The organism is Streptomyces sp. NPDC089799 (genome assembly GCF_040684755.1).
Classification (GTDB): domain Bacteria; phylum Actinomycetota; class Actinomycetes; order Streptomycetales; family Streptomycetaceae; genus Streptomyces.
In genome coordinates, this window is record NZ_JBFBGR010000015.1 from 1 (window position 1) to 57,671 (window position 57,671).

Genomic DNA, 57,671 nt, shown 5'->3' on the forward strand with positions numbered 1-57,671 from the left:
CCCGGAGGCCGGGGCCCGCCGGCGCGGCCGTTACGGCGCGCCGAAGGTGAGGATCAGCTGCGGAGTGCCCTCCGCCGCCGAGGCCTCGCGGGACCAGATCCACAGCGGGTCGGTGCCCGGTGCGGTCAGGGCCATGTCGTAGCCGGTGCCGAGCACCGCCGAGATCGCGTCCTTGTCCAGGTCCACGTTGTGGATCGCCGAGCCGTCGGCGATGCCCGAGATCGAGCCCAGCACCTGGGAGCCCAGCGCCGGCTTGGTGTTGAAGGTGGTGGTCGCACCGCTCCAGGTGCCGGTGACCGGAACCACCTTGACCGTGTCGGCCGTACCGGCACCCGCCTGGGTGCTGGTCTTGATCTGCAGCGTGGCCGACTTCAGCACCTGCCCGGCGGGGGCCGCCGGCAGGGTGAAGCGCAGGTACGACTCGTAGGCCGAGGAGCCGCGCACCGCGAGCGAGGTGGACGTGCCGTAGGCCGTGCTCGGGGCGCCCTGGTTGACGTACGTGTCCTCGGTCGCCGAGACCTCCTTGACCGTCTCGGCCGCGGCCGTCGCCAGGTCGAAGTGGTTCTTGATCTGGGTCTGGCTCAGCACCGACGGGTAGACGGCCGTCTCGTCGATCTGACCGGCGAAGAAGCTGCTGGTCGGACGGTTCGGCCAGCTGCCGAGGTTGTCGCCGCCCACGTGCCAGTAGCCCGCGTAGGCCTGGTGCGTGGAGACGTTCGAGGAGGCCTTCTTCGCACCGTCGACGTACAGCGCCATGCCGCCCGGACCCTGGGTCGCGACGACGTGGTGCCACTTGTTGTCGTTGTACGTGTCGAACAGACCGGTGGAGACGGTGTTCGCGGTTCCGTTGTAGGTACCGAAGACCAGTCGGCCGGTGTTCGTCATGTAGACGTGCTTGTCGTACGTGCCGCTGTTACGGGTGGTGTTGTTGCCGAACCCGATCAGCTTGCCGCCGCGCGTGGTGTTCGTCTTGAACCACGTCTCCAGCGAGTACGAGGCACCCACCGTCTGGCGGCGGTCGCTGTGGATCTGCTCGTCGGTGCCGTTGAGGCCCACCGCCGTGCTGGAACCGCTGATCGCGCCGGGCGACTGGCGCAGCGCCGGGGCGTTGACCTGGATGCCGCTGCGGTTGCCGGAGACCGAGGAGTCGGCCGTGTACGGGCTGACCGTGTCGTCGTAGCGCCAGTACAGCTCGGCGCCGTCGGAGCGGACCTGGTTCGGGTACGCCTGGACGGTCGACGGGACGGCCACGCTCGCGGTGGCCGACAGGGCGCTGGTGTTGCCCGCCGCGTCGGTCGCGGTCACCCGGTAGGTGTAGGACTGGCCGGCCTTGACGGTGCTGTCCGTCCAGGACGCCTGCGGGCGCTCCCACTCCAGGGAGTTGGCGGTGACCGTGGCGATCGGGGTGGCCGCACCGTTGCGGTAGATGCGGTAGGTCAGCTTGCTGTCGTCCTGGTCGTAGCTGGTGCGCCAGCGGACCTGGACCTCACCGGGCTTGACGCTGGAGGCGCTGGCCACCGGGGTGGTCGGGGCGCCGACGTCGCCGGTGGAGGCGAAGCGGGTCAGGCCCTGCTGGTCCTTGCCGTTGATGAGGGTGAACTCACCGCCGACCCACATGTACTTGACGTCGTTCTTCTCCGCCACGGCCATCACGCGCGGGCCGATGCCCTCGCCGATGCCGTCGTTGGCGGTGGGGTGCCAGCCGAGCTTGCCGGGGCTGCGCACGAAGCCGTCCACCGGCGCCGGAGCGGGGCCGGACCAGTTGGTGTTCTGGGCGAGCAGGAAGTTGCGCTTGCCGTCGGGGAACTCCTGCTCGGTGGAGCAGTCGTGCGCGTGCGAGGAGCTGTAGAGGACGCCGTCGTAGGGCAGCACCGCCTGGGTGGCGCCGAGGCAGCGGTCCCGCCACTTCTCGCTGAAGTCGCTCAGGTTGAGGCCGATGCGGCCGTCGAAGACACCGCCGCCGGAGCCCTCGTTGCCGGTGTACCAGCCGCCGTTGTCGTCGGTGGCGATGTCCTTGACGACCGAGTTGCTGGGGATGTTGCCGTACGTCTTGACCACGGCGCCGGTGGTGGCGTCCGCCACGGCGAGCGCGTGGGTGTTCTTTCCGTTGACGGTGAAGAAGTCACCGCCGAGCAGGACGTTCTTGCCGTCCGGGGTGACCTCGACGGCACGGCCCGGCTCGTCCGCGTTCGCGGTCCACGGCTTCAGCGCGCCGGTCGAGGCGTCGACGGCGGCGAACCGCTCGCGGCCCTGCCCCTCGACGGTGAAGAAGTCGCCGCCCGCGTACAGGGTGTCGTCCGTGACGGCGAGCGCGCGCACGGTGGCGGCGAAGCCCGGGTGGAAGTCGGCCTTCGGCTTGCAGCTCGCGATGTCGATCGCGGCGAGGCTGCTCACCGGAGTGCCGTTGACCGCGCCGAAGTACCCGCCCGCATAGAGGGTCTTGTTGTCCTTGGAGACCACCAGGGCCCGGACCGTGGCGCTGCCGTCCCCCACGGTGAAGGACAGCTTGCAGGGCGTGGGAGCGCCGGTCGCGGCGTCGAGGGCGACGAAGTTGACGGCCTCCTGCTCGGTGCCGGCCGCGCCCTCGGGCGGGCGTACGGCGGAGAAGGTGCCGCCGGCGAACACCGTGCCGTTGGCCTGCGCCATGGCGAACACGATGCCGTTGGGCTGCCAGGTCGGCAGGTCGTCGGCGGTGAAGGCCACCGGCTGGGTGATGGCCGACGCCTCCGGCATCAGCACCACGCCGATGCCGGCGCCGGCCCCGGCCAAGGACAGGACGAGGGCAGTCGTCAGCCCTCTCGATCTACGCATGAGCCCCCCAGGGCAACGCCCGGTTGTGTGGCTGGAAACATTCGTTCAGCCATATGTACCGGCGCAGACTAGGGCTTGGGTGAGGACCTGGTCACCTCACTTGACCCATTGCATACCAAGTTGGTGTGAGCAGGGGTCAGCACGGCGGGCGCACATCGGACATACGGCAGGTTTGCCCCGGTCACCCCCGGTGGAGGATGACCGGAACATGCAAATCCTAGGGTACTTCGAGGGTACTGCGGGTAACTCGCAGGCCCTCAGCGGTCGATCCGGACGGTGATTCCGGCAAGCTGGTCCTCGACCTGGCGGATGTCCGCGTCCACCATGATCCGGGCCAGTTCCTCGACCAGGACCGTCGGCTTCCAGCCGAGCAGCTCCCGCGCCTTGCTCGCGTCGCCGATGAGCGCGTCGACCTCGCTGGGGCGCTCGTACTTGGCGTCGTAGGCCACGTACTCCTCCCAGTCCAGGCCGGCGTGCGCGAAGGACGCCTGGACGAACTCGCGGACGGTGGCGGCCACACCGGTGGCGACCACGTAGTCGGTGGGCTCGTCCTGCTGCAGCATCCGCCACATGGCGTCCACGTACTCGGGGGCGTAGCCCCAGTCGCGGACGGCGTCGAGGTTGCCCAGGTACAGCTTGTCCTGCAGGCCGGCCTTGATCCGGGCGACCGCACGGGTGATCTTGCGGGTCACGAAGGTCTCGCCGCGGCGCGGGGACTCGTGGTTGAAGAGGATCCCGTTGACCGCGAACATGTCGTACGCCTCGCGGTAGTTCACGGTGGTCCAGTACGCGAAGACCTTCGCCGCGCCGTACGGGCTGCGCGGGTGGAACGGGGTCAGCTCGTTCTGCGGCGGCGGGGTGGCGCCGAACATCTCCGAGGACGAGGCCTGGTAGATGCGGGTGTCCACGCCCGAGGCGCGGATCGCCTCCAGCAGCCGCAGCGCGCCGAGGCCGGTGACGTCACCGGTGTACAGCGGGGCGTCGAAGGAGACGCGCACGTGGGACTGGGCGCCCAGGTTGTAGACCTCGTCGGGGCGTATGTCGCGGAGCAGGTTCACCAGGGCGACGCCGTCGGACAGGTCCGCGTGGTGGAGCACGAGGGACCGGTCGGCCGTGTGCGGGTCCTGGTAGATGTGGTCGATCCGCTCCGTGTTGAAGCTGGACGAGCGCCGGACCAGGCCGTGCACCGTGTAGCCCTTGGAGAGCAGCAGCTCGGCGAGGTAGGAGCCGTCCTGGCCGGTGACACCGGTGATCAGCGCGGTCTTGCTCATACGGGTTCCCCCCGGGGGTCGTCGTGGTTCTGGTTCAGCGGTCCCGGGGCGGTGCCCCGGCATCCGGAGCGTTGGCTTCCGCCCGCGCTGCGGCTCTTGCGGGTCCCCGCATGGTACGCGTGTGCCGACCGGCACCCGTCCCACCGGAAGGCCCTGGCATCATCGGCGGTATGACAAGCTTTCTGCCTTCGCGCGCCCGCATCTTCGTCGCCGGCCACCGCGGCCTCGTGGGATCCGCCGTCGTACGGCGGCTGACCGCCGACGGGCACGAGGTGATCACCCGAGGCCGCGAGGACCTGGACCTGCGGGACGCGGCCGCGACCGGCGCCTTCCTGCGCGACGCCCGCCCCGACGCGGTGGTGCTCGCCGCGGCCAAGGTGGGCGGGATCATGGCGAACAGCACCTATCCGGTGCAGTTCCTGGAGGAGAACCTGCAGATCCAGCTCAGCGTCATCGCCGGCGCGCACGCGGCCGGCGTGGGACGGCTGCTGTTCCTGGGCTCCTCCTGCATCTACCCCAAGCTCGCCCCGCAGCCCATCAACGAGGACGCGCTGCTGACGGGCCCGCTGGAGCCGACCAACGAGGCGTACGCGCTCGCCAAGATCGCCGGCATCGTGCAGGTGCAGTCGTACCGGAAGCAGTACGGCGCCCCGTACATCTCCGCGATGCCCACGAACCTCTACGGCCCGGGCGACAACTTCGACCTGGAGACCTCGCACGTCCTGCCGGCCCTGATCCGCCGCTTCCACGAGGCCGCGGCCGAGGGGCGCGAGGAGGTCGCGCTCTGGGGTTCGGGCACGCCCCGCCGGGAGTTCCTGCACGTGGACGACCTCGCGGCGGCCTGCGCCGTGCTGCTGGAGCGGTACGACGGGGACGAGCCGGTGAACATCGGCTGCGGCGAGGACCTCACCATCAAGGAGCTCGCCGAGACCGTCGCCGAGGTGACCGGCTTCACCGGCCGGCTCGCCTGGGACACCTCCAAGCCGGACGGGACCCCCCGCAAGCTGCTGGACGTGACCCGGCTGGGTTCGCTGGGCTGGAAGCCCCGGATCCCGCTCAGGGACGGGATCGCCGACACCTACCGGTGGTGGCTGGACGACAGCCGAACGCGCTGACCGCATGGCTCAGTACGCTCCGCGGCCGTCCACGACGGCCCGGAACGTACGGCCCATCACGTCGACATCGCTGGTGAAGGACCAGTTGTCGACGTACTGCAGGTCAAGCTGAATCGTTTCGTCCCAGGACAGGTCGGACCGTCCGCTGATCTGCCACAGCCCGGTCATCCCGGGCCGCACCACCAGCCGGCGCAGCTCGACCTCGTCGTACCGGGCCACTTCCTCGGGCAGCGGCGGCCGGGGGCCGACCAGCGACATGTGCCCGCTCAGCACGTTGAACAGCTGCGGCAGCTCGTCCAGCGAGGTGCGGCGCAGCAGCCGGCCCACCCGGGTCACCCGGGGATCGCGGCGCATCTTGAACATCAGGCCGTCGTTCTCGTTGGCCGCGGACAGCTCGGCCTTGAGCCGGTCCGCGTCCACCACCATGGTGCGGAACTTCCACATCACGAACGGCTCGCCGTCCCGGCCGATCCGGTGCTGCCGGTAGAACGCCGGGCCGCGGCTGCCCAGCCGTATCGCCGCGACGATCCCCAGGAAGACCGGGGAGAGCAGCAGCAGGCCCAGGCCCGCACCGGCCCGGTCCAGCACCGACTTCAGCAGCGGCTGCAGGCCGCGCCGCACCGGCGGCGCCACCCGCAGCACGGCGAGTCCGCCGGCCGAGAGGGTCTCCAGGCGCTTGACCGAGACCTCCACCAGGCCGGGGAAGACCGCGAGTTCCAGGCCCGCGTCGTGCAGGGCCCAGGCCACCCGGCGCAGCCGCTCGCCGGCGAACCGCACCCCGGGGGCGACGAGGACGAGGTCGGCGTGCTGGCCGCGGACCGCGCCGAGGACCGTGTCGGCGTCCCCGGAGGGGGCTTCCGGCATGTCCGCGCCCAGGCGTCCGGCGACCGGGACGCCCGCGCTCAGCCTGCCGTCGCCGACCGGGAGCACGCCCACCACCACGTAGGGGTGGTCGGTCCGGGCGGAGAGGTGGGCGATGACGCCCTCGGCCGCGGCGGGCTCGCCGACCACCAGCACGCGGCTGACGGCCTGGGCCTCGCGGCGGGCGGCGAAGAGGTGGCGGTAGGTCAGTTTGCGGCAGGCGACCGTGACGAGGAGGGCCGGCACGAGCGCGCACAGGGCGGCCAGCCGCGGGGTGCTCTCGTCGGTCGCGGCCCGGGCCACGGCCAGTACGCCGATCAGAATCAGCCAGTCGTGGACCACCGGGAGCACTCCGCGGGACTCCCCGAGCGCCCGGTTCGCGTACCGCCGGCGGAGGGCCTGGACGCTGATCCAGGCGAGGGCCGCGCCGGCCGCGCAGTACAGCGGACGGACCTGCCGGGCGGCCTCGAACACCAGGAACACCGGCACGCCGGCGCCGAGCAGATCGGCAGTCAGCGCTGCGGGCAGGTACCAGCGGGCCTTGTCACCCAGGCGTCGCACGGGCGCATGCGACTCATGCGCCGTTCCGGCCACCCTTTGCGCAGGAAATCGGACATGCCTCATGAGCCCCCCTGGCACGTGGATATGACGGAGGCGAGCGTCCGCGGCTTCCCCAAACGGCAGACAACTATCGCACCGGAGAACAGTACGACAAACGTCCGTACGGTAGATGCCGTTTGCTTCAACGCAGTCTCTTGTTGCCCGTTCGTTAGCATCCGGCGCAGCAGATTCCGCATGCTGGACGACTCTACGCGGATGCCTGCCAAATGCAGGTGAACGGTTCGGATATCGAACCCTTCACTTCGGACAACGGACCATTTCCGGCCAACCTTTTGACGCGGCCCTGACAGTTCGGCCGTGAGCTGGCACGCTTCGATCCGTTCTTCGCACAGCGTTCGCACAGCCACAGCACGGCCATTCGCTCAACCCTGCTCTGCCCGGAGGCCCCACCCAGCCATCCGGAACCCCCCTTGCAGAAGGAGTCTGCGTTGAGTCCCACCCCCCACCGGCGTGCCACCGCGGCCGGCGCCCTCGTAGCCGCGGCCGCACTGCTGGCCGTAGGCATGCAGACCACGGCCGCTTCCGCCGACGCCACCGCGTCGCAGGCCAACCGGGCCGTCCAGGCCAACCCCGGCGCCGCGCCCATGAAGCTCAGCCCCTCGGAGCGTGCGACGCTCCTGGCAGAGGTGAACTCCTCCACCGCCCAGGCGGCCAAGGCCCTCGGCCTCGGCGGGCAGGAGAAGCTGATCGTCCGTGACGTCGTCAAGGACGCGGACGGCACCACGCACACCACGTACGAGCGCACCTACGCCGGCCTCCCGGTCCACGGCGGCGACCTCACGGTCCACGCCAAGGGCGGCGTCACCAAGAGCGTGACCAAGGCGACCCAGCACGAGATCAAGGTCGCCACCACCGAGGCCGCGGTCACCCCGGCCGCCGCCGAGGGCCAGGCGCTCTCCGCTTCCAAGTCCGCGGGCGCCAAGGACACCAAGGCGTCGAAGAACGCCCGCAAGGTGATCTGGGCCGCCACCGGCACCCCGGTGCTCGCCTACGAGACCGTCGTCGGCGGCCTCCAGCACGACGGCACCCCCAACGAGCTGCACGTGATCACCGACGCCAGGACCGGCGCGAAGATCACCGAGTGGCAGGCCATCGAGACCGGCACCGGCAACACCATGTACAGCGGCCAGGTCACCCTCGGCACCGCCCAGTCCGGCAGCAACTACACGCTGACCGACACCGGACGCGGCAGCCACAAGACCTACAACCTCAACCGCGGCAGCTCCGGCACCGGCACGCTCTTCAGCGGCCCGGACGACGTCTGGGGCAACGGCACCGCCTCCAACCTGGAGACGGCCGGCGCGGACGCCCACTACGGCGCGGCGGTCACCTGGGACTACTACAAGAACGTCCACGGCCGCAACGGTCTGCGCAACGACGGCGTCGCCCCCTACAGCCGCGTCCACTACGGCAACGCCTACGTGAACGCGTTCTGGGACGACTCCTGCTTCTGCATGACGTACGGCGACGGCTCGGGCAACACCAAGCCGCTCACCTCGACCGACGTCGCCGCGCACGAGATGACCCACGGCCTGACCTCGGTCACCGGCAACATGACCTACAGCGGCGAGCCCGGCGGTCTGAACGAGGCGACCTCCGACATCATGGCCGCCGCCGTCGAGTTCTACGCCAACAACCCGACCGACGTCGGCGACTACCTGGTCGGCGAGAAGATCGACATCAACGGCGACGGCACCCCGCTGCGCTACATGGACAAGCCGAGCAAGGACGGGTCCTCCAAGGACGCCTGGTACTCCGGCCTCGGCGGCATCGACGTCCACTACTCCTCGGGCCCGGCCAACCACTGGTACTACCTGGCCTCCGAGGGCTCCGGCGCCAAGGTCATCAACGGCGTGAGCTACAACTCGCCGACCTCCGACGGCCTGCCGGTCACGGCCATCGGCCGGGACGCCGCCTCGAAGATCTGGTTCCGCGCGCTGACGGTGGGCTACTTCAAGTCCAACACCAACTACGCCGACGCCCGCGTCCAGACCCTGAAGGCCGCCGCCGACCTCTACGGCCAGGGCTCGGCGACCTACAACAACGTCGCCAACGCCTGGGCCGCCATCAACGTCGGCCCGCGCATCAACGACGGCGTGACGGTCCAGCCGATCGCCAACCAGACCACCATGATCAACACCGCGGTGAGCCTCCAGGTCCAGGCCACCAGCACCAACCCGGGCGCGCTGACCTACTCGGCGACCGGCCTGCCGGCCGGCCTGTCGATCAACTCCTCCACCGGTCTGATCTCGGGTACGGCCACCACGGCCGCCACCTCCAACGTGACCGTCACGGTGACCGACTCGGCGAACAAGAGCGGCACCGCGGCCTTCACCTGGACCGTGGGCACCGCCCAGCAGAACGTCTTCGAGAACACGAACGACTACCAGATCGCGGACAACTCCACCGTCGAGTCCCCGATCACCGTCACCCGCTCGGGCAACGCGCCGAGCGCCCTGAAGGTGGACGTCAACATCGTCCACACCTACGTCGGTGACCTCCGGGTCGACCTGGTCGCCCCCGACGGCACCGTCTACAACCTGCGCAACCGCAGCGGCGGCAGCGCGGACAACATCGTCCAGAGCTTCACCGTGAACGCCTCCTCCGAGGTCGCCGGCGGTGTCTGGAAGCTCCGGGTGGCGGACCTCGCCAGCCTGGACACCGGCTACATCAACAGCTGGAAGCTGACCTTCTGATCCACTGACCGGCTTCCGCCGGTCCCGCCGCACCACAGCGCACCACCTGACCACCTGAACCGGGGACGGCCCGGGGACCCCAGGTCCCCGGGCCGTTCCGCGTTCCGGGGGCCCGGTGCTCCGGGGCTCCCCCGGGCAAGGCCCTCGGGTGCCTCGGGCCCGGACTCACTCCTCGTCGTCAGGGATCAGCCGGACGGCGTAGGCGCGGACCTCCGAGTCGCGGCCCGGCACCACCTTGTCGAGCGGCTGGCCGCTGCACCCCCGGTCCCCGTAGAGCAGGACCGGGGCGCTGGACTCGTTGGCGGTGCGGAAGGCCGGGGTGGCGCCCAGCTCGGGGAGCGCGATGCACGCGCCGTCCTCCGGGTCGACGAGCACCGCGGTGGTCTCCCGGCCCCAGTCGTCGACGTAGGTGTATTCCACACCGCCGGACGCGGCGGTGGACGTCCCGGCGGCGGGCAGCAGCACGGTGAGGGCGGCGGCAGCGGTGGCAGCGGCGGCGACGGGCAGCGTCGCGGCGGTACGGGAAGGGATGCGCATGCGCGGCAGCGTAGGAGGGGGTCGCCCGCCGGGCGGGTGCGCTCCGGCGGTGTTCCCGCAGGTTCACCCGGAGGGGCCCGGCCGGCGGAGCGTGCGGCCGGGCCTCCCGCCTCAGCGCAGCGGCACCCCTCCCCCGCTCGCCGAACCCCCCGCGGACTCGGGCGGGGCGGCGACCAGCCCGAGTTCGGCCGGGGTCGCCAGCAGCGGGTGCGCCGGCAGGATCCGTACGGTGTAGCCGAACGGCCCGGTGCGGTCCAGGGGGAGCGGCCCCTCGTACACCCAGCGGCCCTCCAGATCGGGCCCGGCGGCCGGCTTGAGCGGGAACACCCGCGCGTCCCGGATCACGTCCTGCGCGTCCACCCGGCCCGCGACGGCCTGCACCTCCACCTCCTCGGGGCCCAGGGTCTCCAGGGCGGCCCGCACCCGGAGGGTGAGGGTGGCGCCGAGCTCGGCGGTGCCGTTGACCGGCGCGGCGGCCACGGCCTCCACATGGCCGACCGACACCCGCGGCCAGGCGTCCCGGACCCGGGTCTTCCAGGCGGCCAGGTCCCGGGCCGCTTCCGGGGTCAGGGCGCGATGGGCCAGGGCGGCGGGCCCGTAGAGCCGTTCGACGTACTCCCGCACCATCCGGCCCGCGAGCACCTTCGGCCCCAGGGAGACCAGGGTGCGGCGGACCATCTCGATCCAGCGCGCCGGCAGCCTGCCCGGGCCGGAGCGGTCGTAGAAGCGGGGGGCCACCCGCCGCTCGATCAGCTCGTAGAGGGCGGCGGCCTCCAGATCGTCCCGCCGTTCCTCGTCGGTGTCGCCGTCGGCGGTGGGAATGGCCCAGCCGAAGTCCGGCTCGAACCATTCGTCCCACCAGCCGTCCAGCACCGACAGGTTGAGGCAGCCGTTGAGCGCCGCCTTCATCCCGCTGGTGCCGCACGCCTCCAGCGGGCGGAGGGGGTTGTTCAGCCAGACGTCGCAGCCCGGGTAGAGCTTCTGCGCCATGGCCATGCCGTAGTCGGGCAGGAAGACGATCCGGTGCCGGACCCGCGGGTCGTCGGTGAACCGGACGAGCTCCTGGACGAGCCGCTTCCCGCCGTCGTCGGCGGGGTGCGCCTTGCCGGCGACCACGATCTGCACCGGCCGCTCGGGGTCGAGCAGCAGCCGGCGCAGCCGCTCCGGGTCGCGCAGCATCAGGGTGAGCCGCTTGTACGAGGGCACCCGGCGGGCGAAGCCGATGGTGAGCACGTCCGGGTCGAGCACCGAGTCCACCCAGCCGAGCTCGGCGGCCCCGGCGCCGCGCTGCCGCCAGGAGACGCGCAGCCGTTCGCGCACCTCCTGCACCAGCTGCTCGCGCAGGCCCCGCCGCAGGTCCCAGACGTCCTGGTCGGGGATGTCGGCCACCGCGTCCCAGCGCTGCGAACCGCCCACGGACAGCGCGTCCTCGGTCCGCCCGGCCCCGATCTGCCGGGCGCCCAGCCGCATCACCTCGGGTGCCACCCAGGTCGGTGCGTGCACGCCGTTGGTCACCGAGGTGATGGGCACGTCGGCGGGATCGAAGCCGGGCCACAGGCCGGCGAACATCTCCCGGGAGACGGCGCCGTGCAGGGTGGACACCCCGTTGGCCCGCTGGGCCAACCGGAGTCCCATCACCGCCATGTTGAACACCCCGGGATCACCGCCGGGGTAGCTCTCGGCGCCGAGCTGGAGGATCCGGTCGACGGGTACGCCGGCCAGTTCGCCGCCCTCGCCGAAGTGCCGGGCGAGCAGGGCCCGGTCGAACCGGTCGATGCCGGCGGGCACCGGGGTGTGGGTGGTGAACACCGTCCCGGCGCGCACCGCCTCCACGGCGGCGTCGAAGTCGAGGCCCCGGTCCCCGGCGAGTTCCCTTATGCGTTCCAGTCCGAGGAACCCGGCGTGTCCCTCGTTGGTGTGGAACACCTCGGGCTCGGGGTGACCGCTGATCCGGCAGTACGCGCGCACCGCCCGGACCCCGCCGATGCCCAGCAGCATCTCCTGGAGCAGCCGGTGGTCGCTGCCGCCGCCGTAGAGCCGGTCGGTCACCTCGCGGGCGACGGAGTCGTTGTCCTCGACGTCGGAGTCGAGCAGCAGCAGCGGCACCCGACCGACCCGGGCCTGCCAGACGTGGGCGTGCAGCGCCCGGCCGCCGGGCAGGGTCAGGGTGACCCGGGCGGGAACGCCGTCCTCGTCCCGGAGCAGGGCGACGGGCAGTTCGTCGGGGTCGAGCACCGGATAGTGCTCCTGCTGCCAGCCGTCCCGGGAGAGGGACTGGCGGAAGTACCCGTGGCGGTACAGCAGCCCCACCCCGACGAGCGGGACGCCGAGGTCGCTGGCGGCCTTGAGGTGGTCCCCGGCCAGGATGCCGAGGCCGCCGGAGTACTGCGGCAGGGCGGCGGTGATCCCGAACTCGGGTGAGAAATAGGCGACGGCGGCGGGCAGCTCCGCGCCCGACGGATGGGACTGGTACCACCTCTCCCCGGTCAGGTAGTCGTCGAGATCGGCGGCCGCCGCGGCGAGCCTCCGCAGGAACCTCCGATCGCGGGCCAGCGTTTGCAAACGGTCATCGGATACGGAACCCAGCAGCCGGACGGGGTCCCCGCCGGCGGCCTGCCAGCCCTCCGGATCGACGCTGTGGAACAGTTCTCGGGTCTCGGCATGCCACGACCAGCGCAGGTTACGAGCGAGGCCGGCGAGCGGCAGCAGCGGTTCCGGCAGGACGGGGCGCACGGTGAATCGACGGATAGCCTTCACACGTTCCACCTTCGCAGGCGTTTGCGGATCGAAGCGGAGCACCACGCTGTGCTTCCGGTCATCACCCCCTGAAGGCTAGTGCCGCGGCCCGCCCCGCGCCGCGCACTCGCGCGGATCCCCCCACTACGGCCGGATCCCTTCGAACGGCGGGGGAACAGCGCGGGAACGGCGGAGCGACGGCCGGGAGAGCAGCGAACGGGGCTCTCCGCAGGGGTGACTTGACGAAGCCGGGGTCAATGCCGGGCCGCGGGTTCCCATCCGCCGTGCGACTACGTACGAGTAGTTGACCGAGCCCGACGGTTGCCCGGGGCGGGAGTGGGAAGGGCTCTGCGCGTACGCGCACGGCACATCCGCAAGCACCCCTCTCCCCGCCACCCGAGTGAACGCGGACAGGAGCGGCCATGCCCGCAGCCCAGCCGTCGACGGAGCGGCTAGAAACAGAGCGAACAGAGCGTGCACTACCCGCTGATCCGCCGGCCGGACACCCCGGCCCGGCGGAGCTGGTGTCACCGAGCCCTGCGAACCTCCCCCAGGTGATCACATCATGATCGGTCGCATTCCCGTGCTGGACGTCCGACCCGCCGTCGATTGCGGTGCCAGAGCCGCCAAGGCGGTGGTGGACGAGGTATTCGAAGTCTCCGCCACCGTGTTCCGCGAGGGACACGACGCCGTTGCCGCCCATGTGGTGATGCGGGACCCCAAGGGGCGGCTGCGGGCGCCCGTGCCGTTGCGCGAGCTGGCCCCCGGCACCGACCGCTGGGGTGCGCGGATCTCCGCCGAGCTGGAAGGAAGGTGGACGTACACCGTCGAGGCGTGGAGCGATCCCGTCGCCACCTGGCGGTCGGCGGCCCTGATCAAGGTCCCGGCGGGCATCGACGGCGAGCTGATGCTGCTGGAGGGCGCCGAGCTGTACGAGCGGGCGGCCGCCCGGATCCCGAAGAAGGACGGGCGCGAGGCGGTGCTGCGGGCCGCCGAGCTGATGCGGGCCGAGGGCGATCCGCGGGTCCGGCTGGCGGCGGCGCTGACCGCCGAGGTGGACGAGGCGTTCGCCCGGCGGCCCTACCGGGAGCTGGTGACCTCGGCGAAGCCCGTCGCGGTGCTGGTGGAGCGCAAGCGGGCACTGTTCGGTTCCTGGTACGAGATGTTCCCGCGGTCGGAGGGCGCGGTCGTCGAGGAGGGCCTGCCGCCGGTGAGCGGCACCTTCAGGACCGCCGCCGAACGGCTGCCCGCCATCGCCGCCATGGGCTTCGACGTGGTGTACCTGCCACCGGTCCACCCCATCGGCACCACCTTCCGCAAGGGGGCCAACAACTCGCTGTCGGCCGACCGTTGGGACCCGGGCGTGCCGTGGGCCATCGGTTCCCCGGAGGGCGGCCACGACGCGCTCCACCCGGACCTGGGCACCCTGGAGGACTTCGACCACTTCGTGGAGCGGGCCCGGGAGCTGCGGATCGAGGTGGCGCTGGACTTCGCCCTGCAGTGCTCGCCCGACCACCCGTGGGTGGAGAAGCACCCCGAGTGGTTCCGGCACCGGGCCGACGGGACGATCGCGTACGCCGAGAACCCGCCGAAGAAGTACCAGGACATCTTCCCGGTGCACTTCGACACGGACATGGCCGGGATCGTGGCCGAGACCCTCCGGGTGCTGCGCCACTGGATGGCGCACGGGGTGCGGATCTTCCGGGTCGACAACCCGCACACCAAGCCGGTGGTGTTCTGGGAGAAGGTGATCGGGGAGATCGGGAAAACCGACCCCGACGTGATCTTCCTGGCCGAGGCGTTCACCCGGCCGGCGATGATGCGCGCGCTGGCGGCCGTCGGCTTCCAGCAGTCGTACACCTACTTCACCTGGCGGAACACCAAGGCCGAGCTGACCGAGTACCTCGGGGAGCTGTCGGGCGAGTCCGCCTCCGTGATGCGGCCGAACTTCTTCGTGAACACGCCCGACATCCTGCACGAGTACCTGCAGCACGGCGGGCGGTCCGCGTTCGAGGCGCGGGCGGTGCTCGCCGCGACCCTGTCCCCCACCTGGGGGATCTACGCGGGCTACGAGCTGTGCGAGAACACCCCGGTGCGGGAGGGCTCGGAGGAGTACCTCGACTCGGAGAAATACCAGTTCCGGCCACGGGACTGGGCGGCGGCCGAGCGGGAGGGGCGGACCATCGCCCCGCTGATCACCCAGCTGAACCGGCTGCGCCGGAGGCACCCGGCGCTCCAGCAGCTGCGCGACCTCCACTTCCACTCGACCGACAACGAACAGGTGATCGCCTACTCCAAGCATTCGGGCGCCAATTCCGTACTGGTGGTCGTCAACCTCGATCCGCACCACACCCAGGAGGCGACCGTCTCGTTGGACATGCCGGTACTCGGCCTCGACTGGCACGGGTCCCTCGCGGTGCGCGACGAGCTCACCGGCGAGACCTACCACTGGGGCAGGGCGAACTACGTGCGTCTGGAGCCGGGGCGAACCCCCGCGCACGTACTGGCCGTCCTGCGACCGTCCCCGCCCACCGGAGGGTCACCCACCACATGATGATCAACGATCCCGTCCACGACACCTTCGAGGACACCCCCGCCAAGGACCGCGATCCCGACTGGTTCAAGCGGGCGGTCTTCTACGAGGTGCTCGTCCGCTCCTTCCACGACAGCAACGGGGACGGGGTGGGCGACCTCAAGGGGCTGACCGCCAAACTGGACTACCTCCAGTGGCTCGGCGTCGACTGCCTCTGGCTCCCCCCGTTCTTCGCCTCACCCCTGCGGGACGGCGGCTACGACGTCTCCGACTACACCTCCGTCCTCCCCGAGTTCGGCGACCTCGCCGACTTCGTGGAGTTCGTGGACGCCGCCCACCAGCGGGGCATGCGGGTGATCATCGACTTCGTGATGAACCACACGAGCGACCAGCACGAGTGGTTCCAGCAGTCCCGCAAGGACCCGGACGGCCCGTACGGCGACTACTACATGTGGGCCGACAACGACAAGCAGTACCAGGACGCCCGGATCATCTTCATCGACACCGAGACGTCGAACTGGACCTACGACCCGGTCCGCAAGCAGTACTACTGGCACCGGTTCTTCTCGCACCAGCCGGACCTCAACTACGAGAACCCCAAGGTGCAGGACGAGATCATCTCGGCCCTGCGGTTCTGGCTGGACCTGGGCATCGACGGGTTCCGCCTCGACGCGGTCCCGTACCTGTTCGCCGAGGAGGGCACCAACTGCGAGAACCTCCCCCGCACCCACACCTTCCTCAAGCGGGTGCGGGCGGAGATCGACGCGCACTACCCGGACACCGTCCTGCTGGCCGAGGCCAACCAGTGGCCGGAGGACGTGGTCGACTACCTGGGCGACTTCCGCTCGGGCGGGGACGAGTGCCACATGGCGTTCCACTTCCCCGTGATGCCGCGCATCTTCATGGCGGTGCGCCGGGAGAGCCGGTACCCCGTCTCCGAGATCCTCGCCAAGACGCCGGCGATCCCGGCACGCTGCCAGTGGGGCATCTTCCTCCGCAACCACGACGAGCTGACCCTCGAAATGGTCACGGACGAGGAACGCGACTACATGTACGCCGAGTACGCCAAGGACCCGCGGATGCGGGCCAACGTGGGCATCCGGCGCCGGCTCGCCCCGCTGCTGGACAACGACCGGCACCAGATCGAGCTGTTCACCGCCCTGCTGCTGTCTCTGCCGGGCTCGCCGATCCTCTACTACGGGGACGAGATCGGCATGGGCGACAACATCTGGCTGGGCGACCGGGACGGGGTCCGCACCCCGATGCAGTGGACCCCCGACCGCAATGCCGGTTTCTCCTCCTGCGATCCGGGCAGGCTCAATCTGCCGGTCATCATGGACCCGGTCTACGGGTACCAGGTCACCAATGTCGAGGCGGCGATGTCCTCGCCGTCCTCGCTGCTGCACTGGACCCGCCGGCTGATCGAGGTCCGCAAGGCGAACCCCGCCTTCGGCCTCGGCTCGTACACGGAACTGCCGTCGTCCAACCCGGCGGTGCTGGCGTTCCTGCGGGAGTACGGCGACGACCTCGTGCTCTGCGTGCACAATTTCTCCCGCTTCGCGCAGCCGACCGAGCTGGACCTGCGGTCGTTCAACGGGCGGGTTCCGCTGGAGCTCACGGGCGACGTGCGCTTCCCGCCGATCGGCGAGTGGCCGTACCTGCTGACCCTGGCGGGCCACGGCTTCTACTGGTTCCGCCTGCACGGGGAGTGACGGCCGGACGGCGGCCGGCGCCACCCGCGCCGGCCCCGTCCCACCCCGCCCCACCCCGCACCACGTGCACGGCCACCGGCGGCGAACGGGTCAATCGCCGTCCCTGGACGGATCATCCTGGCCCGACACTCGCCCATCGCCGGACAGCAATCACCGCAATCCGGGACACTCTTCGCATTCCATGACGGCCCCGGGGAAAGGACGCAACGCCATGTCAGAGGCTGCATCCGCCCGGAGCCGCCCGCGCGGCGGCCACGGCCGCCTCGCCGCAGACCGGCTCGGCCCGCTGGAGCCCATGCTCCGCGCCTGGCTCCCCCACCAGCGCTGGTTCGCCGGCAAGGGACGCGAGATCGGCCGGGTCCAGCTCGTCTCGGCGGCCGACCTGCTGCCGCCCCGGGTGGTTCCCGGCCTGCTCCACCTGCTGGTGGACGTCGACGGCGACTGCTACCAGCTGCTGCTCGGCGTCCGGCCGGCCCTGCCGCCCGCCCTCGCACCCGCCCTGATCGGGCGCGCCGAGACCGGACCCTACGCCGGCCAGTTCGTCTACGAGGGGCTCGGCGACCCCCGGCTCGCCGCACTGCTGCTGGAACGGCTGCGCGCCCCCGGGGTGCTCGGCCCGCTCCGCTTCGACCGCGACCCGATGGCCCTGATCCCGGCCGCGCTGGCCCCCCGGCCGCTCTCCGGCGAACAGACCAACTCCTCGCTGATCTACGGGGATTCGTACATCCTCAAGGTGTTCCGCCGGGTCGGCCCCGGGGTCAACCCGGACCTGGAGCTGCCCCGGGCGCTGGCCGCCGCCGGCTGCGCTCGCGTACCGGCGCCGGTCGCCTGGTACGAGGCGGACCTGCCCGGCGTCACCGACGGCCGGGGCCGCCCGGAGCCGCTGACCCTGGGCGTGCTCCAGCCCTACCTGCGCGGTTCGCACGACGGCTGGCAGCTCGCCCTGCGCAAGCTGGGCGCCGGGGCCGACTTCACCACGGAGGCGCACGCCCTGGGCCGGGCCACCGCCGAGGTGCACAGCGCCCTGGCGACCGCGCTGCCGACCGTGGCCCTCGACCCGGAGCGCACCGCCCGGCTGGCCGCCGGGATGACCGCCCGGCTGGCCGCGACGGTCCGCGAGGTGCCCGCCCTGCGGCCGTACGAGGCCGGGCTGCGCGGCGCCTTCGACGCACTGGCCGCCTCCCGCGGGCTGGCCGTTCCGGCCCAGCGGATCCACGGCGACCTGCACCTGGGCCAGACCCTGCGGGCCGCCGACGGCACCTGGGCACTGATCGACTTCGAGGGCGAGCCGGCCCGGCCGCTGGCCGAGCGCCGCCGCCCCGAGCCGGCCGTCCGGGACATCGCCGGCATGCTCCGCAGCTTCGACTACGCCGCCCGCTCCCACCAGCCGTTCGCCCCGGCCTGGGCGGACGCCGCCCGCGCCGCCTTCTGCGAGGGCTACGCCCGCACCACCGGCCGCGACCCCCGCGAGGACCCGGTGCTGCTGCGCGCGTACGAGACGGACAAGGCGGTCTACGAGGCCCGTTACGAGTCCCGGCACCGCCCGGACTGGCTGCACGTCCCGATGGCGGCCATCCGCCGCCTCTCCGAGCGCGACCGCCCGCCCGCCAAACGGGCAACCGCACCTTCCCCCCACCCCCGCCCGCAGCCCCCGAGGAGGCCGCACACGTGAGCGCCGCCCGTCAGCCGTCGCCGCCGTCCCCCGTCGCCAAGGGCGACGCCCCCGCCAAGAAGCCCCGCACACCACGCGCCCGCAAGGCGGCGTCCGCCGCGCCCGCGTCCGCCGCGGCCCCCGCGCACCGGGTGCGGCCCGCTCCCCCGCTGCACGCGGACGAGCGGGCCCGGCTGCTGGAGGGCCGGCACCACGACCCGCACGCGGTCCTGGGCGCCCGGGTCCTGCGGGGCGGGGTGGCGGTCCGGACCCTGCGCCCGCACGCGACCTCGGTGACCGTGATCGCCAAGGGCCTGCGGACCGGGCTGCACCACGAAGGGGACGGGCTGTTCTCGGGGCTGCTGCCGCTCACCGAGGTGCCGGACTACCGGCTCCTGGTGGCGTACGACGGCCACGAGAGCGAGGTGCACGACCCGTACCGGTTCCTGCCCGCCCTGGGCGACCTGGACCTGCACCTGATCACCGAGGGCCGGCACGAGGAGCTGTGGACCGCGCTCGGCGCCCGGCCCATGGAGCACCAGGGGGTGGCCGGCACCCGGTTCACCGTGTGGGCGCCCAACGCGCAGGGGGTGCGCGTCACCGGCGACTTCTCGTACTGGGACCCGGCGGCGCACCCGATGCGGTCGCTGGGGTCCAGCGGGGTGTGGGAGCTGTTCCTGCCGGGCATCGGCGAGGGCGCGCTCTACAAGTTCGACATCACCCGGCCGGACGGCTCCCACACCGTGCGCGCCGACCCGATGGCGCGGCGCACCGAGGTGCCGCCGGCCACCGCCTCGGTGGTCACCTCCAGCACGTACGCCTGGCAGGACGCGGAGTGGATGGCGGGCCGGGGGAAGCTTCCGCCGCACCAGGCGCCGTTCTCCGTGTACGAGGTCCACCTGGCCTCGTGGCGGCCGGGGCTGGGCTACCGGGAGCTCGCCGAGCAGCTGCCGGCCTATGTGAAGGGGCTCGGCTTCACCCATGTGGAGCTCATGCCGGTGGCCGAGCACCCCTTCGGCGGCTCCTGGGGCTACCAGGTGACGGGGTTCTACGCGCCGACCTCCCGGATGGGCAGCCCGGACGACTTCCGCTTCCTGGTGGACTCGCTGCACCGGGCCGGCATCGGGGTGATCGTCGACTGGGTACCGGCGCACTTCCCTCGGGACGAGTGGGCGCTGGCGGAGTTCGACGGGCGCCCGCTCTACGAGCACCCGGACCCGCGGCGGTCGGCGCACCCGGACTGGGGGACGCTGGAGTTCGACTACGGGCGCACCGAGGTCCGCAACTTCCTGGTGGCCAACGCGGTGTACTGGGCACAGGAGTTCCACGTGGACGGCATCCGGGTGGACGCGGTCGCCTCGATGCTCTACCTGGACTACTCGCGGAACGAGGGCGAGTGGGCGCCCAACGAGCAGGGCGGCCGGGAGAACTGGGACGCGGTCCGCTTCCTGCAGGAGATGAACGCCACCGTGTACCGGCGCTGCCCGGGAGTGGTGACCATCGCCGAGGAGTCCACCGCCTGGGACGGGGTGACCCGGCCGACCGACAGCGGGGGCCTGGGCTTCGGCCTGAAGTGGAACATGGGCTGGATGCACGACACCCTCCGCTACGTGGGGAAGGAGCCGGTGCACCGGAAGTACCACCACCACGACATGACCTTCGGGATGGTCTACGCGTACAGCGAGAACTACGTGCTGCCCATCTCGCACGACGAGGTGGTGCACGGGAAGGGCGCGCTGGTCTCGAAGATGCCCGGGGACTGGTGGCAGCAGCGGGCCTGCCACCGGGCCTACCTGGGCTTCATGTGGGCCCACCCCGGCAAGCAACTGCTGTTCATGGGGCAGGAGTTCGCACAGGGGGCCGAGTGGTCGGAGGCGCACGGGCCGGACTGGTGGCTGGTGGACCCGGCGTACTCGGCGGCGGGCGACCACCGGGGGGTGCAGGAGCTGGTGGCCGATCTGAACCGCACCTACCTGGACGCACCCTCCCTGTGGGAGCGGGACAGCGTGCCGGACGGGTTCGCATGGGTGGCGTCGGACGCGTCCGACGACAACGTCTTCGCCTTCCTCCGGTACGCGGCGGACGGCTCGCCGCTGCTGGCGGTCAGCAACTTCTCCCCGGTGGTCCGGCACGACTACCGGATCGGCGTGCCGGACGGGCCGCGGGCGTGGCGGGAGGTGCTGAACACCGATGACGAGCGGTACGGGGGCAGCGGCATTCGCCACGCCCGGCCGCTGCCCGCGCTGCCGGAGCCGTCCCACGGCCGGGCGGCGAGCCTCCGGCTGACGCTGCCGCCGCTGGCCACGGTCTGGCTCAGGCCGTAGCGGCCGCCGGGGGTGGGGTCCGGGCCCGGCGGGCGGCTTGCGCCGGCCGCCCGGGCCCCCCTCGCCCTTCCGGGGGGTGTGGCGCGCATCACGTGATACGTATCGCGTACGCTTGGCCGAAAACGTGAGCAAACCTCGGCTACACCGAGTCACGGAAGTGGATCTTCCACTAATCGATTACCTCGCAGTCACGGGAAAAACGGACCAAAGCGCCGACCATCCTAGGACTTTCCTACGAGTTGTGACCTTGGGTGAACAGCCCGTAGTCGGCACCCCCCGGCCACTTCTACCGTGTGCCTCGTGCACCAGAGCCCACCTTTCAATGCCCCCGCCGCCCGCCGTCTGCGCGTGGCGCTGGGCATGGCGCCAGGCCACGTCGCCTACGGCCTGCGCGCCCAGTACGGAATCGCCGTGGACCCGGAGACGGTCATGTCCTGGGAACTCGGCGAGAAATCGCCCGACTCCACCGAACTCACCGCCCTCGCGGGCGTGCTGTGGTGTTCCCCCGGCGACCTGCTGGCCGAGCCGGTCACCCTGCGGGAGCACCGGATCGCCCGCGGGTACTCCGTGGACGACCTCGCCCGGCGGGTCGGACTGGACACGAACTCCTACCAGCGGATGGAGGACTCCGGCCGCTGGAAGGGCAACGAGCGGCAGTCCGCCGCCCTGGCCGCCGTACTGGCCCTCTCCCTGCCGCAGTACGTCGCCGCCACCGGAAAGCAGGAGGAACTCGCCGGACTGCTGCGCAGCGCGGCCACCACCCGCTGGCAGGGGTACACCAAGCCGCTGGCGAAGCTGCTGCCGGTGCCCAAGGAGCACCTGGAGCTCGTGCTCGAACGCCTGCACTCCGAGTACCAGTCACGCATGGTCGCCACGCTCAGCTGGGGCGGCGACCTGGGCGGCGCCGCCAGCGGGGACTCGGGCCGGGAGTACCTCGCGGACATCGTGGACCGGTTCTGGGCCCTGGCCCGGGGCGCGGAGTAGACCGGCCCCGGCGGACCGACCACCGGACCGGCCACCGGACCGGCCGCCGGTCAGAAGACCGACTCCGCTTCGTACATGCGGTACTCCGGCACCCTCTTGAGCTCGGTGACCGCGGACGCCAGCGGCGCCATCACGATGTCGGTGCCGCGCAGGGCGGTCATGTTGCCGTAGTCCCCCCGGTGGGCGGCCTCGACCGCGTGCCAGCCGAAGCGGGTCGCCAGGACCCGGTCGTAGGCGGTGGGCACTCCGCCTCGCTGGACGTGGCCGAGGATGACCGGACGGGCCTCCTTGCCGAGCCGGTGCTCCAGTTCGACGGCCAGCCGGTTGCCGATGCCGGCGAAGCGCTCGTGCCCGTACTGGTCGATCGCGCCCTTCTCGTACGGCATCGAGCCCTCGGCCGGGTGGGCCCCCTCGGCCACGCAGATGACGGCGAACTTCTTGCCCCGGGCGAACCGCTCCTCGACCATCTTGACCAGGTCGCCCACCTCGAACGGACGCTCGGGCAGGCAGATGCCGTGGGCGCCGCCCGCCATGCCGGACTCCAGGGCGATCCAGCCGGCGTGCCGGCCCATCACCTCGACGACCATCACCCGCTGGTGCGACTCGGCGGTGGTCTTGAGGCGGTCCATGGCCTCGGTGGCGACGGTGACCGCGGTGTCGAAGCCGAAGGTGCGGTCGGTGGCGGAGATGTCGTTGTCGATGGTCTTCGGTACGCCGACCACCGGCATGCCCGCGTCGGCCAGCATCCGGGCGGCGGTCAGGGTGCCCTCGCCGCCGATCGGGATCAGCACGTCCAGGCCGTACTTCCGGGACAGGGCCTCGCAGTTCTCGGCGGCTTCGCGCAGCCGGGACCGCTCCAGACGGGCCGAGCCCAGGATGGTTCCGCCGCGGGCCAGGATGCCGCTGACCGCGTTGATGTCCAGCGGACGGAGGTGGCCGTCGAGGAGTCCCTTGAAGCCGTCCTCGAAGCCGATGACTTCGTCCCCGTGCCCGACGACGGCACGGTGGACGACCGACCGGATGACGGCGTTCAGGCCCGGGCAGTCGCCGCCTGCGGTGAGAACTCCGATACGCATCGCGCTGTGTCTCCTGCTCCTGCTCGTCCATTCCTGGGTCTTTCGCGAAGCTTGTCCGATTCTTTCACGCCCCGGTGACCGGGCGCGCCCCGTACTGCTCCCGGCAAGCGCTTTAACCACTGCCGGGGGTATTGTCAAGGGGGCGAGTCCGCTCTGGCGGGGAAAATTTCACACACGGGCATGACGCGGGACAGGGCACGGGGCACGGAACCCGGCACGGGGCCCGGCACGTCCCCGGACATGGCAGTCACCGACAAGGACGGAGAGCAGGCGTGACGCGCAGCGTGTACCTGACCGGCATCGACCGGGGGGACGGCCGGCAGGTCGTCGAGCTGGGAATCATGGAGCTGCTGACCCGCCAGACGGGCCGGGTCGGTGTGTACCGGCCCCTGCTGCACGACGCCCCGGACCGCCTGTTCGACGTACTGCGGGGCCGGTACCGGCTGGAGCAGGACCCGGCGACCGCGTTCGGCATGGAGTACCACGAGGCATCCGTCGTCCTGGCCGAGAAGGGCACCGACGAGCTGGTCTCCCGGCTGGTCGACCGCTACCAGCGGGCCGCCCGCGACTTCGACGTCATGCTGGTCCTCGGCACCGACTACGCCGAGACCAACCTGCCCGACGAGCTGGCGCTCAACGCCCGGCTCGCCAACGAGCTGGGCGCCGTCGTCATCCCCGTGGTCGGCGGCACCCGGCAGCCCGCCGAATCGGTGCGCGCCGAGGCCCGCAACGCCCATCGCGCGTACGAGGGCCTGGGCTGCCAGGTGGTCGCCATGGTGGTCAACCGGGTGGCCGCCGAGGACCGCGCGGCGATAGCCGACCGGCTGGCCGCCCGCCTGCCGGTCCCCTGCTACGTCCTGCCGGACGACAAGTCCCTGGCCGCGCCGACCGTCGCCCAGATCACCCGGGCGCTCGACGGCGAGGTGCTGCTCGGCGACGACGCCGGGCTGTCCCGGGACGCCCTGGACTTCGTCTTCGGCGGCGCCCACCTGCCGAACTTCCTGAACGCCCTGACCCCCGGCTGCCTGGTGGTCACCCCCGGCGACCGCTCCGACCTGGTGGTCGGCGCGCTGGCCGCGCACACCGCCGGAACCCCGCCGATCGCCGGCGTGCTGCTGACCCTGAACGAGCGCCCCGGAGAGGACGTGCTGGCCCTGGCCTCGAAGCTGGCGCCGGGCACGCCGGTGGTGTCGGTGGCCGGCAACAGCTTCCCGACCGCCACCGAACTCTTCTCCCTGCAGAGCCGGCTGACCTCCGCGACGCCCCGCAAGCTGGAGACCGCGCTCGGTCTGTTCGAGCGGCACGTGGACACCGCGGAGCTGCGCGGGCTGCTGTCGGTGGCCCGCTCCGAGCGGGTCACCCCGATGATGTTCGAGAACGCGCTGCTGGAGCAGGCCCGTTCCGAGCGCCGTCGGGTGGTGCTGCCCGAGGGGACCGAGGAGCGGGTGCTGCGGGCCGCCGACGTGGTGCTGCGGCGCGGGGTCTGCGACCTGACCCTGCTGGGCGAGACCCAGGCGGTGCTGAAGAAGGCCGCGGACCTCGGCGTGGACATCAGCCGGGCGGACATCGTCGATCCGGCCGTCTCCCCGCTGAGGGAACGGTTCGCCGAGCACTACGCGCAGGTCCGCGCCCACAAGGGGATGACCGTCGAGCTGGCCAACGACGTGGTCACCGACGTGAATTACTTCGGCACCCTGATGGTGCAGGAGGGGCTCGCCGACGGCATGGTCTCCGGCTCGGTGCACTCCACCGCGGCGACCATCCGGCCCGCCTTCGAGATCATCAAGACCAAGGCCGACGCCTCGATCGTCTCGTCCGTGTTCTTCATGTGCCTGGCGGACAAGGTGCTCGTCTACGGCGACTGCGCGGTCAACCCGGACCCGAATGCCGAGCAGCTCGCCGACATCGCCGTCCAGTCCGCCGCCACGGCGGCCGCGTTCGGGGTCGAGCCGCGGATCGCGATGCTCTCGTACTCCACCGGGACCTCCGGTTCCGGTGCGGACGTGGACAAGGTCCGCAAGGCCACCGAGCTGGTCCGCTCGCAGCGGCCGGACCTGATGATCGAGGGCCCGATCCAGTACGACGCGGCCGTGGACGCCGACGTGGCCGCGACCAAGCTGCCGGACTCCGAGGTGGCCGGGCGGGCGACCGTACTGATCTTCCCGGACCTCAACACCGGCAACAACACCTACAAGGCCGTGCAGCGTTCGGCCGGCGCCGTCGCGGTGGGCCCGGTGCTCCAGGGTCTGCGCAAGCCGGTCAACGACCTCTCGCGCGGCGCCCTGGTCCAGGACATCGTCACCACGATCGCGATCACGGCGATCCAGTCCCAGAGCGAGTCGCAAAGCCAGTCCCGGCCCCAGTCGTCGAAGCAAGGAACACGTACCCAGTGAACGCGAACGCGTCGCGCGTCCTCGTCCTCAACTCCGGCTCCTCGTCGGTCAAGTACCAGCTGCTCGACATGGCCGACCGGTCGCGGCTGGCCGTCGGCCTGGTGGAGCGGATCGGCGAGGAGACCTCCCGGCTGGTCCACGAGCCCCTGAGCGCCGGCGGCGGGAAGCGCGAACGGCTCGGCCCGATCGCCGACCACGCCGCGGCGCTGGAGGCGGTGGCGGCGGAGCTGGCCTCGGACGGGCTGGGCCTGGACTCCCCCGAGCTCGCCGCGGTCGGACACCGGGTGGTGCACGGCGGCACCCGCTTCACCGCGCCCACCGTCATCGACGACGAGGTGCTCGCCGAGATCGGGCAGCTGGTGCCGCTGGCCCCGCTGCACAATCCGGCGAACCTCACCGGCATCGAGGTGGCGCGCTCCCTGCGCCCCGACATCCCCCAGGTGGCGGTGTTCGACACCGCCTTCCACGCGACGATCCCGGACCACGCCGCCCGGTACGCGATCGACGCGGAGACCGCGGCGAAGTACTCCGTCCGCCGGTACGGCTTCCACGGCACCTCGCACGCCTACGTGTCGCGGGCCGCCGCGGCCCTGCTGGGCAAGGCCCCCGAGGACGTGAACGTCATCGTGCTGCACCTGGGCAACGGCGCCTCGGCGTCGGCGGTCCGGGGCGGGGTGTGCGTGGACACCTCGATGGGGCTGACCCCGCTGGAGGGCCTGGTCATGGGCACCCGCTCGGGCGACCTGGACCCGGCGGTGGTCTTCCACCTGGCCCGGGTCGGCGGCCTGTCGGTCGACGAGATCGACTCGCTGCTCAACAAGCGGAGCGGTCTGCTGGGCATGTGCGGGGACAACGACATGCGGGAGGTGCTGCGCCGGGCCGGCGAGGGCGACGAGGCGGCGCGGTCCGCCTTCGCGACGTACGCGTACCGGCTGAAGAAGTACATCGGCGCCTACACGGCGGCGCTCGGCCGGGTGGACGCGGTGGTCTTCACGGCGGGGGTCGGGGAGAACGCGGCCGCAGTGCGGGAAGCTGCCGTGGACGGCCTGGAGGGGCTCGGCCTGGTGCTGGATCCGCAGGCCAACGCGGTGCGCTCGGGCGAACCGCGGCTGATCTCGGCGGCCTCGGCGCGGGTCGCCGTGGCGGTGGTCCCGACCGACGAGGAGCTGGAGATCGCAGAGCAGTGCTACGCGCTTGTTACTGAATAGTCAGTTGGAGTTTCCGCCAGACGGAATATTCCGCTGCGAAACAAACGGGATAGGATCCGCTTATGCGCCGTTCCAAAATCGTCTGCACGCTGGGCCCCGCCGTCGACTCGTATGAGCAGCTGAAAGCGCTCATCGAGGCAGGCATGAACGTGGCCCGATTCAACTTCAGCCACGGCTCCCAGGCAGAACACCAGGAGCGGTACGACCGCGTCCGGAAGGCCGCCGAGGACACCGGGCGCGCGATCGGCGTCCTCGCCGACCTGCAGGGACCCAAGATCCGCCTCGAGACCTTCGCCGAGGGTCCGGTCGAGCTGGTGCGCGGTGACGAGTTCACCATCACCACCGAGGACGTCCCGGGCGACAAGTCCATCTGCGGCACCACCTACAAGGGTCTGCCGGGGGACGTCACCAAGGGCGACCAGGTCCTGATCAACGACGGCAACGTCGAGCTCCAGGTGATCGCGGTCGAGGGCCCCCGGGTCAAGACCGTCGTCATCGAGGGCGGCGTCATCTCCGACCACAAGGGCATCAACCTGCCCGGTGCGGCCGTCAACGTGCCGGCCCTGTCGGAGAAGGACAAGGAGGACCTCCGCTTCGCCCTCCGCATGGGCTGCGACATGGTCGCGCTGTCCTTCGTCCGTGACGCCAACGACGTCCGCGACGTCCACCAGGTCATGGACGAGGAGGGCCGCCAGGTCCCCGTCATCGCCAAGGTCGAGAAGCCGCAGGCGGTGGAGAACATGGAGGCCGTGGTCGCCGCCTTCGACGCCGTCATGGTGGCGCGCGGTGACCTGGCCGTCGAGTACCCGCTCGAGAAGGTCCCGATGGTCCAGAAGCGGCTCATCGAGATGTGCCGCCGCAACGCCAAGCCGGTGATCGTCGCGACCCAGATGATGGAGTCGATGATCACCAACTCCCGGCCGACCCGCGCCGAGGCCTCCGACGTGGCCAACGCGATCCTGGACGGCGCGGACGCGGTCATGCTGTCCGCCGAGTCCTCGGTCGGCCAGTACCCGATCGAGACCGTCAAGACGATGTCGAAGATCGTCACGGCGGCCGAGGAGGAGCTCCTCTCCAAGGGCCTGCAGCCGCTGGTCCAGGGCAAGAAGCCGCGCACCCAGGGCGGCTCCGTGGCCCGCGCGGCCTGCGAGATCGCCGACTTCCTGGACGGCAAGGCGCTGGTCGCCTTCACCCAGTCCGGCGACACCGCCCGGCGCCTGTCCCGCTACCGCGTGACCCAGCCGATCGTGGCCTTCACCACCGATGCGAACACCCGCAACCAGCTCACCCTGAGCTGGGGCGTCGAGTCCCACATCGTCCCGTTCGTGGACAACACGGACGCGATGGTCGACCTGGTGGACGGCGAGATGCTCAAGCTCAAGCGGTTCAACGCGGGCGACACCATGATCATCACGGCCGGTTCTCCCCCCGGCGTGCCCGGCACCACCAACATGGTCCGGGTCCACCACCTGGGCGGCGGCGACCTCGACTGAGGCCGTCCCCCCGCAGTACGCCCGCACAGCCGGCCGAGGCCCGCACTCCCCCTGGGAGTGCGGGCCTCGGCCGTTGCGTACCGCGATGCCGCGCCGGTGCGGTGCCGGACGCGGGCGGCGGCTACTCGGGCGGGCCTATGTAGTTCTTCAGGCCCGGGACGGTCAGGGTGCCGCCGAACTGGCCGGCCTGGACGACCTTGACCTTGGTGAAGAAGGCGAACGGGACGTCCAGCGGGGGCGGGCTGTTGGGGGTGAACTCGATCGGGATGATCCCGAACAGGTTGCCCTTGAGGGACTCGGTGTACATGGTCACCGTGCCCCCTCGGATCTTCGAGGTGGAGCCGGGCCGCGACTTGAGGTGCGCGACGTTCCCGGTCTTGCCGACGGTCTGGTAGAGGTCCTTGATGTCCAGCGAGTCCGCGGTGAACTTGAGGACCTTCTTGACCTTGCCGCCGGCCGTCTTCACCTCGACGATGCCGTGGTACTTCAGCCCGTAGAGGGTCAGCAGGGAGCTGTCCAGGTACCAGGGCTCGTCCGGCAGGAGCGGGATGCCGGGTTCGAGCTCGGCGTCGGCCAGCGCCTTCGCGTCGTAGGTCGGGCAGGGGAACGGCTCCTTGCCGTCCTTGTCCTTGCCGTCCTCTCCCTCCTCGTCCTTCTTCGCGTCGGCCGCCTTGTCGTCGTCGGCCGCCTTGTCGTCCTTGGCGTCCTTGGCGTCCTCGACGGCGGTCCGGCCGTCGCCGGTGCCGGTCCGTCCGGTCTCGTCCTTGGGCTTGCCCTTGGTGCCCTTGACCTCGTCGGAGAGCTCGCCGACCTGTACGCCGGCGTCCTTGGCGGCGTCCCGGATGGCCTGCTCCTGCGGGTGGGGAGCGGCCGGGGGCTGCGGGGTGACCGGCCCCGCGGGCGGGGCGGGCGTGGCGGGCTGCTTGCCGGCCAGCCCGTCGAGGAGGTCACCGACCTTGTCGCTCAGGCCCAGCGGGTCGAGCGGGTCGGCCTTCCGAGTGGCGGTCGGGGCCGGGGTGGCGGCCGATGCGGGCGGGTCCTGCCCGGGCTTCGTCCGGGCCCCGGCGGACGAGGACGCGGACGGCGTGGGGGCCGGCGCCTTGCCCGTCGGGCGGGCCGAGGGGCTCGCACCGGGCGAGGCACCCGGCGAGGGCGTCTTGGAGGGGCTCTTCGAGGCCGAGGTGGACGGGGTGGGGGACGGGGACTTGCTCTCCTCGTCCTTCGGCTCGTCCGACCGCGTCACGCACGGCCCCGGCGCGAACGGGATCTCCTTCTCGTCGGCCAGGGCCAGCCTCGGGCCCATGCCCATGCCGACGAACACGGCCGTGGGCATCGCGGCGAGCGCCATGGTCTTGCCGACGGGTATCTGGAGCTTCGTCAGCAGCGACTTCCTGGGGGCCGCGTGCCGCGGGCCCTTCCTCTCACGGGACTCTGCGTCTGGGGCCACGGCCCGCTGCGTCTCGTCACCCCGCACTGTTCCTCCCGCCATCGGCGTGGCCGGTCGTCTCGGTCGCGTGGTCCGTTTCCATACCGCGGGGGCCGGGGACGGCCACTGCGGCCATCGCCCCGACGGGCGCTCCGGCCGGCTCCTCGACCGGGGTGCCCGGTGCCCACGACAGGGCGAGGCAGCCGCCCACCAGTGCGCAGAGGAAGCCCATGAAGAAGCCGCCGAGGTTGGACACCGGCAGCGACACGAGGCCGAGGAGGAGCGTGGCGACGCCCGCGAAGATCCGGATCGACTGCTGGAACCAGAGGGCGAGGCCCAGGGTGATCAGCAGGACGCCGATGATCAGGGCGCCGGCACCGCCGGTCGTCGCCATGGCGATGGTGACACTGCCGAGCCGGAGGTCCGCGTAGGGGAAGTAGGCGATCGGCACACCGGCGAGCAGGGTGAACAGCCCGGCCCAGAACGGCCGCTTGCCGCTCCAGGAATGGAAGCCGTAGTACACCACGGTGAGCCAGTGGTCGCGGGCGGCGTTGACCGGGGCCTGGGGGTTCATGGACAACAGCTCCCTGGAAACGGTGGTACTGGAGAACTACGTGGAGCCCGGACGGGCGGAGCGCACCGCGGGGCACGGGCCACCACGGCCCGCCCGTCCGGTCCTGCAACGCGGACGGACTACTTCTCGTCCTCGTAGCACGGCTGGTCGCCGCCGAGCAGGCGCAGCTTGAGGTCGGGCAGGCTGAAGGTGCCCGCCGTCGTCGCCCACGCCTTCTGCCGCACGTTGGACAGCGTCGCCTCCTCGGCACGCTGCGAGAACGCGTACGGGCTCTTCACCGTGCCGGGCTGAGCCTTCATCTTGTGGCTGGGGTCGCCCACGGCCACGCCGATGTCGAGGTTCTTGAACTCGGCGTCGGCGTCCAGCTCGGCGACATCCAGGTAGATGTTCTTCGCCACTGCCGGGCGGCCCTTGTGACCGGTCTGCAGCTTCAGCGTGATGTTGCCGATGCCGGGGATCGGGGTCACCAGCGACTGGCACATGTTGGTGATCTTGGCTTCGCTGAACCCGGAGATGGTCACCGGGTGGGCGGCCGGGTTGCCCTTGAGGTCGTGACCCTCGGCGACACCGCCGTACTGGATCAGGTCCTTGCCCTCAAGCTTGTCGGCGCGGACCTTGAAGTCCTGGCCGGAGACGCTGAAGGACGCCGCGAGGGCACCCTGCGCCAGACCGACGCCCACCGCGGCGGTCGCCGCGATGCTCGGCACCATGACGAGCGCGAAGCGCTTCCATCTGGTCCCGCCACGAACCTGGGAATTCATGTTGTTCCTCCTTCTCGGACGTACATCTCCGGTCCGGGCCCTGCCCGTCCTGGGATGGGAGAAGTGCTACGTCCTCGGGAAGGAGCGCAGGCGACCGAGGCGCGGATCCGCGACAGGTACACCGGCGATCACCCCCGAGCGACAACCACTGGGCCACGCGTCCGCGCAACCTGGAGGACAGGCCCTGCCGGTTCGGCAGAGACCCCCCTGTCCCGGGCCGGCGGCATGGCCGCCGGTCCACTCGGTGGGGACCCATCTCCTCAGCTCCGGATGAGGGCTCTGCGGGATGGACCGAGCGTGGCCGATCGTGGTCCATTCCCGGCCGTGGCACAAGGGGGTTCGTTACTCGCGGGTAACGGCTGGATAACCAGGGCACGACGCGCGGCTTCCGACTCGCCACACAGGGTGTCACCCGGGGCCACGACAGAACCCCCGATTCCATCCGCAAGCGGACAGAACCGGGGGTTCGACTTACTCCCAGTAACAGCTCTTCTCATTACCAAGTTTTGGTAAAGCGACGACACTGTTCGGCTGTGTGTCAATAAATCGCCGGTGCCCCGCGAGGGGGCTTCGAGGGGAACGTCAGAAGAGCACCCGGGCGAGCGCGGTACGGGCCGACGTCACCCGCGGGTCATCCGCACCGATGACCTCGAACAGCTCCAGCAGCCGCAGCCGCACCGCGTCGCGGTCCTCGCCGGCCGTCACCCGCACGGTGTCGACCAGCCGCCCGAAGGCGTCCGCGACATGCCCGCCCACCAGGTCCAGGTCCGCCGCCGCGATCTGCGCCGCCGGGTCCCGCGGGTTGTCCGCCGCAGCGGTGCGCACCGCCTGCGGGTCCATGTCCTGCACCCGGGAGAGGAGTTCGGCCTGGGCCAGTCCCAGCCTGGCCTCCGGGTGCGCCGGGTCCTCGGCCAGCACGTTCTTGTACGCCTGGACGGCACCGCCCAGGTCGCCCGCGTCCAGCGCGCGCATGGCCGCTTCCAGCAGCGCGTCGTACGGGCCCGCGGGCACGGCGGCACCGGCGGCCGCAGCGGCGGCGGGGGCCCCCTCGGCGTCCGGGTCCACGGTGATCCCGGTCAGGCCGAAGCGCTCCTCGGCGACCTGGATCAGCTGGGCGAGGGTCTCGCGGATCTGCTGCTCGGGGGCCGCGCCCTGGAACAGCGGCAGCGCCTGGCCGGCCACCACGGCGAAGACCGCCGGGATGCCCTGGATGCCGAACTGCTGCATCAGCATCTGGTTGGCGTCGACGTCCACCTTGGCCAGTACGAAACGGCCGTTGGCCTCCACGGCCATGCGCTCCAGCAGCGGGCCGAGCTGCTTGCACGGCTCGCACCACTCGGCCCAGAAGTCGATGACGACCGGGACCTCGGTGGACAGCTGGATCACATCACGCTCGAAGCCGGCCTCGTCGACGTCGATGACGAGCGCGGAGGGCGGCACCGCCGCGGAACCGCCCTGCCGGGCGGCCTCCGCTCGCGCCTGCTCCGCCTTGGCCTTGGCCTCGCCGGCCGCCTTCACCGCGGCGAGGTCGACGACGCCGCTCATGGACATGTTTCTGGGCTGCATGCGTACATCCTCCCCCGTGTGCGCGCGCCTGCGAAAAAGTTCGCCGGAAAGCCGGAAATCCGGTTGTTTGGCGCCGGGTCCCCACCTGGCGCCGGTAGCGGTGCGTGGTTGTCGCTTCGGTCTCGCTCTTACGCTACGAGTCGTAGCGTAACTCCCCCGGGGACGTTCGCGGCGGTGATGTCAGCCACAGTGGCGGTACCGGTGACCAAGACGGTGACGGGGGTCACGGCGGTTTCGCTACTGGCGGGTATGGTCCTCTGCCATGCACACGCTTGGCTCCACTTCCGGCCGTACCGGCCGTCCGCGCAGCGCCGCGGCGGACGCCGCGATCCTCGCGGCGACGAGGGACGCGCTGTGCGAGCTGGGCTGGTCCAAGCTGACGATGAGCGACGTCTCGGCCCGCGCGGGCGTCGCCAAGACCACCCTCTACCGGCGCTGGGCCGGCAAGAACGAGCTGGTCGTGGACGCGGTCGCGGAGCTGTTCGACTCCCTGGAGCTGCCGGACCGCGGCTCGCTGGAGGCGGACGTCGAGTACGTGGTGCTCCGGTTCGCGGAGCTGCTGCGGCGCCCGGAGGCCCGTACGGCACTGATGGCGGTGGTCGCCGAGTCCACCCGGGACGAGGCCCTGCGGGACCGGATCCGGTCGGCGATCGTGGACCGGCAGAAGCACCTGGTCGTGCTGGGCCGGGAGCGCGCGCAGGCCAGGGGCGAACTCCCCTACGAGGAGGACGAGTCCCTCGCAGGCCGCACCACCGACCTGATCTTCGACGTGATCGCCGGGACGGTGGTGCACCGCGCGCTGGTCAGTTCGGAGCCGGTGGACGAGGAGTGGGTGGCCACCTTCACGGCCCTGCTGATGCACGGTCTCCGCGGGCCCGTCGCCTGAGGGCGCGAGAACGGCCCCGCCGCTCGGGGGGAGTCGCGGCGGGGCCGGGTACGGGACCGGTTTCAGGACCGGTGACGGGCGCGGCGCGAGGCTGTCCGCCGACCGCGCCGGCCGGGTTCTAGAAGCCGGGCGGCTCGACGTAGACGCCCCACTCCTCGCGGAGCGCGTTGCAGATCTCGCCGAGCGTGGCCTCGGCCCGTACGGCGTCCAGCATGGCCGGGATCATGTTCGAGCCGTCCCGGGCGGCGGTGAGCATGGCCTGGAGCGCGCCGGTCACCTTCGCCTCGTCGCGGCGGTCCTTGCGCTCGCCCAGGACCCGGACCTGCTCCCACTCGACCTCGTGGCTGACCCGGAGGATCTCCAGGTCGCCGGTGACCGAGCCGTCGTGGCAGTTGACGCCGACGACCCGCTTGTCGCCCTTCTCCAGCGAACGCTGGTACTGGAAGGCGGATTCGGCGATCTCGCCGGTGAACCAGCCGTCCTCGATGCCGCGCAGGATGCCGGAGGTGATCGGACCGATGGGGTGCCGGCCGTCCGGGTGGGCCCGCAGGCCGCGCTCCTTGATCTGGTCGAAGATCTTCTCGGCGTCGGCCTCGATGCGGTCGGTGAGCTGCTCGACGTACCAGGAGCCGCCCAGCGGGTCGGCCACGTTGGCCACCCCGGTCTCCTCCATCAGCACCTGCTGGGTGCGCAGGGCGATCTCGGCGGCCTGCTCGCTGGGCAGCGCGAGGGTCTCGTCGAGGGCGTTGGTGTGGAGGGAGTTGGTGCCGCCGAGCACGGCCGCCAGGGCCTCCACGGCGGTCCGCACCACGTTGTTGTACGGCTGCTGGGCGGTGAGCGAGACGCCCGCCGTCTGGGTGTGGAAGCGCAGCCACATCGCCTTGTCGGTCTTGGCGCCGTAGACCTCCTTCATCCAGCGCGCCCAGATCCGGCGGGCGGCGCGGAACTTGGCGATCTCCTCGAAGAAGTCGAGGTGGGCGTCGAAGAAGAAGGACAGGCCGGGGGCGAAGACGTCCACGTCGAGCCCGCGGGACAGGCCGAGCTCCACGTAGCCGAAGCCGTCGGCGAGGGTGTACGCCAGCTCCTGCGCGGCCGTCGAACCGGCCTCGCGGATGTGGTAGCCGGAGACCGAGAGCGGCTTGTAGGCGGGGATGCCGGTGGCGCAGTACTCCATGAGGTCGCCGATGAGCCGCAGGTGCGGCTCCGGAGCGAAGATCCACTCCTTCTGGGCGATGTACTCCTTGAAGATGTCGGTCTGCAGGGTGCCGTTGAGCACCGCGGGGTCGACGCCCTGCCGCTCGGCGGCGACCAGGTACATGCAGAAGGCCGGGACGGCGGGGCCGGAGATGGTCATCGACGTGGTGACGTCGCCGAGCGGGATGTCCTTGAAGAGGACCTCCATGTCGGCGGCGGAGTCGATGGCCACGCCGCAGTGGCCGACCTCGCCCAGCGAGCGCGGGTCGTCGGAGTCGCGGCCCATCAGGGTGGGCATGTCGAAGGCCACCGAGAGCCCGCCGCCGCCGGCGGCCAGGATCATCTTGTAGCGCTCGTTGGTCTGCTCGGCGTTGCCGAACCCGGCGAACTGCCGGATCGTCCAGGTGCGGCCCCGGTAGCCGGTGGGGTGCAGACCCCGGGTGTACGGGTACTCGCCCGGCCAGCCGATGCGCTCGAAGCCCTCGTAGGTGTCGCCGGGCCGGGGTCCGTAGACCGGGTCGACGGCGTCGCCGGAGAGCGTGGTGAAGTCGGCGTCGCGCTTGCGGGCCTTGTCATAACGGGCCTGCCAGCGGCGGCGGCCCTCCTCGATGGCGTCAGCGTCCATGCTGCGAATTTACTAGGACGTCCTAGTAAATGTCGATGGCAAACCCCGGGAAGTCCTTCCGGGGTCCCCCGGACCGCCCAACCACACGGCCGGCCAACCACACGGCCGGCCAACCACACGCGCCCCCGGGCCGCGGCACGGGGGCCGCGGCGCACGGGGGCGCGGTGAGGCGGTGAGGCGCGGGCTACGCCCGGGCGGCGACGGGGGTGCCGGAGACCAGCGGTTCGACCTCGGCCCGGACCTTGCGCTCGACGAAGAACGCGACCAGCGGGATGGTGCCGGAGACCAGCACCCACAGCAGCTTCCCGAACGGCCACTTCGCCTTGGAGCCCAGGTCGAAGGCGAACACGAGGTAGATCATGAAGAGCACGCCGTGCGCCTGCGAGACCGCGAGGGTCAGGTCGGCGCCGGTGTCGAAGCCGTACTTCGCCACCATGCAGGCACAGAGGATCAGCAGCATCACGGCGGTGACGTAGGCCATGACGCGGTAGCGGGTCAGCACGCTTCGTTTCATGGCGTCGAGCGTATCGGTCCGGTTTGCCGGATCTTGACCCGGGCGGCGCTTCCCCGCGCGTGACCCTGCCCACTCCCCGGCCCCGGCCCCGATCCGCCGGACGGGCCCTAGTTCTCCTCGAAGTCCGTGGCGGCGACCCGGAGGGGGCGGAGCAGGGCGAAGATCTCTCCGCACTCCTCCGCGTCGTACACGCCGAGCCCGAAGTCGACGGCCATCAGGTCCCGGGTCGCGTCCTCCACGACCTCCCGGCCCTTGTCGGTGATCGAGGCCAGGGTCCCGCGGCCGTCGTTCGGGTTGGGCCGCTTGGCGACCAGACCGGACTTCACCAGGCGGTCCACGGTGTTGGTCACGGAGGTCGGGTGGACCATCAGCCGCTCGCCGATCTTCGACATCGGCAGCTCGCCGGCCTTGGAGAAGGTCAGCAGCACCAGCGCCTCGTACCGCGCGAAGGTCAGCCCGTAGGGCTTCACCACCGCGTCGACCTCGCCGAGCAGGATCTGGTGGGCCCGCATGATCGAGGTGATCGCGGCCATCGAGGGCACCGGGCCCCAGCGCTGCTGCCAGAGCTCGTCGGCGCGGGCGATGGGATCGAAGGGGAGGCTGAGCGGCTTGGGCACGCAGCAGACCTTACCGGCCGGTCATTTGGTGGACACGCCCGTCTCATCAGTCGGCCAGCAGCCGCTTGCGCAGGCGGTCGAGGAGCTGCTCGTCCACGCCCAGCCGGGCGGTGGCGTACCCGTGCACGGACCCGTGGACGGCGGTGAGGTCGGCCAGGAACAGCCGGATGACCTCCTCCGGTGCCCGTCCGTACGAGGGCCAGCGCAGCTCCCGGCCGGGGTGGGCCGCGTGCCAGTCGGCCACCAGGCGCGCGGTGGCGAGTTCGGTGAGGGCGAAGTCGGCGGCGATGGTGTCCTCGTCCACCCCGAGCAGGGCCAGGACGAGGGCCGCGAGCAGTCCGGTGCGGTCCTTCCCGGAGGCGCAGTGGAAGACCTGCGGGGCGTCCCCGTCGGCGATCACCTCCAGCGCTTCCCGCAGCTCGGCGGTGCCGTCCTCGGCGACCTCGGCGAACCGGTCCGCGAGGTACCGCCAGGGGTCCAGCCCGGGGTCGATCTCCGCCTGGTCGTAGGGCCGGTGCTCGATGCTGCAGTTGTGGTACGCCAGGCCCTCCGCCTCGGGGACCCGGCCCTTGGCCTCGATCTCCCAGGGGTAGCGCAGGTCGATGACGGTCCGGACGCCCAGCGCCGCGAAGCGCTCGCGGTCGGCCTCCGCCCCCGGGCCGGCGAGTTTGCCGAGGGAGTCCGCGCGGTAGAGCCGCCCCCAGCGCACGGTCCGGCCGTCGCGCGTCCGATAGCCGCCCAGATCACGGAAGTTGTGCAGGTTCCCGAAGTCCACGTGTCGTCGCGTCATGCGCGTCACTGTAGGTGCGCCGCACGGCTCCGCCACCCGGTTTTCCGGCGCCCCCCGCCGCCCGGGCCGCCCGGGCCCCCACCGGGAGCGGCCGGGCGGTGTCGTGACCAGCCGTCACCTTTGCCACATGTCAGGATGTTCCGGTCATGTCCCGGTCCCGGTCATGCCCCGGTCCCGGCCGGTCGGCCGGCCAGCCCCGAGGAAGCTGATGCCTGGCCGTCACCGACACCGCGCGTTCCTCGTCCCGCTCCTCGCCGTCCTGCTGGCGGCCGCCGGGTGCAGCCCGGCCGGCTCCGGCCGGGCGGGCCCGTCCGCCGCGTCCGGCGCGGGGCCGGCCGGCGAAGACGCCGGACCGCCCTTCTGGGTCGATCCCGACACCGACGCCGCCCACCAGGTCGCCGACTGGGAGGCGCAGGGCCGCAACGGCGACGCCCAGGTCCTCCGCCGCATCTCCGACCGGCCCGCCGCGCTCTGGGCCGCCGCCGGGGACCCCGGGCCGGAGGTCCGCCGGGCCGCCCGCGGCGCCACCGCGGCCGGGCAGACCCTGCTGGTCACCGCCCACAACCTCCCGCACCGCGACTGCGGCGGGCGCTCCGCCGGGGGCGGCGCCCGTGACGCCCGCGCCTACCGGGCGTGGATCACCGCCCTCGCCACCGCCATCGGCCGCACCCGCACCCTCGTCGTGCTGGAGCCGGGCGCCGTCGCGCGGATCGCCGCGGGCTGCGCCCCGGCCGACCGCCACGAGGAGCAACTCGGTCTGCTCTCCGGGGCGGTGCAGCGGCTCAAGCAGAACCCCGGCACCCGGGTCTACCTGGACGCCGGGGACCCGGCCCGGCCCCCGGCCGCGGAGGCCGTGGCCGGGCTGCTCCGCAAGGCCGGCCTGGAGCACGCCGACGGCTTCGCCCTGAACACCGGCGGCTTCGCGTCCGACGCCACCGCCCTCGCCTACGGCGCCCGGCTCTCCGGGCTCACCGACGGCCGGCACTTCGTCGTCGACACCGGCCGGAACGGCGAAGGCCCCCTGCCCGGCGACCCGGACGCGTCCTCCTGCAACCCGCCCGGCCGCGCGCTGGGCACCCCGCCCACCGACCGTACGGGCGACCCGCTGGCCGACGCGTACCTGTGGGTCAAGCCGCCGGGCGAGTCCGACGGCACCTGCCGCGGCGGCCCGGAGGCCGGCCGCTGGTGGCCGGACTACGCCCTGGGCCTGGCCCGCCGCGCGAAGGACTGACCCGCGGGGAGCCGCCCGCGGAACCGGCCGTGAGGAACCCGCCCGCGGGCAACCGGCGTACGCGAAAGCCCCCGGCCCGAAAGGGGACCGGGGGCTCGCGCGTACGAGGGGTCAGCCGTCGGCGAGGTGCCGCTCGACCGTCTCCACCTTCGAGGTGATGCCGTCGGTGACGCCGGGCCGGATGTCGGCCTTCAGGATGAAGGACACCCGCGGCGCCCGCTCCTCCACGGCCGCCACCGCGCGCCGCACGACGTCCATGACCTCGTCCCACTCACCTTCCACGGTGGTGAACATGGCGTCGGTACGGTTCGGCAGGCCGGACTCGCGCACCACGCGGACCGCGTCGGCGACGTACTCCCCGACCTCTTCACCGACCCCGAGCGGGGTCACCGAGAACGCGACGATCACGCGGCCGCGCCTTCCTTGCCGACTTCCCGACGCGCCCGGGCGGCCACCACGCTGTCGGCCTCGTCGCGCTTGAGGAGCTTGTCGCCGTAGAGGCCGCCGAACGGCAGCAGCGCCAGGACGAAGAACAGCGCGACCTTCTTCACCGGCCACTTGGCCTTGTTCCACACGTCCAGCAGGAAGATCGCGTAGATGACGAACAGCACGCCGTGGAGGATGCCGAGCGGCATCATCAGGTAGTCGACGTCCGAGATCCGGCTCAGCAGCGAGCCGAAGATCAGCAGGGCCGGGAAGGAGAGCGCCTCCGGGACGGAGATGAGGCGCAGCCGGTGCAGGGCGGAGGCGGTCTTTATGTCCACGGAGAACCTTCGGGATGGCGGCCGGTGTCCGTATCAGTGTCCCATCCGCTTTGCACGATCTTGACCCGGGGGCCCGTCCGCGCGCCCCCGCCCGGCCGTTCGGCCGCGCCCCGCGACCGGGGCGTCGGTACCGGTCCGGGCGTATATCGGCCAGGGGACCCTGTTCGGTGTCGCCCGCTGCCGATACCTTCTCCCCGTGGCTCAGTTCCGACTCCAAGGCAGCAAGGTGCTCGCCGTCGACCTGACCGGGGATGCCGTCAAAGCGAAGAACGGCTCCATGGTTGCGTACGACGGCCAGATGGCCTTCAAGAAGATGTCCGGCGGCGGTGAGGGCCTGCGCGGCATGGTGACCCGCAGGCTGACCGGCGAACAGATGACCGTGATGGAAGTGCAGGGGCACGGCACCTGCTTCTTCGCGGACCGCGCGAGTGAGATCAATCTGGTCAATCTCCGCGGGGAGAAGCTCTACGTCGAGTCCAGCAACCTGCTGTGCACCGACGCCGGACTCCGTACCGGCACCACCTTCACCGGCCTGCGCGGCGGGGCGACGGGCAACGGCCTGTTCACGACCACCGTCGAGGGCACCGGCCAGGCGGCGATCATGTCCGACGGGCCCGCGGTGGTCCTGCGGGTGAGCGCCCAGTACCCGCTCTCCGTCGACCCCGGCGCGTACATCGCGCACACCGGCAACCTCCAGCAGCACCTCCAGTCCGGTGTGACCTTCCGCACGCTGATGGGCGAGGGCGGCGGCGAGGCGTTCCAGATCCGTTTCGAGGGCGAGGGGCTCGTGTACGTCCAGCCGAGCGAGCGCAACACCATCGGCGGTGACGTCTGATGCCGTTCCGCGAGATCAACTCGAAGATGATCGAGGCCCAGGTGATCCCGGGCCAGCGGCTCTACAGCCAGCGCGGCGCCATGCTCGCCTACCGCGGCGACGTCGCCTTCACCCCGAACCTGACCGGTGGTCAGGGCGGGGTGATGGGCATGATCGGGCGCCGCATCGCCAACGAGCAGACCCCGCTGATGACCGTCGAGGGCAACGGCACCGTGATGTTCGGCCACGGCGGCCACCACATCCAGGTGATCAACCTCCAGGGCGAGACCCTCTACGTCGAGGCCGACCGGCTGCTCGCCTTCGACGGCACGCTCCAGCAGGGCACCATGTTCATGGGCTCGCAGGGCGGGGTCATGGGCATGGTCCGCGGCCAGGTCACCGGCCAGGGCCTGTTCACCACCACCCTCCAGGGCCACGGCTCGGTCGCCGTGATGGCCCACGGCGGGGTCATCGAGCTCCCGATCACCCCGCAGCGCCCGGTGCACGTCGACCCGCAGGCGTACGTCGCCCACCACGGCGACGTACGCAACAAGCTGTCCTCGGCGCTGGGCTGGCGGGACATGGTGGGCCGCGGCTCGGGCGAGGCGTTCCAGCTGGAGCTGTCCGGCCAGGGCGCGGTGTACGTACAGGCATCGGAGGAGAAGCTGTGACGTTCGGACCCCCCATGGACGGCTACGGGGCCGGCGGGTACGGAGCGGGCGCTCCCGGACCCGGTGCCCCCGCACCCGGCGGCTACGGCGCCGGCGGCTACGGACCGGGCGCGACGCTGCCGGGCGCCCCGGCGCCCGCCGCTCCGGCCGCGGGCCCGAAGGTCCTCGACCCCTACGCGCTGCCGTCGGACGACAACGTCAACGCGTACACCTTCTGCGTGGAGCTCAAGGGGAGCCAGTGGTTCCTGCAGAAGGGCAAGATGATCGCCTATTACGGGCAGATCGAGTTCAACGGCATCGGCAACGGCCGCTTCGACCGGCTGCTGCGCACCAGCTTCCACTCCCCGCTGCACGCGAGCGACTGGGTGGTGGCCGAGGGCCAGGGCAAGATGCTGCTCGCCGACCGGGCGTTCGACGTGAACTCCTACGACCTGGAGGACGGCAACCTCACGATCCGCTCCGGGAACCTGCTGGCCTACCAGCCCACCCTCGCGCTCAAGCAGTCGATCGTGCCGGGTTTCCTGACCCTGATCGGAACCGGGAAGTTCGTGGCCGCGTCCAACGGTCCGGTGGTCTTCATGGAGCCGCCGCTGCGGGTCGACCCGCAGGCGCTGGTGGGCTGGGCCGACTGCCCCTCCCCCTGCCACCACTACGACCACGGCTACATGTCGGGCGTGATGGGGGGCCTGCGGCAGCTGGCCGGGATCGGCGGCGCCTCCGGCGAGGAGCACCAGTTCGAGTTCGTGGGAGCCGGCACGGTGCTGCTGCAGTCCTCGGAGATGCTCATGGCGGAGCAGCCGGTGGGTGTGGTCGGCGCGGAGCCGGGTGTGCCCGGGCACGGGCCGTACGCGCAGGGCGGGCACGGTCAGCAGGGGCAGCTCGGGATCCCCAGGATGCCGGGGCAGCTGGGGGACCTCCAGCGCCGCTTCGGGCTCTGATCGATCCTGCTCGGACCGTCCTATTTTTGTACGTAATTCAACTTCTTAGGTAGAGTTCTGTCATGGAGACGATGGAGACCGAGACGGCCACCCGCTGGCTGAGCGATGCCGAGCAGTGCGCCTGGCGCACCCATCTGGACGTCAGCCGGCTGCTGATGCACCAGCTGGAAAAGGACCTCCAGCCCTTCGGACTCACCAACAACGACTACGAGATCCTCGTGAACCTCTCGGAGGCCGCGGAGCACCGGATGCGGATGAGCGACCTCGCGACCGCGACGCTGCAGTCCAAGAGCCGGCTGTCCCACCAGATCACCCGCATGGAGACGGCGGGCCTGGTGCGGCGGGTGAACTGCGAGTCCGACCGGCGGGGCCTGTACGCGGTGCTGACGGACGAGGGCATGGAGACGATGCGGAAGGTCGCGCCGCACCACGTGGCGTCGGTCCGCGAGCACTTCATCGACCTGCTCAGCCCGGAGGCGCTGTCCGCGCTGCACGCCTCGCTGGCGCCGGTCGCGGAACACCTGCGCGGCCACCGCGGCAAGCCGTAGCGCTCCCGCCGGGGGCCGGAGGACCGGTGCGGGGCCGGATCGCGGTGCGATCCGGCCCCGCACCGGGTTTCAGGTGTTGGGGCGCTTGCCGTGGTTGGCGCCCTTCTTCTTGCGGGCCCGCCGCTTGTTGCCGCGCTTGGACATGGTGTGCGCCTCCCGTATCGGGGTAATTCGGGCGTACGCCAGTCTAGGTGCGGCCCGCTCTCCCCGCTCGGGCGAGGGACAGGGCGGGAAAGGGCACCGGCAGCGGCCCCTCCCGCCCCGCAGGGCTGCGCTCAGCCCTCGGTCAGCGTGGCCAGCAGCACATCGGACGCCGCGTACGGGTCGAGCTCGCCCGCCGCGACCCTCCCCGCCAGCCCGGCCAGGTGCGCGTCGCCGTGCACGTCCGCCAGCCGCGACCGCAGCGCCGTGATCGCGATCGTCTCGATCTCCCGCGCCGCACGGGCGGCCCGCCGCTCGGCCAGCACGCCCCGCTCGTCCATCCACGCGCGGTGCTTCTCCAGGGCCTCCACGACCTCGTCGACGCCCTCCGCCCGGGCCGCGACCGTCTTGATGATCGGCGGCCGCCAGTCCCCCGCCCCGCGCGCCTCGCCCAGCCCCAGCATGTGGTTCAGCTCCCGGGCCGTGGCGTCCGCACCGTCCCGGTCGGCCTTGTTCACCACGTAGACGTCGCCGATCTCCAGGATGCCCGCCTTGGCGGCCTGGATGCCGTCGCCCATGCCCGGCGCGAGCAGCACCACGCAGGTGTCCGCCTGGGCGGCGATCTCCACCTCGGACTGGCCCACGCCCACCGTCTCGACCAGGACCACGTCGCAGCCCGCCGCGTCCAGCACCCGGATCGCCTGCGGCGCCGCCCAGGAGAGTCCGCCCAGGTGGCCGCGGGTGGCCATGGAGCGGATGTAGACGCCCGGGTCCGAGGCGTGGTCGGACATCCGGACCCGGTCGCCGAGCAGCGCCCCGCCCGAGAACGGCGAGGACGGGTCCACCGCCAGCACCCCGACCCGCTTCCCGGCCCGGCGGTACGCCGCCACCAGCGCCGAGGTCGACGTCGACTTGCCGACGCCGGGCGAGCCCGTGAGGCCCACCACGTACGCCCCTCCGGTGAGCGGGGCCAGGGCCGCCATCACCTCGCGGAGCTGCGGGGACGCCCCCTCCACCAGTGAGATCAGCCGGGCGACCGCCCTCGGCCTCCCCTCACGGGCCTGTTCCACCAGCTGGGGGACGTCCACCGTCATACGTGCTGCGCTCCTCGGTTCGCTTCCGCTTTCGGGTACCGCAAGGGGGTCAGGACGCCGGCACGCGCACGATCAGCGCGTCGCCCTGGCCGCCGCCGCCGCACAGGGCGGCCGCGCCGATCCCGCCGCCGCGCCGCTTCAGCTCCAGCGCCAGGTGCAGGACCACCCGGGCGCCGGACATGCCGATGGGGTGTCCCAGGGCGATCGCGCCACCGTTGACGTTCACCTTTTCCGGGGTCACGCCCAGGTCCTTCATTGACTGGACCGCGACCGCCGCGAACGCCTCGTTGATCTCGATCAGGTCCAGGTCGGAGACCTCCAGGCCCTCCTTCTTCAGGGCGTGGGCGATCGCGTTGGACGGCTGGGACTGGAGCGAGTTGTCCGGGCCGGCCACGTTGCCGTGGGCGCCGATCTCGGCGATCCACTCCAGGCCCAGCTCCTCGGCCTTGGCCTTGCTCATCACGACCACCGCGGCGGCGCCGTCGGAGATCTGCGAGGAGGTGCCCGCGGTGATCGTGCCGTCCTTGGCGAAGGCGGGGCGCAGCTTGCCCAGGGACTCCGCCGTGGTCTCCGGGCGGATGCCCTCGTCGGAGGCGAAGAGCACCGGGTCGCCCTTGCGCTGCGGGATCTCGACCGGGGCGATCTCGGCCTCGAAGATCCCGTTCTTCTGCGCGGCCGCGGCCCGCTGGTGGGAGAGCGCCGCGAACTCGTCCTGCGGGGCGCGCTCGATGCCGAGGCGGGTGTTGTGCTTCTCCGTGGACTCGCCCATGGCGATGCCCTCGAAGGAGTCGGTCAGGCCGTCGTAGGCCATGGCGTCGAGCATCTCGACGGCGCCGTACTTGTAGCCCTCACGGGTCTTGGGCAGCAGGTGCGGGGCGTTCGTCATGGACTCCTGGCCGCCCGCGACCACGATGTCGAACTCGCCGGCGCGGATCAGCTGGTCGGCCAGCGCGATCGCGTCCAGGCCGGAGAGGCACACCTTGTTGATGGTCAGCGCCGGCACGTTCATGGGGATCCCGGCCTTGACCGCGGCCTGGCGGGCGGGGATCTGGCCCGCGCCGGCCTGCAGCACCTGGCCCATGATCACGTACTGCACCTGGTCGCCGGAGATCCCGGCCCGGTCCAGCGCGGCCTTGATCGCGAAGCCGCCGAGGTCGGCGCCCGAGAAGGACTTGAGGGAGCCCAGCAGGCGTCCCATGGGCGTGCGGGCCCCTGCGACGATCACTGAAGTGGTGTGGTTCGTTCCGGACATGAGGCACAGCCCCTTGAATGAGGAGTGAACGAGGGTTCACACGAATGTACTGAGCGGTACCGGTGGCCGTCACCGGGCCGTCGGTGTGATCGCGCGCACGTTGCGTAACCGGGCCCGGTGGCAGTGCACTGGACCCATGCTGACAAGAATCGACCACATCGGGATCGCCTGCTTCGACCTCGACAAGACTGTCGAGTTCTACCGTGCCACGTACGGATTCGAGGTGTTCCACTCCGAGATCAACGAGGAGCAGGGCGTCCGCGAGGCCATGCTGAAGATCAACGGCACCTCGGACGGCGGCGCCTCCTACATCCAGCTCCTGGAGCCCGTCCGGGAGGACTCCACCGTCGCGAAGTGGCTGGCGAAGAACGGCGAGGGCGTCCACCACATCGCCTTCGGCACCGAGGACGTCACCGCCGACTCCGAGGCCATCCGCGGCAAGGGCGTCCGGGTCCTCTACGACGAGCCCCGCACCGGTTCCATGGGTTCGAAGATCACGTTCCTGCACCCCAAGGACTGCCACGGAGTCCTCACCGAGCTGGTCACTTCCCACCCCCAGCCGACCGAGCACCCGGAGCACTGACCTCGGCCGTATCCCCGGCCGGTAGAGTGGCGTTTGGCTCGGCCGGGGTTCGGTGCGGAGGGGGTCGGGTGCTGTGACCCCTGCCCCGGCATCTGACACCATGTTTCCCCGGGGGTGCCGTTCAGCGGGCGGACGGTGCTCAATTGGGAGTGAGCTTGCGACCAGGGGACGGATGGGACCGCGCCGTGCGGGGCTACGAACGCCAGGAGAGCCATCAGGCTGAGGCCGACCATCTCTCGCGCTTCGAGGCCGAGATGGAGCGGCTGAAGAAGGAGCGCGAGAAGGTCGTCCAGCACGCCGAGGACCTGGGATACCAGGTCGAGGTGCTGCGGGCCAAGCTCCACGAGGTGCGTCGCGCCCTCGCGTCCCGTCCCGCCTACAACGGCCAGGACATCGGCTACCAGGCCGAGCAGATGCTGCGCGAGGCGCAGCTCCAGGCCGACCAGATGCGTTCCGACGCCGAGCGCGAACTGCGCGAGGCCCGGTCCCAGACCCAGCGGATCCTGCAGGAGCACGCCGAGCACCAGGCGCGCCTGCAGGCCGAACTGCACGCCGAGGCGGTCAGCCGCCGCCAGCGGCTGGACCAGGAGCTCAACGAGCGCCGGCAGACCGTCGAGGCGCACGTCAACGAGAACGTGGCCTGGGCCGAGCAGCTGCGGGCCCGTACGGAGTCCCAGGCGCGCCGGCTCATGGAGGAGTCCCGCGCCGAGGCCGAGCAGGCCCTGGCCGCCGCCCGTGCCGAGGCCGCCCGGGTCGCCGAGGAGACCCGGCGCCGGCTCGCCGAGGCGTCCGAGACCGGCCGCGCCGAGGCCGAGGCCGCCCTGCTGCGCGCCCGCAAGGAGGCCGAGCGGCTGCTGTCCGCCGCCTCCTCGCAGGCCCAGGAGGCCACCGAGCACGCCGAGCGGCTTCGCTCGGCCGCCAGCGCCGAGTCCGAGCAGACCCGGCAGCAGACCCTCGACCTGGGCCGGGTCGCCGACCAGCGGGTCCAGGAGGCCGAGGGCACGCTCCGCGAGGCCCGCTCCGAGGCCGAGAAGCTGCTCGCCGACGCCAAGGAGGCCGCCACCAAGCAGGTGGCCACCGCCGAGTCCGTCAACGAGCAGCGCACCCGCACCGCCAAGGAGCAGGTCGCCCGGCTGGTCACCGAGGCCACCAAGGAGGCCGAGGCCCTCAAGGCGGAGGCGGAGCACGCGCTCGCCGACGCCCGCGCCGAGGCCGAGCGGCTGCGCGCCGAGGCCGGCGAGGAGGCCCGTACGGCCGCCGCCGAGGACACCGCCGCCCAGCTCGCCAAGGCCGCCCGGACCGCCGAGGACATCCTCAACAAGGCGTCCGAGGACGCCAGGGCCACCACCCGGGCCGCGTCCGAAGAGGCCGAGCGGATCCGCCGCGAGGCGGAGACCGAGGCCGAGCGGCTGCACGCGCAGGCCGCCACCAGCGCCGAGCAGCTCAAGGGCGCGGCCAAGGACGACACCGCCGAGTACCGGGCCAAGACCGTCGAGCTCCAGGAGGAGGCGCGACGGCTGCGCGGCGAGGCCGAGCAGCTGCGCGCCGAGGCCGTCGCCGAGGGCGAGCGGATCCGCGGCGAGGCCCGCCGCGAGGCCGTCACCCAGATCGAGGAGGCGGCCAAGACCGCCGAGGAGCTGCTCGGCAAGGCCAAGGCGGACGCCGACGAGCTGCGCCGCGGTGCCTCCGCGGAGAGCGAGCGGGTCCGCACCGAGGCCGTCGAGCGGGCCCAGACCCTGCGCACCCAGGCCGAGGAGACCCTGGAGCGCACCCGGACCGAGGCCGAGCGGCTGCGCACCGAGGCCGAGGAGGCCGCCGAGGCGCTGCGCACCGAGACCGACGCCGCGCTGCGCGAGCGGCGCGAGGAGACCGACCGGGCCCTGGCCGCCCGCCGGGCCGAGGCCGGCACCGAGCTGACCCGGCTGCAGGAGGAGGCGGAGGCCCGGCTGGCGACGGCCGAGCAGACGCTGCGCGACGCCCGCGCCGCCGCCGAGACCCTGCGCCGCGAGACCACCGAGGAGTCCGACCGGCTGCGCGCCGAGTCGGCCGAGCGGATCCGCACCCTGCAGGCCCTGTCGGAGGCCGAGGCCGACCAGCTGCGCACCGACGCCGCGGAGGACGCCGGCCGGGTCCGGGCGGAGGCCGAGCAGGTCGCCGTACGGCTGACCGGTGAGGCCGAGGCCGAGGCCGAGCGGGTGCGCGTGGAGGCGCAGGAGACCGCGGACCGGCTCCGCGCCGAGGCGAAGGCGGCCGCCGAGCGGGTGGCCGAGGAGGCCGCGGAGGCCCTCGCCGCCGCGCAGGACGAGGCCGCGCGCCGCCGCCGGGAGGCGGAGGAGACCCTGGCCGGTGCCCGCGAGGAGGCCGGCAGCGAGCGCGCCCAGGCCCGTGAGCAGAGCGAGGAGCTCCTCGCGGCGGCCCGCAAGCGCACCGAGGAGGCGCAGGCCGAGGCGACCCGGCTGGTCGAGGAGGCGGACCGGCGGGCAGCCGAGCTGGTGGCGGCCGCGGAGGTCACCGCCCGCGAGGTGCGGGAGTCCGTCTCCGGGCTCCGCGAGGAGGCCGAGGAGGAGATCACCGGGCTGCGCAGCGCCGCCGAGCACGCGGCGGAGCGCACCCGGACCGAGGCGCAGGAGGAGGCGGACCGGCTCCGCGCCGACGCGCACGCGGAGCGGGAGCGGGCGGGCGAGGACGCCGCCCGGACCCGTACCGAGGCGAAGACCGAGACGGACGCGGCGAAGGCGCTGGCCGAACGGACCGTCGCGGACGCCATCGCCGAGGCGGAGCAGCTGCGCATCGACACCGGCGAGTACGCCCAGCGCGTGCGTACGGAGGCGACGGACGCGCTGGCCGCGGCCGAGCGGGACGCGGCCCGGACCCGCGCGGACGCCCGCGAGGACGCCAACCGGATCCGCAGCGACGCGGCGGTCTCCCTGGAGGAGTCCCGCGCGGAGGGCCTGCGGATCACGGCCGAGGCGACCGCGGAGGCGGAGCGGCTGACCGAGGAGACCCGCACCGCCAACGAGGCCACGGTCGGCGAGGCGACGGCCGAGGCCGAGCGGATCACCACCGGGGCCGAGGAGGCCGCCGAGGCCACCCGGGCCGAGGCCGCCGGCACCCTGGACGAGGCGCGCTCGGAGGCCAACCGGCTGCGCAGCGAGGCCGCCGAGCAGGCCGACCGGCTCATCACCGAGGCCGCCTCCGAGGCGGAGCGGCTGATCGAGGAGACCCGCACCGCCAACGAGGCCACGGTCGGCGAGGCCGCGGCGGAGGCCGAGCGGCTCACCACCGAGGCGGCCGCGCTGGTGACGGACGCCCGCACGGAGGCGGAGGCGCTCACCGCGAAGGCGGCCGAGACGCTGGCCGGTGCCGAGCGGGACGGCGCGCGCACCCTGGACGAGGCCCGCGCCGAGGGCGACCGGCTGATCGCCGAGGCCACCGCCGAGACCGAGCGGATGACCGCCGAGACCCGCGCGGCCAACGACCGTACGGTCGGCGAGGCGACCGAGCGGGCCGAGGCCCTCAAGGCCGTGGCCGAGCGGATCCTCGACGACGCCCGTACCGAGGGCGGCCGGATCATCGGCGAGGCCACCGCCGAGGCCGAGCGGGTCACCACCGCGGCGGCCGAGACCCTGGAGGCCGCCGAGCGCGAGTCCGAGCAGACCATGGACGAGGCGCGGGCCGAGGGCAACCGGCTGCGCAGCGAGGCCGCCGAGCAGGCCGACCGGCTCATCACCGAGGCCGCTTCCGAGGCGGAGCGGCTGGTCGAGGAGACCCGCAAGGACAACGAACGCACGGTCGGCGAGGCCGCCGCCGAGGCGGAGCGGCTGCGCGCCGAGGCGTCCGAGTCGCTGTCCTCGGCGCAGGAGCACGCCGCCCGCACCCGGTCGGAGGCCGAGCGGGTCAAGTCGGAGGCGGCCGGCGACGCCGAGCGGACCCGCACGGAGGCCCGCGAGGAGTCCGAGCGGCTGCTCGACGACGCCCGGGACGCGGCCAACAAGCGCCGTACGGAGGCCGCGGAGCAGGTCGACCGGCTCATCTCGGAGTCCGTCGCGGAGGCGGAGAACCTCACCAACGAGGCGCAGAAGCAGGCGCTCGCCGCGACCACCGCGGCCGAGGAGCAGGCGGACGCGATGGTGGACGCGGCCCGGAAGGAGGCCGCCCGGATCACCTCGGAGGCCACCGTCGAGGGCAACCTGACGGTGGAGAAGGCCCGTACGGACGCCGACGAGCTGCTGGTCGGGGCGCGTACGGACGCCGCCGCCATACGGGAGCGGGCCGAAGACCTGCGCGGCCGGGTCGAGGCCGAGGTGGAGGAACTGCACGAGCGGGCCCGCCGGGAGACGGCGGAGCAGATGAAGTCGGCCGGCGAGCGGGTCGACAAGCTGGTGAAGGCCGCCACCGAGCAGAGCACCGAGGCCGAGGCCAAGGCCAAGGAGCTGGTTTCGGACGCCAGCAGCGAGGCGTCGAAGGTGCGCATCGCCGCGGTCCGCAAGGCCGAGCAGCTGCTGAAGGAGGCCGAGCAGAAGAAGGCCGACCTTTCGCGGCAGGCCGAGGACGTGCTGGAGCGGGCCAAGGCCGAGGCCGAACGCCTGGTCGACGAAGGTCGGCGGGAACTCGACGTTCTCGTCCGCCGCCGGGAGGACATTCAGGCGGAGATCTCCCGTGTCCAGGATGTACTTGAGGCGTTGGAATCATTCGAGGCGCCTTCGGGTGGCGGAAAGTCATCGGTCGGCAGCCAGGGATCCGGTGGAGTGAAGGCGGGAGCGGCAGCGGGTTCCACTCGTTCGGGTGGAAAGCCGTCAGAGGGGTAGCGAACTGACCGCAGGTGTGCTCCTGATGGGACTCCAGGCGAACGGCGGACAAGCGTTCCGACGCCTTGCCACTCAAAAGGGGTGTCATTGTCCAGATCAAACTGGGATTGACTCGATGACACGCCGTTCCGGCGCCTAGGATTCCCCTCAACACCTCACGTAGCACCTCATCGGTCTCATTCGACAGGAACCCCATGAGCGACACTTCCTCCCCCTTCGGCTTCGAGCTCGTGCGGCGTGGTTACGACCGCGGTCAGGTGGACGACCGCATTACCAAGCTCGTCGCCGACCGTGACAGCGCCCTGTCCCGCATCAACTCCCTGGAAAAGCGCATCGAGGAGCTCCACCTCGAAACGCAGAACGCCCAGGCCCAGGTCACCGACGCCGAGCCGTCGTACGCCGGCCTCGGCGCCCGGGTCGAGAAGATCCTGCGGCTCGCCGAGGAGGAGGCGAAGGACCTGCGCGAGGAGGCCCGTCGCGCGGCCGAGCAGCACCGCGAGCTGGCCGAGTCCGCCGCCCAGCAGGTCCGCAACGACGCCGAGTCCTTCGCCTCCGAGCGCAAGGCCAAGGCCGAGGACGAGGGCGTCCGGATCGTCGAGAAGGCCAAGGGCGACGCGCAGCAGCTGCGCGCCGAGGCCACCAAGGACGCCCAGTCCAAGCGCGAGGAGGCCGACGCGCTCTTCGAGGAGACCCGCGCCAAGGCCGCCCAGGCCGCCGCGGACTTCGAGACCAACCTGGCCAAGCGCCGCGAGCAGTCCGAGCGCGACCTGGCCTCCCGCCAGGCCAAGGCGGAGAAGCGCCTCGCCGAGATCGAGCACCGCGCCGAGCAGCTGCGCCTGGAGGCCGAGAAGCTCCGTACGGACGCCGAGCGCCGGGCCCGCCAGACCGTGGAGACCGCGCAGCGCCAGGCCGAGGACATCGTGGCCGACGCCAACGCCAAGGCCGACCGCATCCGCAGCGAATCGGAGCGCGAGCTGGCTGCGCTCACCAACCGCCGCGACTCCATCAACGCGCAGCTGACCAACGTCCGCGAAATGCTCGCGACGCTGACCGGTGCCGCCGTCGCCGCCGCCACCCCGGTGATCGACGACGAGCCCGTCAGCCGCGGCGTGCCGGCCCAGCAGACCCGCTGACGCACCGGCAACACCCCACCGCGGCCCGACGGGTACCCCCCTCCTGTACCCGCCGGTAGCGAACACCCCGTGCCCGAAGGCCCACGCCCGTTTCCAATTGGCGTCGGGCCTTCGACCGTTCTAGTGTCAGGCGCATGATCGAGCTCGAAGGCCTCACCAAACGATACGGCGCCAAGACCGCCGTCGACAGCCTGAGCTTCCAGGTCAAACCGGGGGTGGTGACCGGCTTCCTCGGCCCCAACGGGGCCGGCAAGTCGACGACCATGCGCATGATGCTCGACCTCGACAACCCGACCAGTGGCACGGTCCGGATCGACGGCAAGCACTACCGGGACCTCAAGGAGCCGCTGAAACACATCGGAGCACTGCTGGACGCCAAGGCCATGCACGGCGGCCGCAGCGCGTACAACAACCTGCTCTGCCTCGCCCAGTCCAACAACGTCCCGGTGAGCCGGGTCGGCGAAGTGCTCGACCTGGTCGGACTGACGGCCGTGGCGAAGAAGAAGTCGAAGGGATTCTCCCTGGGCATGGGTCAGCGCCTCGGCATCGCCGCCGCGCTGCTCGGCAACCCCGAGATCCTCATGTTCGACGAACCGGTCAATGGCCTGGACCCGGAGGGAATTCTCTGGATCCGGAATCTCATGAAAGGTCTTGCGGCCGAGGGGAGGACGATCTTCGTTTCTTCCCACCTCATGAGCGAAATGGCCCTCACGGCCGACCATTTGATCGTCATCGGACAGGGAAAGCTCCTGGCCGACACGTCGATGACGGATTTCATCGACAAGAACTCGCGGAGCTACGTGCGACTCCGCTCCCCGCAGCACGAACGCCTCAAGGACGTCCTGCACGAAGCCGGGATCACCGCGGTCGACGTACCCGGAACCGGCGCCCTGGAAGTCAACGGCACCACGGCCGAGGAACTCGGCGAGCTGGCCGCACAGCACCGGATCGTGCTGCACGAACTCAGCCCGCAACAGGCTTCACTGGAGGAAGCGTTCATGCGCATGACGGCGGACGCGGTCGAATACCACGCGCACGCCCCGGGAGGCCCCGGCATCCCGGCGCCCGGCATGGCCGCGGACAACCCGGCCCGGCCCGCCGACGTCCCCGCCTGGGGAGCCGGCGCCCCGGCCGCCCCGAAGGGCGGTGAGTGAGCATGGCCTTCTCCGCAGTCCTCCGCTCCGAGTGGACCAAGATCCGCACGGTGGCCTCCACCAGCTGGACCCTCGCCCTCGTCTTCCTCGTCACCGTGGGCTTCGCGGCGCTGTTCGGCGCCACGTTCAACACCGACAACCTGGACGAGGTCCAGCGGGCCACCTTCGACCCGACGGCGCTGAGCTTCGGCTCGATGCAGTTCGGACAGCTGTCGATGATCGTCTTCGGTGTGCTGGTCGTGAGCACCGAGTACAGCACCGGCATGATCCGCACCTCGCTGGCCGCGGTACCGCACCGCACCCGCTTCCTGACCGGCAAGATGACCGTGGCCGCGACGCTGGCCCTGGTCGTGGGCCTGCTGACCAGCTTCGTGTCCTTCTTCCTCACCCAGGCCCTGCTCGGTGACCTCGGCATCGGCATCGGCGAGGAGAACGTCCTGCGCGCCGTGGTCGGCGCCGGCCTGTACATGGCGCTCATCGGCCTGTTCGCCATGGGTGTGGCGACCATGCTCCGCAGCTCGGTCGCCGCGATCAGCATCCTGATCCCGTTCTTCCTGATCGTCTCGAACGTCCTCATGGGCTTCGACGCGACCCGCACGGTCGGCCAGTACCTGCCGAGCAACGCCGGAGCGCGGATGATGCAGGTCGTGCCGGGCGCCTTCGGCAACGAGGAAACCCCCTACGGCCCCTGGGGCGGTCTGGGAATCCTCGTCCTGTGGGTGCTGGCCTCGGTGCTCGGCGGCCTGCTGGTCCTGAGGAAGCGCGACGCCTGACCCACCCGCCGCGGCCACACCCGCGGCACCCCCGTCCGGGCCGGTCTCAGGGATACCTCAGGGGTACCTCAGGGATCGGCCCGCGACGGAACCGAACGACACTCGATATCCTCTTTAGTCCTACCCGGGCGAGAGCCGCCCACCGGCAAGAGGCGAGAGCATGATCGAGGCAGTCGGCCTGACCAAGCGCTTCGGCGCGAAGACCGCCGTCGACCAGCTGTCCTTCCAGGTCAGGCCCGGTCACGTGACGGGATTCCTGGGGCCCAACGGCTCCGGCAAGTCCACCACCATGCGCATGATCCTCGGCCTGGACCGGCCCACCTCCGGCCGGGTCACGATCAACGGGTTCCCCTTCCGTGAGCTGCCGAACGCGCAGCGCAGCGTCGGCGCGCTGCTCGACGCCAAGGCCGTGCACGGCGGCCGCCGGGCCCGCACCCACCTGCTCGCCCTCGCCCAGCTCTCCGGCATCCCGGAGAAGCGGGTGGACGAGGTGCTGGGCGTGGTCGGCCTGCAGGACGTGGCCGGCATGCGCACCAAGGGCTTCTCCCTCGGCATGGGCCAGCGCCTCGGCATCGCCGCGGCCCTGCTCGGGGACCCCGAGGTGCTGCTCTTCGACGAGCCGGTCAACGGCCTCGACCCGGAGGGCATCTACTGGGTGCGCAACCTGATGAAGCAGCTCGCCGCCGAGGGCCGCACGGTCTTCGTCTCCTCGCACCTGATGAGCGAGATGGCCCTCACCGCCGACCACCTGATCGTGATCGGCCGCGGGCGGCTGCTGGCCGACATGGGCGTGCAGGATTTCATCGCCCGCAATTCGGCCGGATTCGCTCGGCTCCGGGTCGCCGACACCGACCCCGCGGACCGGCGGACCCTGCACGAGCTGCTCGTCAAGGAGGGCGCGGGAGTCCTCCAGGAGCCCGACGGCGCCCTGCGGGTGACCGGTCTGGAACTGCCCCGGATCTCCGACCTCGCGCACGGGGCCGGCGTACGGCTGTGGGAGCTGTCCCCCCACAAGGCCTCGCTGGAGGAGGCGTACATGCGGATGACGCAGAGCTCCGTGGAGTACACCTCCACCACGGACCCCCGGGCCGAGCTCTTCGAGACCGACCCGATGGCACTGCCGCCCTGGGAGGACCAGGGCTCAGCCGGCCTGGAGGCCGAGACCGCCGCCGGGTTCTACGCTCCCCCGCCGCCGGGCACCCCCGGCAGCCGGCCTTTCCTGATGCCGCGGAGCCCCGCCGAGCTGGCGGGCGGCCCGTCGAACGACCTGCACAACGACCCGGAGAACGACCCGGAGGAGGTCCGATGACCGGCCAGGCCACCGGCCCCGCGAACGGCGCCGCCAACCGTGCGGCCACCGCCGCGGCCGACGCCCCGAGCACCACCCCGATCACGGCCGCCCCGGCGGGCGGACCGGCCCCCGTGCCGGCTCCGGCTCCGGCTCCGGCGTACACCTCGCCGCTGCCGGACGCGCGGCCGACCCTCGCGCACGCCGTGGCCTCGGAATGGACCAAGCTGGTCTCGGTGCGTTCCACTCTGTTCACCCTCGGCTCGCTGGTGCTGGTGGTGACCGGCATCGGCGGACTCGCCGTCTGGCAGACCTCCTCGTCGGACTACGAGCAGATGCCGTACACCGGCCCGGCGATGTTCGGCCTGATGGTCGGGCAGGTGTCGGTGATCGTGCTGGGGGTGCTGACCATCACCTCCGAGTACGGCACCGGACTGATCCGCACCACGCTCACCGCGGCCCCGGACCGCAGCCGGGTGCTGACCGCGAAGTACCTCGTCTTCAGCGCGGTCGCCTTCGCCGTGGTGGCCGCCTCCGTCTTCCTCGTCGGCATCACCGCCGCCCTGGTGCGCTCCGGCCGCGGAGCCGGGGTGCACTCCGGCTCCGAGTGGTCGGGCGCACTGGCCGGCAGCCTCTACGTCACCATGCTGGGCGTGCTGGCGCTGGCGGTCGGGGCGCTGGTGCGGCACTCGGCGGGCGGGATCGCCCTGATGCTGGGCCTGGTGACCATACCGCCGGTGCTGGGTTCGATGCTCGGCGTGTGGGAGGCGACCGCGGACTTCGGCAGGGTGCTGATCGGCTACAGCTCGCCGCTGGCCCTGATCGAGCTCTTCGGCGCGACCGAGGAGGACGCGGGGTACATGGCGGTGCCGGGCGACGTCGCCCAGCTTGCGGTGCTCGGCCTGGTCACCGCGGCCGCGGTGGCCGCCTCGTACGTGGTGGTCGGCCGCCGCGACGTCTGACGGCGGGAGGCCCCACCCCGGCCGTCCGTCCCCTCAGTGCTTCGGCGCGTTCCTGGACCGCTGCACCTTGGTGGTGCGGCGGTCCTTCGCGTTCCAGCAGGCCTTGTGCCAGTGCCGGCGGTCGTCCACGCCGCCGTACTCGGGCCAGGCCACCAGGTGCGGGGTACCGGAGGGGATCTCCTGGTCGCAGCCGGGGCAGCGGTAGCGCTTGCCCACCGCACTCGCGCCCGCGACGTGCCGCACCTTCCAGTCCTCGCCCATCCACTCCTCGGTGTTCTCCAGGCCGAAGCGGCCGGGAGGGGTCCGGGGACCTTCGGCCGGGTTCTCGCCGCCCCTGGGGCGGTTGTGGCGCGGTGACACGTATACCTCACGAAGCAGCGGACGGAAGGGACTTTCCACCAGACTACGCGGAGCGAGCCGGGGTACCCGCAGGGTGTTCACGAAGCGGATCCCTCCCGACCGCCCGGGACGGACCGGGCCGGAGGCCGGGTACCGGGGCCGGGGCTCCGGTACCGGGAACGGGCCGGGCCGAGCCGGATCGAGCTGGGCCGAAAATCTCAATAACTTTCCTGTCAGGCCGTGCCTTTGGCACGTGTCAGACGTTATTGCCAGGGAGGGGAGCCGCGTCAGCCGCGAGGAGGCAGAAGGCGATGCGCGTAGGAGCGTTTGTACTGGCGGCCCAGTTTCCGGGCCAGGGGCAGGGGGAGGCGCTGCACCGGGCGGTGCGGACCGCGGAGGTCGCGGAGGAGGCAGGGCTCGACTCGGTCTGGGTCGCCGAGCACCATTTCGTCCCGTACGGGGTCTGCCCGTCGGCGGTGACCCTGGCCGCCCAGCTGCTCGGCCTGACCCGGCGCATCCGGGTCGGCACGGCGGTGAGCGTGCTGCCGAACACCCATCCGGTGGCGCTCGGCGAACAGGCCGCGCTGCTGCACCTGACCTCGGGCGGCCGGTTCACGCTCGGGGTGGGCCGTGGCGGCCCCTGGGTGGACCTGGAGGTGTTCGGCGGCGGCCTGGCCGCGTACGAACAGGACTTCCCGGAGGCACTGGACCTGCTGCGGCGCTGGCTGGGCGACTCCCGGGTGGGTGCGGCCGGCGGGCGCTACTCGTTCCGCGACGTGGCCGTCGTACCGCGGCCGGCGGAGTCCCTGGACGGTGACGGAACGGGACCGGAAGTGATCCTCGCCTGCACCTCGCCCGGCTCGGTACGGGCGGCCGCCGAGCGCGGGCTGCCGATGCTGCTGGGCATGCACTGCGGCGACGAGGAGAAGGCGGCGATGGTCGCCCTGTGGCGGGAGACGGCACTCGCGGCGGGGCATTCCCCCGACGCGGTCCGGGCCGCGGGCCACGTCTCGGCCGGAGTCTGCCAGCTGGCGGACCGTGCGGCGGACGCGCGCGAGACGCTGCTGAAGGCGCTGCCGGGCTGGCTGAAGCAGGGACTGGACGCCCATGTGACGGTGGACGGACGGCACCGCGCGATGCGGGACCCGGTCGCGTACACGGAGCTGCTGTGCGCCCTGCACCCGGTCGGTACGGTGGAACTCGCCGCGGACCGGCTGGCGGCCACCTCCGAGCGCACCGGGATCAGCCGGTTCGCGCTGCTGGCCGAGGGCTCGGGCGACCTCGCGGCGACGGAGGAGAACGTACGGCTGCTGGGCGCCGAGGTCCTGCCCCGCCTGCTCTGAGGACCGGCCGCGGCGACGGTGACGGCCGTTGCTGCCGCTCCGGGTGCGGAGCGGCAGCGAGGAGCCTGCGAATCGTTCGGATGGAGCCGGGTCGAACTGTCGATCAGGTCTGTCGGTGGATCGATGGATCAGATGGATCAGGTGGACCGATGTATCGGATGGGCCGGTGGATCAGATGGCCGGTGGATCGGGTGGATCGGATGATCGGACGGCGACGGGCAGGTGATCCGGCCCGGCCGGGCCGGCCGGACCGGCCGGCTCAGCAGTCCCGGAGCTCCGGCGACTGGTTCAGCAGCTGACCGCGGATCGACGTGAACTTCGCCAGCCGGTCATCGGCCGAGGCGTCCAGGGGGAACACCGCGACCCGGTGGCAGTTCTGGAAGGCGAGCCGCACTCCGAAGTGCCGCTGCAACGCACCGCGTATCGCGTCACTCGCGAGCGCACGCAGCAGCTGGCCACGCGCCTGCTCGTCCGGCGGCGGCGTCTGGTTGTCGGCGAACTCTCCGCCGTCCACCTTCAGCTGGGCCACCAGCGAGCTGATCATCTCCCATGCGAAGGGCAGGGAGGTCCGGACGCAGTCGACGAAAGCGGCTTCGTCGACCTCGCCTCGCTCGGCCTGTTCGAGTAGGGCCGGTGAGACGTCGAGCGACATGGGTTCTCCTCTCGCGACCCCGGCCGGTTCGGTGACCGGAGTCTTACGGGCAGGGAAGGAGGCGCCGCGACGCGCGGCGACCACGTGTGCGCGTTCGGCAACCTCCTGCTCACCACGGTAGGCGTCCCATGGGGACCGCACCAGGAGAATGCGCATACAACGCGCCATCCGCGAACGGGGCTTTCGGGGGCGAATCGCGTGAGGGCGG

44 protein-coding genes are annotated in these 57,671 nt (G+C 71.8%); 24 read left to right on the plus strand and 20 right to left on the minus strand.

Translation table 11 applies throughout. The annotated features are described in order from the left end of the window. Positions 1 to 30: 30 nt before the first annotated feature. Both AB0O36_RS18270 and gmd read right to left on the minus strand, forming a co-directional pair. A complete protein-coding gene (locus AB0O36_RS18270; protein ID WP_365111052.1) occupies positions 31 to 2,811 on the minus strand; it encodes a DNRLRE domain-containing protein in 2,781 nt (926 codons plus the stop codon). A gap of 257 nt (positions 2,812 to 3,068) precedes the next feature. Then, positions 3,069 to 4,082 (minus strand): GDP-mannose 4,6-dehydratase, encoded by a 1,014-nt coding sequence (gene gmd, locus AB0O36_RS18275; RefSeq protein WP_365111055.1) that lies wholly within the window; start codon positions 4,080 to 4,082, stop codon positions 3,069 to 3,071. Positions 4,083 to 4,252: 170 nt separating this feature from the next. On the opposite strand from gmd, the gene AB0O36_RS18280 reads away from it, so the two are divergent. Next, positions 4,253 to 5,197, plus strand: coding sequence for a GDP-L-fucose synthase (locus AB0O36_RS18280; protein ID WP_365111058.1), 945 nt, complete (start codon positions 4,253 to 4,255; stop codon positions 5,195 to 5,197). Between the two features lie 9 nt (positions 5,198 to 5,206). Here AB0O36_RS18280 and AB0O36_RS18285 read toward each other — a convergent pair whose 3' ends face one another. Continuing rightward, the gene (locus AB0O36_RS18285) at positions 5,207 to 6,682 is read right to left on the minus strand and encodes a sugar transferase (RefSeq protein ID WP_365111060.1); all 1,476 of its coding nucleotides are present in this window, start codon (positions 6,680 to 6,682) and stop codon (positions 5,207 to 5,209) included. 425 nt (positions 6,683 to 7,107) lie between these two features. Here AB0O36_RS18285 and AB0O36_RS18290 point away from each other — a divergent pair, with 425 nt between their 5' ends. After that, positions 7,108 to 9,375 (plus strand): M4 family metallopeptidase, encoded by a 2,268-nt coding sequence (locus AB0O36_RS18290; protein WP_365111062.1) that lies wholly within the window; start codon positions 7,108 to 7,110, stop codon positions 9,373 to 9,375. 165 nt (positions 9,376 to 9,540) lie between these two features. Here the strand turns inward: AB0O36_RS18290 and AB0O36_RS18295 are convergent, their stop codons facing one another. Next, a complete protein-coding gene (locus AB0O36_RS18295) occupies positions 9,541 to 9,912 on the minus strand; it encodes a hypothetical protein (protein ID WP_365111064.1) in 372 nt (123 codons plus the stop codon). A 111-nt stretch (positions 9,913 to 10,023) separates the two neighbouring features. Continuing rightward, positions 10,024 to 12,669, minus strand: a complete 2,646-nt coding sequence (gene glgP, locus AB0O36_RS18300; RefSeq protein WP_365111067.1) for an alpha-glucan family phosphorylase — start codon at positions 12,667 to 12,669, stop codon at positions 10,024 to 10,026. Positions 12,670 to 13,213: 544 nt separating this feature from the next. On the opposite strand from glgP, the gene AB0O36_RS18305 reads away from it, so the two are divergent. From AB0O36_RS18305 to AB0O36_RS18325, 5 genes are all read left to right on the plus strand, one after another. Continuing rightward, positions 13,214 to 15,202 (plus strand): alpha-1,4-glucan--maltose-1-phosphate maltosyltransferase, encoded by a 1,989-nt coding sequence (locus AB0O36_RS18305; RefSeq protein WP_365111069.1) that lies wholly within the window; start codon positions 13,214 to 13,216, stop codon positions 15,200 to 15,202. Then, entirely contained in the window at positions 15,199 to 16,893 is a 1,695-nt protein-coding gene (treS, locus tag AB0O36_RS18310; protein WP_365111072.1) for a maltose alpha-D-glucosyltransferase, read from the plus strand. Before AB0O36_RS18305 ends, treS begins: the two co-directional genes overlap by 4 nt. Positions 16,894 to 17,188: 295 nt before the next feature. Continuing rightward, complete coding sequence (locus AB0O36_RS18315; protein ID WP_365111420.1) at positions 17,189 to 18,565, plus strand: maltokinase; 1,377 nt, start codon at positions 17,189 to 17,191, stop codon at positions 18,563 to 18,565. Next, entirely contained in the window at positions 18,562 to 20,868 is a 2,307-nt protein-coding gene (gene glgB, locus AB0O36_RS18320; protein ID WP_365111075.1) for a 1,4-alpha-glucan branching enzyme, read from the plus strand. The genes AB0O36_RS18315 and glgB overlap by 4 nt, the downstream gene beginning before the upstream one ends. A 360-nt stretch (positions 20,869 to 21,228) precedes the next feature. Further along, the gene (locus AB0O36_RS18325; RefSeq protein WP_365111422.1) at positions 21,229 to 21,852 is read left to right on the plus strand and encodes a helix-turn-helix transcriptional regulator; all 624 of its coding nucleotides are present in this window, start codon (positions 21,229 to 21,231) and stop codon (positions 21,850 to 21,852) included. Between the two features lie 50 nt (positions 21,853 to 21,902). Here AB0O36_RS18325 and AB0O36_RS18330 read toward each other — a convergent pair whose 3' ends face one another. Further along, positions 21,903 to 22,928 carry an ATP-dependent 6-phosphofructokinase gene (locus AB0O36_RS18330; protein ID WP_365111077.1) on the minus strand — a complete coding sequence of 342 codons (1,026 nt, stop codon included), beginning with the start codon at positions 22,926 to 22,928 and terminating at the stop codon, positions 21,903 to 21,905. Positions 22,929 to 23,200: 272 nt separating this feature from the next. Between AB0O36_RS18330 and pta the strand changes: the two genes are divergently transcribed. From pta to pyk, 3 genes are all read left to right on the plus strand, one after another. After that, entirely contained in the window at positions 23,201 to 25,321 is a 2,121-nt protein-coding gene (pta, locus tag AB0O36_RS18335; RefSeq protein ID WP_365111080.1) for a phosphate acetyltransferase, read from the plus strand. Then, positions 25,318 to 26,529, plus strand: a complete 1,212-nt coding sequence (locus tag AB0O36_RS18340; RefSeq protein WP_365111082.1) for an acetate kinase — start codon at positions 25,318 to 25,320, stop codon at positions 26,527 to 26,529. The genes pta and AB0O36_RS18340 overlap by 4 nt, the downstream gene beginning before the upstream one ends. Positions 26,530 to 26,591: 62 nt before the next feature. Then, positions 26,592 to 28,022 carry a pyruvate kinase gene (gene pyk, locus AB0O36_RS18345; RefSeq protein WP_365111085.1) on the plus strand — a complete coding sequence of 477 codons (1,431 nt, stop codon included), beginning with the start codon at positions 26,592 to 26,594 and terminating at the stop codon, positions 28,020 to 28,022. Between the two features lie 121 nt (positions 28,023 to 28,143). Here the strand turns inward: pyk and AB0O36_RS18350 are convergent, their stop codons facing one another. The 4 genes from AB0O36_RS18350 to AB0O36_RS18365 all read right to left on the minus strand — a co-directional run bounded on the left by AB0O36_RS18350 (position 28,144) and on the right by AB0O36_RS18365 (position 32,349). After that, positions 28,144 to 29,496: a hypothetical protein gene (locus AB0O36_RS18350; protein ID WP_365111087.1), complete on the minus strand. Its 1,353-nt coding sequence runs from the start codon at positions 29,494 to 29,496 to the stop codon at positions 28,144 to 28,146. Continuing rightward, positions 29,486 to 30,022, minus strand: a complete 537-nt coding sequence (locus tag AB0O36_RS18355; protein ID WP_365111090.1) for a DUF6114 domain-containing protein — start codon at positions 30,020 to 30,022, stop codon at positions 29,486 to 29,488. The genes AB0O36_RS18350 and AB0O36_RS18355 overlap by 11 nt, the downstream gene beginning before the upstream one ends. A 119-nt stretch (positions 30,023 to 30,141) precedes the next feature. Next, entirely contained in the window at positions 30,142 to 30,783 is a 642-nt protein-coding gene (locus AB0O36_RS18360) for a DUF6230 family protein (RefSeq protein WP_365111093.1), read from the minus strand. Between the two features lie 582 nt (positions 30,784 to 31,365). Next, positions 31,366 to 32,349 carry a tetratricopeptide repeat protein gene (locus tag AB0O36_RS18365; RefSeq protein ID WP_365111096.1) on the minus strand — a complete coding sequence of 328 codons (984 nt, stop codon included), beginning with the start codon at positions 32,347 to 32,349 and terminating at the stop codon, positions 31,366 to 31,368. 262 nt (positions 32,350 to 32,611) lie between these two features. On the opposite strand from AB0O36_RS18365, the gene AB0O36_RS18370 reads away from it, so the two are divergent. Further along, complete coding sequence (locus AB0O36_RS18370; RefSeq protein ID WP_365111099.1) at positions 32,612 to 33,235, plus strand: TetR/AcrR family transcriptional regulator; 624 nt, start codon at positions 32,612 to 32,614, stop codon at positions 33,233 to 33,235. A 118-nt stretch (positions 33,236 to 33,353) separates the two neighbouring features. Here AB0O36_RS18370 and AB0O36_RS18375 read toward each other — a convergent pair whose 3' ends face one another. The 4 genes from AB0O36_RS18375 to AB0O36_RS18390 form a co-directional block, all read right to left on the minus strand. After that, entirely contained in the window at positions 33,354 to 35,054 is a 1,701-nt protein-coding gene (locus tag AB0O36_RS18375) for a methylmalonyl-CoA mutase family protein (RefSeq protein WP_365111102.1), read from the minus strand. A gap of 184 nt (positions 35,055 to 35,238) precedes the next feature. Then, positions 35,239 to 35,568 carry a DUF3817 domain-containing protein gene (locus tag AB0O36_RS18380; RefSeq protein WP_365111105.1) on the minus strand — a complete coding sequence of 110 codons (330 nt, stop codon included), beginning with the start codon at positions 35,566 to 35,568 and terminating at the stop codon, positions 35,239 to 35,241. Between the two features lie 107 nt (positions 35,569 to 35,675). After that, positions 35,676 to 36,185, minus strand: coding sequence for a MarR family transcriptional regulator (locus AB0O36_RS18385; RefSeq protein ID WP_365111108.1), 510 nt, complete (start codon positions 36,183 to 36,185; stop codon positions 35,676 to 35,678). A gap of 46 nt (positions 36,186 to 36,231) precedes the next feature. Next, positions 36,232 to 36,975 carry a tyrosine-protein phosphatase gene (locus AB0O36_RS18390; protein WP_365111109.1) on the minus strand — a complete coding sequence of 248 codons (744 nt, stop codon included), beginning with the start codon at positions 36,973 to 36,975 and terminating at the stop codon, positions 36,232 to 36,234. Positions 36,976 to 37,183: 208 nt separating this feature from the next. Between AB0O36_RS18390 and AB0O36_RS18395 the strand changes: the two genes are divergently transcribed. Continuing rightward, a complete protein-coding gene (locus AB0O36_RS18395; protein ID WP_365111112.1) occupies positions 37,184 to 38,206 on the plus strand; it encodes a glycoside hydrolase family 6 protein in 1,023 nt (340 codons plus the stop codon). Between the two features lie 111 nt (positions 38,207 to 38,317). Here the strand turns inward: AB0O36_RS18395 and AB0O36_RS18400 are convergent, their stop codons facing one another. Beyond that, a complete protein-coding gene (locus tag AB0O36_RS18400) occupies positions 38,318 to 38,614 on the minus strand; it encodes an MTH1187 family thiamine-binding protein (RefSeq protein ID WP_365111115.1) in 297 nt (98 codons plus the stop codon). Continuing rightward, a complete protein-coding gene (locus AB0O36_RS18405; protein WP_365111117.1) occupies positions 38,611 to 38,970 on the minus strand; it encodes a DUF3817 domain-containing protein in 360 nt (119 codons plus the stop codon). The genes AB0O36_RS18400 and AB0O36_RS18405 overlap by 4 nt, the downstream gene beginning before the upstream one ends. A 196-nt stretch (positions 38,971 to 39,166) precedes the next feature. Here AB0O36_RS18405 and AB0O36_RS18410 point away from each other — a divergent pair, with 196 nt between their 5' ends. The 4 genes from AB0O36_RS18410 to AB0O36_RS18425 all read left to right on the plus strand — a co-directional run bounded on the left by AB0O36_RS18410 (position 39,167) and on the right by AB0O36_RS18425 (position 41,941). Then, a complete protein-coding gene (locus AB0O36_RS18410; protein WP_365111120.1) occupies positions 39,167 to 39,805 on the plus strand; it encodes an AIM24 family protein in 639 nt (212 codons plus the stop codon). Then, positions 39,805 to 40,455, plus strand: coding sequence for an AIM24 family protein (locus tag AB0O36_RS18415; protein ID WP_365111122.1), 651 nt, complete (start codon positions 39,805 to 39,807; stop codon positions 40,453 to 40,455). Before AB0O36_RS18410 ends, AB0O36_RS18415 begins: the two co-directional genes overlap by 1 nt. Next, positions 40,452 to 41,393, plus strand: a complete 942-nt coding sequence (locus AB0O36_RS18420) for an AIM24 family protein (RefSeq protein ID WP_365111124.1) — start codon at positions 40,452 to 40,454, stop codon at positions 41,391 to 41,393. Before AB0O36_RS18415 ends, AB0O36_RS18420 begins: the two co-directional genes overlap by 4 nt. A gap of 71 nt (positions 41,394 to 41,464) precedes the next feature. Beyond that, entirely contained in the window at positions 41,465 to 41,941 is a 477-nt protein-coding gene (locus AB0O36_RS18425) for a MarR family transcriptional regulator (protein ID WP_365111425.1), read from the plus strand. A 275-nt stretch (positions 41,942 to 42,216) separates the two neighbouring features. Here AB0O36_RS18425 and meaB read toward each other — a convergent pair whose 3' ends face one another. Both meaB and AB0O36_RS18435 read right to left on the minus strand, forming a co-directional pair. Beyond that, complete coding sequence (gene meaB, locus AB0O36_RS18430; protein ID WP_365111126.1) at positions 42,217 to 43,176, minus strand: methylmalonyl Co-A mutase-associated GTPase MeaB; 960 nt, start codon at positions 43,174 to 43,176, stop codon at positions 42,217 to 42,219. Between the two features lie 49 nt (positions 43,177 to 43,225). After that, complete coding sequence (locus tag AB0O36_RS18435) at positions 43,226 to 44,428, minus strand: acetyl-CoA C-acetyltransferase (RefSeq protein WP_365111129.1); 1,203 nt, start codon at positions 44,426 to 44,428, stop codon at positions 43,226 to 43,228. A 136-nt stretch (positions 44,429 to 44,564) separates the two neighbouring features. Here AB0O36_RS18435 and mce point away from each other — a divergent pair, with 136 nt between their 5' ends. The 7 genes from mce (at position 44,565) to AB0O36_RS18470 (ending at position 55,129) form a co-directional block, all read left to right on the plus strand. Further along, positions 44,565 to 45,011 (plus strand): methylmalonyl-CoA epimerase, encoded by a 447-nt coding sequence (gene mce / locus AB0O36_RS18440; protein ID WP_365111132.1) that lies wholly within the window; start codon positions 44,565 to 44,567, stop codon positions 45,009 to 45,011. Between the two features lie 149 nt (positions 45,012 to 45,160). Beyond that, positions 45,161 to 49,819, plus strand: a complete 4,659-nt coding sequence (gene scy, locus AB0O36_RS18445) for a polarized growth protein Scy (RefSeq protein ID WP_365111135.1) — start codon at positions 45,161 to 45,163, stop codon at positions 49,817 to 49,819. Between the two features lie 194 nt (positions 49,820 to 50,013). Continuing rightward, on the plus strand, positions 50,014 to 50,952 hold the full coding sequence (locus AB0O36_RS18450) for a cellulose-binding protein (RefSeq protein WP_365111138.1): 939 nt from the start codon (positions 50,014 to 50,016) through the stop codon (positions 50,950 to 50,952). A 134-nt stretch (positions 50,953 to 51,086) separates the two neighbouring features. Then, positions 51,087 to 52,106 carry an ATP-binding cassette domain-containing protein gene (locus AB0O36_RS18455; protein WP_365111140.1) on the plus strand — a complete coding sequence of 340 codons (1,020 nt, stop codon included), beginning with the start codon at positions 51,087 to 51,089 and terminating at the stop codon, positions 52,104 to 52,106. Positions 52,107 to 52,108: 2 nt separating this feature from the next. Then, positions 52,109 to 52,879 carry an ABC transporter permease gene (locus AB0O36_RS18460; protein WP_365111142.1) on the plus strand — a complete coding sequence of 257 codons (771 nt, stop codon included), beginning with the start codon at positions 52,109 to 52,111 and terminating at the stop codon, positions 52,877 to 52,879. A 160-nt stretch (positions 52,880 to 53,039) separates the two neighbouring features. After that, positions 53,040 to 54,188 carry an ABC transporter ATP-binding protein gene (locus tag AB0O36_RS18465; RefSeq protein WP_365111145.1) on the plus strand — a complete coding sequence of 383 codons (1,149 nt, stop codon included), beginning with the start codon at positions 53,040 to 53,042 and terminating at the stop codon, positions 54,186 to 54,188. Beyond that, the gene (locus AB0O36_RS18470; protein WP_365111147.1) at positions 54,185 to 55,129 is read left to right on the plus strand and encodes an ABC transporter permease; all 945 of its coding nucleotides are present in this window, start codon (positions 54,185 to 54,187) and stop codon (positions 55,127 to 55,129) included. Before AB0O36_RS18465 ends, AB0O36_RS18470 begins: the two co-directional genes overlap by 4 nt. 33 nt (positions 55,130 to 55,162) lie before the next feature. On the opposite strand, the gene AB0O36_RS18475 is transcribed toward AB0O36_RS18470, so the two are convergent. Beyond that, complete coding sequence (locus AB0O36_RS18475) at positions 55,163 to 55,489, minus strand: ATP/GTP-binding protein (RefSeq protein ID WP_365111149.1); 327 nt, start codon at positions 55,487 to 55,489, stop codon at positions 55,163 to 55,165. Positions 55,490 to 55,779: 290 nt separating this feature from the next. Between AB0O36_RS18475 and AB0O36_RS18480 the strand changes: the two genes are divergently transcribed. After that, complete coding sequence (locus tag AB0O36_RS18480) at positions 55,780 to 56,811, plus strand: LLM class flavin-dependent oxidoreductase (RefSeq protein ID WP_365111152.1); 1,032 nt, start codon at positions 55,780 to 55,782, stop codon at positions 56,809 to 56,811. 259 nt (positions 56,812 to 57,070) lie between these two features. Here AB0O36_RS18480 and AB0O36_RS18485 read toward each other — a convergent pair whose 3' ends face one another. Continuing rightward, a complete protein-coding gene (locus AB0O36_RS18485; protein ID WP_150207310.1) occupies positions 57,071 to 57,463 on the minus strand; it encodes an SCO5389 family protein in 393 nt (130 codons plus the stop codon). Positions 57,464 to 57,671 lie beyond the last annotated feature (208 nt).

Coding starts and splice junctions, on each gene's coding strand:
- AB0O36_RS18270 (WP_365111052.1), bottom strand. CDS start 2,811: ATGCGTAGATCGAGAGGGCTGACGACTGCCCTCGTCCTGTCCTTGGCC.
- gmd (WP_365111055.1), bottom strand. CDS start 4,082: ATGAGCAAGACCGCGCTGATCACCGGTGTCACCGGCCAGGACGGCTCC.
- AB0O36_RS18280 (WP_365111058.1), top strand. CDS start 4,253: ATGACAAGCTTTCTGCCTTCGCGCGCCCGCATCTTCGTCGCCGGCCAC.
- AB0O36_RS18285 (WP_365111060.1), bottom strand. CDS start 6,682: ATGAGGCATGTCCGATTTCCTGCGCAAAGGGTGGCCGGAACGGCGCAT.
- AB0O36_RS18295 (WP_365111064.1), bottom strand. CDS start 9,912: ATGCGCATCCCTTCCCGTACCGCCGCGACGCTGCCCGTCGCCGCCGCT.
- AB0O36_RS18305 (WP_365111069.1), top strand. CDS start 13,214: ATGATCGGTCGCATTCCCGTGCTGGACGTCCGACCCGCCGTCGATTGC.
- treS (WP_365111072.1), top strand. CDS start 15,199: ATGATGATCAACGATCCCGTCCACGACACCTTCGAGGACACCCCCGCC.
- AB0O36_RS18315 (WP_365111420.1), top strand. CDS start 17,189: ATGCTCCGCGCCTGGCTCCCCCACCAGCGCTGGTTCGCCGGCAAGGGA.
- AB0O36_RS18325 (WP_365111422.1), top strand. CDS start 21,229: ATGGCGCCAGGCCACGTCGCCTACGGCCTGCGCGCCCAGTACGGAATC.
- AB0O36_RS18330 (WP_365111077.1), bottom strand. CDS start 22,928: ATGCGTATCGGAGTTCTCACCGCAGGCGGCGACTGCCCGGGCCTGAAC.
- pyk (WP_365111085.1), top strand. CDS start 26,592: ATGCGCCGTTCCAAAATCGTCTGCACGCTGGGCCCCGCCGTCGACTCG.
- AB0O36_RS18355 (WP_365111090.1), bottom strand. CDS start 30,022: ATGAACCCCCAGGCCCCGGTCAACGCCGCCCGCGACCACTGGCTCACC.
- AB0O36_RS18360 (WP_365111093.1), bottom strand. CDS start 30,783: ATGAATTCCCAGGTTCGTGGCGGGACCAGATGGAAGCGCTTCGCGCTC.
- AB0O36_RS18365 (WP_365111096.1), bottom strand. CDS start 32,349: ATGCAGCCCAGAAACATGTCCATGAGCGGCGTCGTCGACCTCGCCGCG.
- AB0O36_RS18370 (WP_365111099.1), top strand. CDS start 32,612: ATGCACACGCTTGGCTCCACTTCCGGCCGTACCGGCCGTCCGCGCAGC.
- AB0O36_RS18375 (WP_365111102.1), bottom strand. CDS start 35,054: ATGGACGCTGACGCCATCGAGGAGGGCCGCCGCCGCTGGCAGGCCCGT.
- AB0O36_RS18380 (WP_365111105.1), bottom strand. CDS start 35,568: ATGAAACGAAGCGTGCTGACCCGCTACCGCGTCATGGCCTACGTCACC.
- AB0O36_RS18390 (WP_365111109.1), bottom strand. CDS start 36,975: ATGACGCGACGACACGTGGACTTCGGGAACCTGCACAACTTCCGTGAT.
- AB0O36_RS18395 (WP_365111112.1), top strand. CDS start 37,184: ATGCCTGGCCGTCACCGACACCGCGCGTTCCTCGTCCCGCTCCTCGCC.
- AB0O36_RS18415 (WP_365111122.1), top strand. CDS start 39,805: ATGCCGTTCCGCGAGATCAACTCGAAGATGATCGAGGCCCAGGTGATC.
- AB0O36_RS18425 (WP_365111425.1), top strand. CDS start 41,465: ATGGAGACCGAGACGGCCACCCGCTGGCTGAGCGATGCCGAGCAGTGC.
- meaB (WP_365111126.1), bottom strand. CDS start 43,176: ATGACGGTGGACGTCCCCCAGCTGGTGGAACAGGCCCGTGAGGGGAGG.
- AB0O36_RS18435 (WP_365111129.1), bottom strand. CDS start 44,428: ATGTCCGGAACGAACCACACCACTTCAGTGATCGTCGCAGGGGCCCGC.
- mce (WP_365111132.1), top strand. CDS start 44,565: ATGCTGACAAGAATCGACCACATCGGGATCGCCTGCTTCGACCTCGAC.
- AB0O36_RS18450 (WP_365111138.1), top strand. CDS start 50,014: ATGAGCGACACTTCCTCCCCCTTCGGCTTCGAGCTCGTGCGGCGTGGT.
- AB0O36_RS18455 (WP_365111140.1), top strand. CDS start 51,087: ATGATCGAGCTCGAAGGCCTCACCAAACGATACGGCGCCAAGACCGCC.
- AB0O36_RS18460 (WP_365111142.1), top strand. CDS start 52,109: ATGGCCTTCTCCGCAGTCCTCCGCTCCGAGTGGACCAAGATCCGCACG.
- AB0O36_RS18465 (WP_365111145.1), top strand. CDS start 53,040: ATGATCGAGGCAGTCGGCCTGACCAAGCGCTTCGGCGCGAAGACCGCC.
- AB0O36_RS18470 (WP_365111147.1), top strand. CDS start 54,185: ATGACCGGCCAGGCCACCGGCCCCGCGAACGGCGCCGCCAACCGTGCG.
- AB0O36_RS18480 (WP_365111152.1), top strand. CDS start 55,780: ATGCGCGTAGGAGCGTTTGTACTGGCGGCCCAGTTTCCGGGCCAGGGG.
- AB0O36_RS18485 (WP_150207310.1), bottom strand. CDS start 57,463: ATGTCGCTCGACGTCTCACCGGCCCTACTCGAACAGGCCGAGCGAGGC.